We start from the raw sequence: 57,355 nt of genomic DNA on the forward strand, positions 1-57,355 counted from the left end.
GCTTTCGAATTGCTGGAAACTGTCGGGCTGGCCGAAGCCGCACACCGGCTGGCCGGCGATCTTTCCTACGGCCGCAAGCGTGTGCTGGAGATCGCTACCACGCTGGCGCTCGACCCCAAGGTACTTCTGCTCGACGAGCCGATGGCCGGCATGGGCCACGAGGATGTCGCGGTGGTCGCCGGCCTCATCCGCTCGCTCGCCGCCGACCGCGCCATCCTGATGGTCGAACACAATCTCGACGTGGTGGCCGAACTCTGCGACTGGATCACGGTCCTGCAGGCCGGCAAAATCCTCGCCGCCGGCGACTACGTGACGGTCAGCACCGACGAACGCGTCCGGGTCGCCTATATGGGGACCGAAGATGAGTGAGCCGCTTCTGTCTGTGCGCGGCCTCAACGCCTGGTACGGCGAGGGTCACGCCCTGCACGGCGTCGACCTCGACGTCTTCCCCGGCGAAACGGTGACCCTGCTCGGCCGCAACGGCGTCGGCAAGACGACGACGCTGCGCGCCATCATGGGCCTGATCCGCAAGCGCACCGGCACGGCGACATTCGACGGCCGCGACCTGATGCGCATGCCGCTGCATCACGTGGCGCGCGCCGGCATCGGCTTCGTGCCGGAAGAGCGCGGCATCTTCTCCACGCTCTCGGTCGAGGAGAACCTCAACCTGCCGCCGGTGGTCGCGCCCGGCGGCATGACCCCGGACGAGATTTTCGAACTGTTCCCGAATCTCAAGGCGCGCCGCAACAGCCAGGGAACGAAGCTTTCCGGCGGCGAACAGCAGATGCTGGCGATGGCGCGCATGCTGCGCACCGGCGTCAGGATGCTTTTGCTCGACGAGCCGACGGAAGGACTGGCGCCCGTCATCGTGCAGCGCATCGGCGAGGTGCTGGCCGAACTCAAGGCGCGCGGCATGACGATCCTGCTGGTGGAACAGAACTTCCGTTTCGCCCGCCGCATCGCCGACCGCTTCTACCTGATGGAGCACGGCAAGATCACCGCCGGCTTCCCGGTCGCCGAACTCGACGAGCGCATGGCGCTGCTGCATGACGTGCTGGGGGTCTAGATTATGACCATGATCTTCGGAATCCCGGTTCAGGCATTCCTCGGCCAGCTTCTGGTGGGGCTCATCAACGGCTCCTTCTACGCCATGCTGAGCCTTGGGCTGGCCGTCATCTTCGGCATGCTCAAGATCATCAACTTCGCGCATGGCGCGCAGTATATGTTCGGTGCCTTCGTCGGTTTCCTGCTCCTGCAATGGCTGAACATCGGTTATTGGCCGGCACTCATCCTGGCGCCGCTGGTCGTGGGCGTGGTCGGCATGGCGATCGAGCGCACGATGCTGTCCAGGCTCTACAGCCTCGACCCGCTCTACGGGCTGTTGTTCACCTTCGGCCTCGCGCTCGTCATCGAGGGCGTCTTCCGCTACTACTACGGCGTTTCCGGCCAGCCCTACGCGGCGCCGCAAGCGCTCGCCGGTGGCACCAATCTCGGCTTCATGTTCCTGCCCAACTACCGCGGCTGGGTGGTGTTCTCGTCGCTGGTCATCTGCCTCGGCACATGGCTCGCCATCGAGAAGACGAGGCTCGGCGCCTATCTGCGCGCCGCCACCGAGAACCCGAAGCTGGTGCAGGCCTTCGGCGTCAACGTACCGGTACTTTTGACCCTCACCTACGGCCTCGGTTCCGCGCTAGCCGGGCTGGCCGGCATCCTCGCGGCCCCGGTCTACCAGGTGAGCCCGCTGATGGGGTCCGACCTCATCATCGTCGTCTTTGCCGTGGTCGTCGTCGGCGGCATGGGCTCGATCCTCGGCGCCATCGTCACCGGCTATGTGCTCGGCCTCGCCGAAGGCCTGACCAAGGTCTTCTATCCGGAAGCCTCCAACATCGTCATCTTCGTCATCATGGCGGTGGTGCTGCTCATCCGCCCTGCGGGCCTGTTCGGAAGGGATGCCTGACATGGCCGAGCTCTCTACCCGACCGACCGAGGCGAAATCGACGGCGCGGCTGGAATGGCTGCTGGTGGCGCTGGGCATCGTTGCCCTGCTGGCCGCGCCCTTCTTCTTCTACCCGATCTTCCTGATGAAGATCATGTGCTTCGCGCTGTTCGCGTGCGCCTTCAACCTTTTGCTCGGCTACACCGGGCTGCTCTCCTTCGGCCACGCCGCCTTCTTCGGCGGCGCGGCCTATTTCTGCGCCCACACCGTCAAGGTCTGGGGCGTGACGCCGGAGGTCGGCATCCTGATCGGCACGGCGGGTGCGGCCGTGCTCGGCCTCGTCATGGGCTTCTTCGCCATCCGCCGCCAGGGCATCTATTTCGCCATGATCACGCTCGCGCTGGCGCAGATGTTCTTCTTCTTCTGCGTGCAGGCGCCCTTCACCAACGGCGAGGACGGTATCCAGAACGTGCCGCGCGGCTTCCTGCTCGGCCTGCTCGATCTCGGCCGACCGCTCAACATCTACTACACCGTGCTCGGTGTCTTCCTGATCGGCGTTTTCGCCATCTGGCGCATCGTCAATTCGCCCTTCGGCATGGTCCTGCGCTCGATCCGCGAGAACGAGAACCGCGCCACCTCGCTCGGCTACTCGGTCGCCAACTACAAGCTCGCCGCCTTCGTCATGTCGGCCGCCCTTGCCGGGCTCGCCGGCGCGACCAAGGCCATCGTCTTCCAGTTCGCCACGCTGACCGACGTCACCTGGCAGATGTCGGGCGAGGTGATCCTGATGACGCTGCTCGGAGGCATCGGCACCATGGTCGGCCCGATGGTCGGCGCCGGGCTGGTGGTGACCTTGCAGAACACGCTGGCGACGTCGGGCTTTCCCGTCACCATCGCCACCGGCGCCATCTTCATGATCTGCGTGCTTCTGTTCCGGCGCGGCATCGTCGGCGAAATCTACGCGAAGCTGCCGGGCATCAAGAAATAAGCCGCAAGGAACTGGGGCGCGAAGACCTGAAATGGACGAGTTCGACTATGTGATCGTCGGCGCCGGCACGGCCGGCTGCCTGCTGGCCAATCGCCTGTCGGCCGATGCGAACGCCACCGTGCTCCTGCTGGAGGCCGGCGGACGCGACAACTACCACTGGATCCACATTCCCGTCGGCTATCTCTACTGCATCTCCAACCCGCGCACCGACTGGTGCTTTTCGACCGAGAACGAGGCCGGCCTGAACGGCCGGGCGCTGGCCTATCCGCGCGGCAAGGTGCTGGGCGGCTGCTCGTCCATCAACGGCATGATCTACATGCGCGGCCAGGCGCGCGACTACGACCGCTGGCGGCAGATGGGCTGCACGGGATGGGGTTGGGACGACGTGCTGCCCTTCTTCCGCAAGTCGGAGGACTATTATGCCGGTGCCGACGAATTCCACGGCGCCGGCGGCGAATGGCGCGTCGAGGAGATGCGGCTGCACTGGGATATCCTCGACGCCTTCCGCGCCGCCGCCGAGGCGGCCGGCATTCCCCGCACCGCCGATTTCAACCGCGGCGACAACGAGGGCTCGTCCTACTTCAAGGTCAACCAGCGTCACGGCGTCCGGGTCAATTCCGCCAAGGCTTTTCTCCACCCGGTCGCAGCACGCAAAAACCTGAAGGTGGAGACCAATGCCCAGGTCGCCCGGATCGTGCTGGAGGACGGCGAAGCGCGTGGCGTCGAATTCATGCAAGGCAACGCCCGGCGCACGGTCCGCGCCCGTCGCGAGGTGATCCTCGCCGCTGGCTCCGTCGGCTCGCCGCATGTGCTGGAACTGTCCGGCATCGGCTCAGGATCGGCGCTGCAGCAGGCCGGCATTCCCGTCGCCGTCGAGCGCAGCCAGGTCGGCGAGAACCTGCAGGATCACCTGCAGCTCAGGCTCGCCTACAAGGTCTCCGGCATCCGCACGCTGAACGAGCAGGCGAGCCGCCTGTTCGGCAAGATGGCGATCGGGCTGGAATATCTCCTGAAGCGCTCCGGGCCGATGGCGATGGCGCCGAGCCAGCTCGGCATCTTCACCCGCTCCGCACCCCATTTCGAGACCCCGAACCTGCAGTTCCACGTCCAGCCGCTCAGCCTCGACAAGTTCGGCGACGCGGTGCATCCCTTCCCCGCCTTCACCGCCTCGGTCTGCAACCTGCGCCCCGAAAGCCGCGGCTCCATCCACGCCACTTCGGCCGATTTCCGCCGCCAGCCGGCGATCCGGCCGAATTACCTCGCCGCCGAAGCCGACCGCATGGTCGCGGCCGACGCCATCCGGCTGACGCGCCGCATTGCGAGCCAAGCGCCGCTCCAGCCCTACAAGCCGCAGGAATTCAAGCCGGGGCCGGACTACCAGAGCGAGGAAGACCTGGTCCGCGCGGCCGGCGAGATCGGCACCACCATCTTTCACCCGGTCGGCACCTGCCGCATGGGCGCCGACCCGGACTCCGTCGTCGACGAGAGGCTGCGTGTGCGCGGCGTCGGAAAACTGCGCATCGCCGACGCCTCGATCATGCCCACTATTACCTCCGGCAACACCAACACGCCGACCCTGATGATCGCGGAAAAGGCCGCGAGCCTGATCCTGTCGGCCTGACACGGGACACTTGCGCCGCGCGCAATCGGCCATCGTTTGGGCTGGGCTGGCCCTCCCTCGTCCGCCCGAATCGTGATGCTTTGACATATCCGACGAGAGGGAACAGGCGTGAGCACCGACGACATTTCCGCATTCGCAACGGCAGCCGAACTCGGGCGCGCCCTGGCCTCCGGCGCCACCACCGCCGAAGCCGTCACGCGACGCGCGCTCGACCGCATCGCCGCCCATGACGGCGCCCTTCATTCCTTCGTCGTCACCCTCCCGGAAGCCGCGATCGAGGCGGCAAAGGAATCCGACGAGCGGCGCCGGCAGGGCAAGGCGAAAGGCCCGCTCGACGGCGCGCCCTTCGCCGCCAAGGATCTTTTCCACGTCGCCGGCCAGCCGACATGCGCCGGCTCCCTCGCTCTCGACGTAAAAGCGCAGACCGCAACCGCCAACGCGGTGACGCGACTGGCCGACGCCGGCATGGTACTGGTCGGCAAGGTGCACACCGTCGAGTTCGCCTTCGGCAGCTGGGGCACCAACCCGGTCGCCGGCACGCCGCTCAACCCGCGCGATCCGGCCGTGCCGCGGGCGCCGGGGGGCTCCTCCAGCGGCTCGGGCGTCGCGGTCGCAGCGGGGCTGGTGCCGGCGGCGCTCGGCACCGACACCGGCGGCTCGGTCCGCAACCCGGCCGGCATGTGCGGCGTCGTCGGTCTTAAAACCACGGTCGGCCGCGTCGGGCGCGGCGGCCTGCTAGCGCTCGCCACCTCCTTCGACAGCGTCGGCCCGCTTGCCCGCTCGGTAGAGGACGCGGCCCTGCTGTTCGAGGCACTATCCGGCCGCGACCCGGACGACCCGGCGACCTACGGCGTTCCGCCGGTCCGGCTCGACACGCTCGAACAGGGTGTCGCCGGCTTGCGCCTGCGTGTTCCCGCGGCGAGCAACCTCGCCAGCGTCCAGCCCGCCGTCATGGAGCGCTTTCGGGCAGCCCTTGCCGATCTGGAAGCACTCGGCGCCGTCATCGAGGAGCGGCCGATGCCGCAAGCGCCGGAGGCCTATATGGCGCTCACCGGCGATCTCATGGCGGCGGAAGCCTGGCACAATCTCGGGCGCTATGTCGATGTCGAGAACAGTGTCGTCGATCCGGCCATCCGCGCGCGCGTGCTGAAGGGTCGCGCCATCGATGCCGCGCGTTATCAGCAACTTCTGGAGGATCGCCGCGCCGCGCAGGTCGCCTTCGCCCACTATCTCGACGGCGCCGGCGCGATGCTGACGCCGACCTCGCCGATCCTGCCGCCGCCGGTTGCCGAGATCGACGAGGCGACGACGCCGCTCGGCACCTTCACCCGCTTCGTCAACCTGATGGACGCGGCGGCCCTCAGCGTCCCGGTCGGCCTGATGGGAGATGGCCTGCCGACGGCCTTGCAGATCGTCGTGCCGCGCTTCGAGGAGGCGACGGCGCTGCGCATCGGCCGGGCACTCGAACGCAAACGCGGCGGCCTGTTCCAGCCGCCTTCCGGCTACGACGCGCCCTGAGCCGTGTCGTCGTCCGCGTCGCTCGCCCCGAACTGCGGCACTTCCGGATTGCGCTCGCTGCGGTCGCGGTAGAGCGCGGAGCGCCCGAGCATCATCAACGTCACCGGCGTCGTCACCGTGACGAAGACGCCGATCAGGATCTCGTGCAGCACGAGCCGTCCCGACGCTGCGGTGAAGATGATCATCGAGGCCAGCACCATGCCGGCGGCGCCCCAGCTGGTGCCGAGTGTCGGCGCGTGGATGCGCTGGTAGAAGGTCGGCAGCCGGACCAGCCCGATGGTGCCGAGCAAAGCGAGCCCCGCCCCAAGAACCAGGAAGAACGCGGCGAGGATCGCCGCCCACAGCGGCACGTCGGCGAGATGGACGCTCATTCGATCACCTCGCCGCGCATCAGGAACTTCGCCAGCGACACGGTGGCGACGAAGCCCAGCATGCCTATGATCAGCGCCGCCTCGAAATAGATGGTGCGCCCGGTGCGGATGCCGAAGGCGAGCAGTTGCAGCATGGCGCAGACATAGAGCGCGTCCAAGGAAAGGATGCGGTCCTGCGCGCGCGGGCCGGCGATCATGCGCCAGGTGCACAGGCACATGGCCATCGCCAGCGCGATCTGGGCGAACCATACGGCGGCGAGGATGACGGTCTCGCTCATTCGAATATCTCCATCAGCAGCCGCTCGTAGCGCTCGGCGATCAGCTGGCGCCAATGCGCCTCGTCCACGAGATCGAACACATGGACCAGCACCTCGTTGCGGGCCGCGTCATAGTCGATCCAAGCGGTCCCCGGCGTGCTGGTGACGATGATGGACAGGATCGCCAGTGCCGACGGGCTGCGGGTGGTGAGCGGCACCGTTACGAAGCCGGCGCCGCGCGTCCGCCTGATGCCGAGCAGGATTCCCGCGACCTCGAGGTTGGAAACGACGATGTCATGGAACACGACGCCGGCGAGCGTCGGGATCGCCAGCCAGCGGCGGATAGCCGGGCTGGCTTCGCCAAGGGCGGCCAGCGCATGCGAGGCACCCGTCGCGACGCCGACGGCGAGCACCACCTGCCCCGGCGAGACGCCGGAAAGCAGCAGCCACATGAGGGCCAGCGCCAGTGCTAGAAGCGGATAGGGCAGCAGCCACCTCATGGATGCGCCTCCGCGAAAGGCGGAACCCGCTCGGCGCCCAGCACCGCGTCGAGATAGCGGACCTGATGATGCAGGTCGTCGGCCGTCGCCAGAAACAGGTTCATCGCCGGCCCGGCCGCCAGCACCAGCGCGATGAGCAGCCCGAGCAGATAGAGGATCGGCGCCGTCTCGGTGACGGTGATGCGCGGCAGGAAGGGTTCGACCGGCGCCCAAAAAACGCGGATGCCGGCACGCGACAGCGCCACCAGCGACACGACGCCGGACGCGATCAGGAGCACGGCCAGCGTGCCGCGCATGAAGTTCGAGGCCGCCGGCACCGAAGCCTCCGGTCCCAGCAGCGCCGTCAGGATGGCGAACTTGGCGAGGAAGCCCGGCAGCGGCGGCAGGCCGATCAGCACCATGGCGAGCAGGCAGAAGCCGATGCCGAGAATCGCCACGGCGCCCGGCATGGTGCGGCCGACCTCGGCCTCTTCCTCCTCCATGTCCTCCTCGCCCTCGCCATAGGCTTCCATGGTGACGGCAAGCACGCTGGAGGCGGCGTCCTGCTCGCGCTCGATCAGCTCGACGACGAGGAAGAAGGCACCGACCGCCAGCGTCGAGCTCAGCATGTAGAACAGCGCGCCGGCCGTCACCGCGGATTGCGACATGCCGAATGCGGCAAGCAGCGTACCGGACGACATCAGCACGAAATAACCGGCCGCCCGCTTCAGCGATTGCGAGGCGAGAATGCCGATGGAGGCGAACACCAGCGTCGCCACCCCGCCGATGAAGATGACCAGCGAGCCGAAGGCGATGCCCTTGTTCGGCACCAGCAGCGCCAGCCGCAGAAGCGCGTAGACGCCGACCTTGCTCAGGATGGCGAAGACCGCCGCGACCGGCCCGGCGGCCGCCGAATAGGCCGGCACCAGCCACAGGCCGAGCGGCCACATGCCGGCCTTGATGAGGAAGGCGAGCCCCAGCATCGCCAGGCCCACATGCAACGCCGGCAGCGCGAAGCCCTGCATCGACTCGGCCCGAAGCGCGATCTCGGCCATGTTGAGGCTGCCGGCTGCGCTGAACACCATGGCGATGCCGATCAGGAAGATCAGTGAGGCGACGAGGTTGACGACGATGTAGTTCAGCCCGCCGCGCACGCGCAGCGCCCCGCCGCCGTGCAGCGCGAGGCCGTAGGAGGCCGCCAGCATCACCTCGAAGAAGACGAACAGGTTGAACAGGTCGCCGGTCAGGAAGGCGCCGTTGAGGCCGACCAGCAGGAACTGGAACAGCGAGTGGAAATGCGGCCCCACCTTCTCCCAGCGCTGCGTCGCAGAGATCATCGCCGGCAGCGCCAGCAACGCCGTGAGCAGCAGCATGACCGCCGCCAGGCGGTCCGCCACCAGGGAGATGGCGATGGGAGCCGGCCAGTTGCCGACCAGATAGACGAGGCTGGCGGCGTGGCCGCCGCCGTGGACGGTGTTGAGCAGTGCGGTGGCGGTGCTGATCAGCGCGAGAATGGAGACCAGCGACAGCGCCGTCTTCAGCCTGCGTTCCCGATCCTCGAAGAACAGCATCAACGCGCCGGTGACCAGCGGGACGAGGATCGGCGCGACGACGAGATGGGCCGGCTCGACCATGTCAGCCCTCCCGCCCGTCGACGTGGTCGGTGCCGGTCATGCCGCGCGAGACGATCAGCACGACGAGGAACAGCGCTGTGGTGGCGAAGCTGATGACGATGGCCGTCAACACCAGCGCCTGCGGCACCGGATCGATATAGGCCGTCACGTCGACCGGGGCGGAGCCGTCGAGCACGGGCGGCGCATTCACGCGCAGCCGCCCCATGCTGAAGATGAACAGGTTGACGGCGTAGGATAAGAGCGCCAGCCCGATGACCAGCTGGTAGGTGCGCGGGCGCAGGATGAGCCAGACGCCCGAGGCCGACAGGACACCGATGGCGGCGGCGATGACCAGTTCCATCAGGCGCCCTCCCCTTCGGCCGGCTTTCGGGGCCGCGCACGAATGCGCAGCGACTGGTGGGCGATCGCGATCAGCATCAGCACGGTCGCGCCGACGACGAGACTGAAGACGCCGAGATCGAACAGCATCGCAGACGCCGTCGGCATCTTCCCGATGTAGGGGATCGGCGTGTACTGGAAATAGGACGTCAGGAAGGGATAACCGAAGGCCAGCGAGCCGAGACCGGTGGCCACCGAAGTCAGCAGGCCGACGCCGATCCAGCGCACCGGCAGGATGCGCAGCCGCTCCTCCACCCAGCGCGCACCGCCGGCCAGGTATTGCAACAGGAAGCCCGTCGCCATGGCAATGCCCGCCGCGAAGCCGCCGCCCGGCTGGTCATGCCCGCGCAGCAGCAGGTAGACGGCCAGCACCACGATCACCGGGAACATCCAGCGCATGATGATCGACGGCACCAGAAGATAGTCCTTCAGCGTCTCGCCGACCTCGCGGTCGCGGCGCACCGAATCGAATTCGTCCTGCTCGCGTTGCTGGTAGGGCGCCTCGGCATTGTCCTCGGCCGGCCTGAAACGGCGAAGCAGCGCGAACACGGTGAGCGCGACGATCGCCAGCACGACGATCTCGAACATCGTGTCGAAGCCGCGGAAATCGACCAGGATGACGTTGACGACGTTGGTGCCGCCGGCCTCGGCGTAGGAATGCTTCAGGTAGAAATCACCGACCGAAGGCGGTCGCGGCGTCAGCATGGCGAAATAGGCGAGCGCGGCGATACCGAAGCCCGCCACCAGCGCGATGGCGAAATCGCGGTGCCGCCTCAGCCGCGTCGCCGTGTCGATGGCCTCGGCCACCGCCTTGTCGCGCTTCGGCAGCCAGCGCAGGCCGAGCAGGATGAGCACCGTGGTGACGATCTCGACCAGCAACTGCGTGACGGCAAGGTCGGGCGCCGACAGCCAGACGAAGGACAGGCAGGTGACCAGCCCGGTTCCGCTCATCAGGATGAGGGCCGCGAGCCGCTGGTACTTGGCCATGATCGCCGCCGAGACGGCGCAGACCCCGCCGATGGCCCACAGCGAGCCGAGCACCGGGTCCAACCCATGCACGGTCAGGCGCGGCATCAGGTTGCCCTCGCCCCACATCGCCCAGAAGCCGGCAAGGATCGCCGCCACGACGATCAGCCGCACCTGCGGCTGCAAACGCCTCGTCGCAACGACTGCTTCGACGGCGCGCGCCCAGCGCCAGCTGACCGTGACCAGGATGCGCTCGAAGATGCGCTGGCCCTTGAAACGGCGGAAGAACGGCGCCCCCTCCTCGCTGCTGGCGAGATAGCGGTGCAGCGCCGCATAGAGCGCCAGCCCGGCGACCAGCGCGATCATGCTCATGATGAGCGGCGTGGTGAAGCCGTGCCAGACGACGAGGCTGTAGGCCGGCGTGCGGTCGCCGAGGACAGCGGTCACCGCCGTGTCGAGGAAGGGACCGATGCTCACCGCCGGGATGACGCCGACGACGACGCAGGCGATGACCAGAAGCGCGACCGGCAGGCGCATAAGAAGCGGCGGTTCGTGCGGCTCCTGCGGCAGGTCGACCGGCTTGGGGCCAAAGAACACAGTGTAGATGAATCGTGCCGAATAGGTCACGGCGAAGGCGCCGGCGAGCGTCGCGATATAGGGCGCGGCGCTGTCGAGCAGCGACAGTCGGTGCTGCTCCAGCGCCTCGGCGAAGAACATTTCCTTGGACAGGAATCCGTTGAGCAGCGGCACGCCGCCCATTGCCGCACTCGCCACCATGGCGAGCGTCGCGGTGATCGGCATGAAGGAGAACAGGCCGGAAAGCTTGCGCATGTCGCGCGTTCCCGCCTCGTGGTCGATGATGCCGGCGGCCATGAACAGCGACGCCTTGAAGGTGGCATGGTTGGCCATGTGGAAGATCGCCGCCACCGCCGCCAGCGGGCTGCCGAAGGAGAGCAGGGATGTGATCAGACCGAGATGGCTGATGGTCGAATAGGCGAGCAGGCCTTTCAGGTCCTGCTGGAAGATGGCGAAATAGGCGCCGAGCAGCAGCGTCGCCAGCCCGGCGATCCCCACCAGGTTGAACCATTCGGGCGTGCCCGACAGCACCGGCCAGAAGCGCGTCAAAAGGAAGACGCCGGCCTTCACCATCGTCGCCGAATGCAGGTAGGCCGAAACCGGCGTCGGTGCCGCCATGGCGTTGGGCAGCCAGAAATGGAAGGGAAACTGCGCGCTCTTGGTCAGCGCGCCCGCCAGCACCAAGAGCAGCACCGGAACATAGAGCGGATTCGAACGGATCGCGTCGCCCGAGGCCAGCACCGCGTCGAGGTCGTAGCTGCCGACGATGTGGCCGATGAGGATCAGGCCAACCAGCAGGCAGAGCCCGCCCGTGCCGGTGAGAGTGAGCGCCATGCGGGCGCCGTCGCGGGCGTTCTGGTTATGGTGCCAGTAGCCGATCAGCAGGAAGGAAAAGACGCTGGTCAGTTCCCAGAAGACGGCGAGCAGGATCAGGTTGCCGGCGATGACGAGGCCCTGCATGGCGCCCATGAAGGCAAGCAGGAAGGCATAGAAACGCGCCACCGGATCCTTCGGCGACATGTAGTAGCGGGCATAGACGACGACGAGTAGGCCGATGCCGGTGATCAGCATGGAGAACATCCAGGCGAAGCCGTCCATGCGCAGCGTGAAGGAAAGGCCGAGCGCCGGGATCCATTCGATCGTCTGCTTGACGACGCCGCCACCGGTGACATGCGGATAGAAGGAGGCGGCCACGACGAAGGCGGCAAGCGCGACCAGCCCCGAAAGCCAGGCTTCGGCGTTGCGCGCCATCGGCGTCATGAGCGCGGCCAGAAGGGAGCCGAGGAAGGGCAGGACGATCAGCACCGCCAACAGGTTGCCGTCCCGCATGCTCTATCCGCCCTCGCCTATTCGATGCGTCGTCTCGCCTCCGCAGCCGGCGCGCCCGAAGCAGGCATGCCGACAACACTCGTCCTGATTTCCTAACCGCAGCCCGCGCCCATGACAACAAGGCAAAGGTGCGAAAAGACGCCTCAGAGCCCGTTCGGGAATTCGCTCCGGCGAGCCATATGGCGGTGGTTTCGAGAACCGTAGCGCAGCGGACATTGGGTCCGTGAGCAACGGAAGCACAGAAAACGCCGTCAGATGGCCGCCGGAATAGAATTTCCAAACGGGCTCTCAGCGTTCTTCGCGGCGGAACGGCTTCAGCAAGGCCGACGGCGCCACCGCGTTGCGCGACATGAAGGCCATGGCGACGATGGTGAGCACGAAGGGCAGCATCAGGAAGGCTTCATAGGGGATATGACCGAGCCCGGCTGCCTGCAAGCGAAGCTGCAAGGCGTCGACGAAGGCGAACAGCAGCGCCGCTCCCGCCGAGCGCCACGGGTCCCAGCGACCGAACACCACCAGCGCGATCGCCACCCAGCCGCGCCCGGAAACGACGCCGAAGGTGAAGGCGTTGAACTGCGCCATGACGAGGAAGGAACCGGCCAGCCCCATCAGCGCGCCGCCCAGCACGACGGCCTGGAACCGCGTCGCCATCACCGACACGCCGGCCGAATCGGCGGCACGCGGGTTCTCGCCCACCATGCGCACCGAAAGCCCCCATGGCGTGCGGTAAAGGATGAAAGCCGCCAGCGGAATGGCGAGGATCGCCATGTAGACCAGCGTGAACTGGTTGAAGACCGCCGGCCCGAGTACCGGAATATCGGACAGGATCGGGATCGGCACCGGCTGGAAGCCCTTGATGCTGGGCGGCACCGATTGCTGGCCGAAGATCAGCCGGTAGAGGAAATAGGCGAGGCCGGAGGAAAACAGCGTCACGCCGATGCCGCACACGTGCTGCGACAGGCCGAGCACGACCGTGAACAGCGCGTGCAGCGCGCCCATCAGCGCGCCGGCCGCGACCGCCGCCAGCACGCCGACCCACAGGCTGCCGGAGAAATAGGCACCGGTGAAGCCGGCCATGGCGGCGAGCAGCATGATGCCCTCGATGCCGAGGTTGAGCACGCCGGCGCGCTCGGAGAACATCTCGCCCAGCGTCGCGAAGGCGAGCGGCGTGGCGATGCGGATGATGGCGGCGAGAAAGCCGACCTGGAAGACCTGTTCCAGCACCGCGCTCATGCGCTCCTCCGGATGCGATAGGCTGTGAACAGCAGCGCTACCAGCATGGCGAGCAGCGCCGTGCCCTGGATGACGTCGCTGAGGAAGGCCGGCACGCCGGTGGCACGCGACATCGCCTCCGCACCCGTCATCACGGCGGCAAGGAAGATGGCGACCGGCACGACGCCGAGCGGGTTGAGCCTTGCCAGCATGGCGATGACGATGCCCGAATAGCCGTAGCCCGGCGAAATGTCGCTCATCACCTGGAAGTGCACGCCGCCCACCTCGCCGACGCCGGCCAACCCGGCCAGCGCGCCGGAAAGCAGCGCCGCGATAACGATGACACGCTGCACGTCGATGCCGCCGTAGCGCGCCGCCTCCGGGTTCTCGCCGGTGACGCGGATGCGGAAGCCGAGAACCGTGCGCGATATCAGCAGCCAGACCAGAGGTGCCGCCAGCACCGCCACCAGCACGCCGAGATGCAGCCGCGTGCCTTCGATCAGCACCGGCAGGCCGGCCGAATCCTCGATCGGCGGCGAGATCGGATAGCCGCTGAACGGGTCCTTCCATGGCCCTTCGATCAGCGCCATCAGGATATAGAAGACGACCGAATTGAGCAGCAGCGAACTCACCACGTCGTCGACCTTCAGCCTGACGCGCAGCAGCGCTGGGATAAGCGCGACGGCAGCACCGGCGGCGGCTCCGGCAATCGCCATCAAAAGCATGGCGAGCGGGCCGGGCATCGGGATGGCGCCGACGAAGCAGCTTGCCATCGCGCCGGCGAGAAGCTGGCCCTCGGCGCCGATGTTCCAGAATTTCGCACGGAAGGCCAGCGTCACCGCCAGGCCGGTGAAGATCATCGGGGCGGCGCGCACCAAAGTCTCGGTGATGGCGTAGCTGTCGCCGAGCGAGGCCTTGAACATCACGCCATAGGCGTCCGCCACGCCCGCGCCCGCCAGCACGATCAGGCCGCTGCACAGGATCAGCGTGACGACGATGGCGACCAGCGGCAGGGTGAGGTTCAGCCATGCCGGCGTCCTTTGCCGGGCTTCCAGACGCAGCATCAGGCGCTCCCCCCTGCCCCGCTCATCAGCATGCCCAGCCGCGAAACACTGGCATCCGCAGAATCGAGAACGCCGACGATGCGGCCCTCGTACATGACGGCGATGCGGTCGCTGAGCGCCAGGAGTTCCTCAAGGTCCTCGCTGACGACGACGATGCCGCAGCGCCTGGCCCTGAGCGCCAGGAATTTCTCGTGCACGAAGCGCGCCGCGCCGATGTCGAGGCCACGCGTCGGCTGCGCGGCGATCAGCACTTTCGGATCGAAGGCGAGTTCGCGCGCCAGCAGCGCCTTTTGCAGATTGCCGCCGGACAGCGCGCCGGCGCGGACCATCGGCCCCGGACAGCGAATATCGAAAGCCTCGATCTGGGCTTCGGCGAAGGCGACGATGGCGCCGGGTTTCAGCAGCCCCCTGGCTGAGAAGGCTTCTGTGCCGATGCGCGGCAGCACCATGGAATCGGCGAGCGGCAGGTTGGTCACCAGCCCGGTCGTCATCCGGTCCTCGGGAATGCGGCCGAGGCCGAGCGCCTGCACCTCGCGCGGCGTGAAGGCCGCGACACGCTTTCCGGCGATATCCATCGTGCCGGACTGCGGTTTCAGCATGCCCGAAACCACATCGGCCAGCGCCCGCTGGCCGTTGCCCGAAACGCCGGCGATGCCGACGATCTCGCCTTCGCGCACGGCAAGCGTGACTGCGCGCAACGGCATGCCGCCATGGCCGCCGGTGGAAACCGCATCGAGCGACAGCACCACCGCGCCCGGCACAGACGGGCCACGTTCAGGCGGCACTATCTCGTGGCCGCACATCAATTGCGCCATTTCCAGCGCCGTCGTCTCGGCCGGCACATCGACGCGCCCGGCGACGCGGCCGTGTCTGAGCACGACGCAGCGATGGGTCAGCGCGCGCACCTCGTTGAGCTTATGCGAAATGAAGATGATGCCGAGCCCTTGCGCTGCCATCGCCCGCAGCGCGGAAAACAGCCCGTCCACCTCGCTCGGCGCCAGCACCGCCGTCGGCTCGTCGAGGATCAACAGCCGCGCCCGGCGAAACAGCGCCTTGATGATTTCCAGCCGCTGCTGTTCGCCGATGGAAAGGGCGGACACCGGCTGGTCCGGGTCGAGATGCAGGCCGTAGTTGCGGGCGATATCGTCCAATCTTGCCAGCGCGCCGGCGCGGTCCAGCCGGCCGCCTTTGCCCGGAATGCCGATCAGCAGGTTTTCCATTACGGTCAGCCGCGAGGCGAGATGGAAATGCTGATGCACCATGCCGATGCCTGCCGCCAGCGCATCGGCCGAATTGCGGATGCTGACCGGCTTGCCATTCACAAGGATTTCGCCGGCGTCGGGCTGGTAGGCGCCGAACAGGATGTTCATCAGCGTCGTCTTGCCGGCGCCGTTCTCGCCCAGCAGGCCGAGGATTTCGCCCGGCGCGACGGCAAGGTCGACAGCCTCGTTGGCCTTCACCGGGCCGAAGCTCTTGGAGATGCCGCGCATCTCGATGAGGGGAGGAAGTGTGGTCACGGGGAGTCCAGTAGGGCTTTCGAATCCAAGGATTGCCGTAACGGCGAAATCGCTCCGGCGCTACCCCCACCCCTGTCCCCTCCCCGCAAGGGGGAGGGAGACGCCGTCACCGCTGTTGTCGACGCCTGTCGAATGGGTGCGGGCCAGTACCGCTGCAAAGTCCCCCTCCCCCTTGCGGGGGGCTAGGGGTGGGGGGTATGCGCCAACGCGATTGCCCGGAGATCCGGAGAAAAGAAAAACGTTCAATCCGAGGTCGGCGTGTTCTCGTCCACGTCGACGCGGAACATGCCTTCCAGGATCTCGGCCTTCTTCTTCTCGATCAGCTCCTTGACGTCCGCCGGCAGCTTCTCATCGAACTTGTGGTAGGGCGCCAGCGACGAGCCGCCCTTGGCCATGCGCGAGAAGTCGCCGTAGTCCTGCGCGGTGAACACGCCGGCCTTGACCAGCTTCACCGCCTGCTGGACGGTCGGGTACATGTCCCACACAGGCCCGGTAATGACGGTATCGGGCGCCAGGCTCGACTGGTCGGACATGTTGGAAATGGCGAACACGCCCTTTTCCTGCGCCGCCTCGATGACGCCGAAGCGCTCGGCATAGATGACGTCGACGCCGGCGTCGATCTGCGCGATGGCCGCCTCCTTGGCCTTCGGCGGGTCGAAGAACGAGCCGATGAAGGTGACCTTGCGCTTGACGTCCTTGTTGACCTCACGCGCGCCGGCGAAGAAGGCGTTGACCAGCCGGTTGACCTCGGGAATGCCCATCGCCGCGACCGCGCCGACCGTGCCCGACTTCGACATCTTGCCGGCGATCATGCCCGACAGGTAGGCCGGCTCGTGGATCCAGTTGTCGAAGACGCCGAAATTCGGCTCGGCCGGCCCAGCGCCGGAGCCGAACAGGAAGGCGGTCTTCGGGAACTGCTTGGCGGTGCGGCGGGATTCGCGCTCGGCCGCGAAGGCGTCGCCCATGATCAGCTGCGCGCCGCCTTGTGCATATTCGCGCATGACGCGGCCGAAATCGGCGGTCTGCACCTTCTCAGACCATTTGTATTCGATGCCGAGTTCCTTCTCGGCCTTCTGCAGCGCGACGTGGATCTGGTGGTCCCACGGCTCCTCGATCGGCGTGGCGAAGATCGCCGCCACCTTCACCTTCTCGTCGGCGGCAAACGCCCAGCGCGGCAAAACCAGCGCCGCCATGCCGGCGGCCCCCAGCCCTAGCACTTCGCGCCGCGACAGCCCGGCCGGCAGCACCTTGCCCCTCATCCCATTGTCCATCGTTCGACCCTCTTTTGGATTCGCGGCGCGTCCTTCTGCGGGGCCGCCGGGCGACTATGGATCGCGGCTAAAGTTTTGTCCACATGGTCAAAAACCATGCTTTACGAGTCCAGTTTGCGGCGCCTAGGCCGCTTCGGTGCCGAGGTAGAGCCGGTGCAGCTCGTCCGGCGTTCTGGCCAGCGCCTTGCACTCCCCGTCATGGACGATGCGGCCGCGCCGCATGACATAGGCGCGGTCGCCGATCGACAGCGCAAGCGCCGCGAACTGCTCGACCAGCAGGATCGCCAGCCCCTCGTCGGCCAGCCGGCGCACGGCGTTCATCAGCCGCGTGACGATGACCGGCGCAAGCCCCGCCGACATCTCGTCGATGAGCAGGACCTTCGGCCGCGTCAGCAGGGCGCGCGCGATGACCAGCATCTGCTGCTCGCCGCCGGACAGCAGGCCGGCCCGCACCGCGCGGCGCTGCACCAGCTCGGGAAAAAGGTCGTAGGCTTGTGCCATTTCCGCCTCCCGGCTGAGGCCCACTTTAAGATTTTCCTCCGTCGTCAACTGGCGAAAGACCGTGCGCCCCTGCTCGACATGCGCCAGTCCCTCGCGCGAGCGCAGGCCCGGCCTTGCCTTGTGGATTTCCCGCCCGTCCAGCTCGATCCTGCCCCCGGCCACCGGGATGATCCCCGACAGCCCTTCCAGCAGCGTCGTCTTGCCGGCGCCGTTGGCACCGAGCAGCACGCTGATCGCACCGCTTTCGGCGACGAGGCTCACCTTCGAAACGACAGGCAGTTCCGCCCGGTTCACGCTCAGATCGGAAATGACGAACCTGCTCATGCCGCCACGCTTTCTTCCTCGATGCCGAGATAGGCCTTCTTGACCGCCGGCTCGCCGAGCACTTTCGCCGGCGGACCGGAGGCGATGACCTTGCCGAAGTCCAGCACCGTGATTTCGGAACAGACCGAGCGCACGAGGTCCATGTCGTGCTCGACCAGCAGCACGGCCGAGCCGAACAGTTTCGGGATCTGCGCTATGCGCTGGCCCAGCCGCACCGACTCCTCATGCGACTGCCCCGCCGCCGGCTCGTCCAGCAACACCACCGCAGGCCGCGCGGCGACAACGCCGGCGACATCCAGCAGGCGCCGCGTGCCGGCATCGACCGTCGTCACCGGCACCTCTGGATCGGGGCAGTCGAGCCAACCGAGAATGGCCGCAATCTCGCTTTCCGTCAGGCCCTTCGCCGCGAGGTTCAGATAGCCGCCGACCGTCAGTTCCGGCGCGATGCGGTTGGTCTGCCAGGTGCGGCGCACGCCGGCGCGGGCGCGCAGATGCGCCGGCCGGCCCTCGAGCGCGGCGCCGGCCAGTTTCACACTGCCCTCATAGGCGTGCAGGAAACCCGCGACCGCGTCGATGAAAGTGGACTTGCCCGCACCGTTGGGGCCGATCAGCCCGGCCACCGTGCCGGCCAGCACCTTCAGGTTGACATGGTCCAGCGCCACCACGCTGCCATAACGGACGCTGAGGTCGTCGATCTCCAGCGCCACCGGCGCCGCCTGGGCGGCCGGCTGCGGCAAACTGGCCCCGGTCGCATCCGCCGCCTTGGTCCGCCGCGCGGGCCTGAGCTTGCGGGCCAGCCGGCGGAACGTCTCGCTCATCGTCTCGCCGGTCGACAGCGCCTGCGTCGCGCCGATGGCGAACAGCACGTTGCCGATGTCCTGCGGCAGGTCGAAGCGCCGCAGGATTTCCGGGAACATCACCACCAGCAGCCCGCCGATGATGGCGCCCTCGGCGAAATGCGCGCCGGTCATCACCGCCACCGCATAAAGGCTGAGGGACGCCATCATGGAAAAATTCTCCGCCACCAGCGTGCCGAGATAGCCGGCGAGCAACCCGCCGGAAATGCCGGCGGTGAAGGCCGAGATGGCGAAGGCCGACAGTTTCGAGGCGGCGATGCTCACCCCGTGCGCCGCCGCCGCCCGCTCCGAATGCCGCACCGCCAGCCAGGAAGCGCCGAGCCGCGAACGCGCGAGGAATTCCAGCGCAACCGCGATGACGGCATAGACGATCTGCACGAAGACGAAATAGCTGCCGTCGCTGTCGAACAGCGCCGGGCGCGGCACTTGCAGGAAGGTCGTCTGCCCCGGATAGGTGATGGTGGCGAGAATGGTGTCGAAAGCGGTGGCGAAGGACAGCGTGACGATGGCGAGGTTGATGCCGCGCAGTCTCAGCGCCGGAAGCCCGATGGCGACACCGAACGGCACCGCCGCCAGCCCGCCGAGCAGGATCCACACGGCCAGGTCGCCCGGCGCTTCCGCCAGATTGAGATAGCCGACCGTCCAGGCTCCGACACCGGCGAACGACATCTGGCACAGTGCGATCATGCCCGTGCGGCCGGCCACCAGCCCGAGGCTTTGCAGCGCGACGCCGGTGATCAGCACCGAAGTGGCGAGGAACACCCAGTAGGACGGCAACAAGCCGACGACCGCCGCGCCGCCAACGGCAAGGGCGGCGACGAGCGCCAGCGAGGCTCTGAGGCTAGCGCGCGTCATCCCAGCGGGCCTCCCTCTGCGACCACAGCAGCACGGCGAGCACCACCAGGAAGGGGATGGCGCTGCGGTACTGGCTGATCGAATCCACCGTGCTCGCCATGCCTTCGATGACGCCGAGCAGGATGCCGCCGGCCAGCGTCAGCCAGAAGCTGCGGAACAGGCCGACGAGGGCCGCCGCCAGCGCCGGCACCACCAGCAGGCTGAGCGTCATGAAATTGGGCGAGCGCTGCGGCGCGATGATCATCAGCGCGAAGGTGGTGAAGGCGCCCGTCAGCCCCCATACCAGCAGCGACAGCAGTTGCACCTTGACGCCCAGCAGTTCGGCGGCCATCGGCCGGTCGGACAGGGCGCGCAGATGAAGACCGACGCGCGTGCGGTTCAGGAACAGGTCGGACAGCACTGTGAACAGCACCGCCAGCCCGATCGTCAGCACCGAGGCGATGGTGACTTCCACACCCGCCAGGCGAAAGGCCGAGCCGGGGAAAAGCTCCGGCATCACATGCGGGTGCTGGCCACCGGTCAGCCGCAAGCCGACGGCGATCAACCCGACCAGCAGCGCGACCGTGACGGCCGCCTTGGTCGAGGCGCTGGATTCGGCGAACCAGCGGGTCATGATGGTGCCGATGGCGACGCCGACGAAGGTGCCGACGAGAATGCCCGCCAGCACCGAAGGCCATGTCGGATAGCCCGCCTCCGTCAGCGCGATCAGCGCGAAGGTTCCCGCCGTGCCGATCGCGGCACCGGTGAAATTGACCACCGAGACCAGCCGGTAGGTGAAGACGGCGCAGACGCCGAGAAGGGCGTATGTCCCTCCTGCCGTCAGTCCCGCCACCGCGGATGTGAGCAATGCGTCCATGACCCGTCCTGTGAGAAAAAGCGGGCGGCGGACGATGCCGCCGCCCCAGGGAGGAAGTCCAGGGAGGACCTATTTGACATCCGGCAAGTGCACCCAGTCTTTCGTCTCGACCGTCCACTTGCCCTTGTCGAGCTTCATCACCTTGGTGGCCCGCATCGGCGAATGCGTCTTGGCCTCGCCGAACACGTAGGGCGAACCGGCGAGCGGATTGGAGATCGGCTGCATCTTCAGCAGAGCCGCGTTGACGCTGTCGCGCGTCACCTCGCCGTCGATGCCGCCGACGACCTTGAGGAACATCTGCGCGGCGAGATAACCGCCCTGCGAGAAGGCGGTGAGCGGCCGGTTCGCCTTCTTCATGTCGGCGATCCATTCGGCGTTGGCGGCCGAATCCGTCTCGGTGTAGGGCTCCCACTCGGTGCCGGCATAGATCGGCTGCGGGGAGTCGGCCAGCGCCTTGGCGACCTGCTCGGTGTAGCCGGGGGCGAGGAACAGCCAGTTGATGCCGGTGATCTTCTGGGCGTCGACCGTCTTGATGAGCTGCACCACCTGCGGCTCGACCTGGTTGGTCAGCACCGTATCGCAACCGGCGTCGCGCGCCTTGATGACATAGGGCGTCAGATCGCCCTGGAACGGCAGGGTGAGATCGAGCAGGTGGATCTTCTGGCCGGAGATCTTTTCCCAGTCCTCGATGCCTTTCTTGTAGGCTTCCTGCGTGCCGCCGATGATGATGAAGAAGGCACAGAGTTTCTTGGCCTTGAGCACATTGCTGGCGTAGTAGCCCATCGCCGTCGTCAGCGTGAACGGACCGACATTGACCGGCGCGATGTTGGGCGAGGAGAAGCAGGCGGCGTCGACCCCGAGCCCCTGGATGGAGCGGATGTCCTTGCGGGCATAGGTGGCGCCGTTGACGGCGCAATCGAGCAGGCTGGCCGAGCCGACCAGCGCCACGGCTTCCTTGTTGTCGATCAGGTCGCGCGCCGCCTGCGCCGCCACGGCGGGGTCCGCCTTGTCGTCAGCGATGGTGTAGTCGATCTTGCAGCCGTTGATGCCGCCGGCGGCGTTGACCGCGTCGAAGGCGGCCTGCGTGGCCTTCGGCACCTCGCTGAAATCGGCGGGGCCGGTGACGGTCGAGACGGCGCCGACCTTGATGGCGCCGTCGGCACAGGTCGGGCCGGCGGCCGAGGCGGTCCCCGCCATCGCGCCGAGGCCAAGGGCGGCGAGCGACGCCGCAAGAAGGCTTGATTTCCATGTCATGTCGCACTCTCCCATTGCTTTTCTGCCCTCACGCCGCCGACCGGGCCGGCGGATCGATGCTGCCGGCCCCGATGCCGGCGAATTTCACCAGCGTCGTCGCGATCATCTCGCGCGCGATGCCGCGCACTATGAACACCAGCCGCGTGCGGCGGTCGGCCGACGGCCATGCATCCAGCCGCACCGGCGGATGGAACACATGCTGCACGCCATGCAGCACCATCGGCCGCGCCGGGTCGTCGGCACGGCAGACCAGCCCCTTCATGCGCAGCATGTCCTCGCCCTTCAGCATGGCGAGGTAGTCCAGCCAGCGTGCGAAGGACGCCCACTCCACCGGCTCGTCGATGACGAAGCTGTAGGAGCGGATGCCGTGGTCGTGCGCGTGATGATGGTGGGAATGATCGTGGTCGCAGTCCGGTCCGCAATCATGGCCGGCATGGCCATGCTCATGCATCAGCCCATGCACCGGCAAAGCAGTCGCCTTCTCCAGCCAGGCGGCCAGCCGCTTCCGCTTGCCGGTCTCATCCTCGGCCAGTGCGTCCAGCGCCGCGAAATCCGCCTCACCGTTGCTGGCGATGCCGCGGGTGGCGGTCGGCGCCAGCGCATCCAGCCGCCGGCCGAGCGCCTGCACGGTTTCCGGCGAAGCGAGGTCCGTCTTGGTGACGAGCAGATGGTCGGCGACGGCGATCTGCTTTGCCGCTTCGGCATGACGCCCCAGCGTCGCGAAACCGTTGACGGCATCGACGGTTGTGACGATGCCGCCGACACGGAAGCGCGCCGCAAGCTCCGGCTCGGCGATCAGCGTGTGCAGGATCGGCACCGGGTCGGCCAGTCCCGTCGTCTCGATGACGACCCGCTCGATCCGCGGCGTCTCGCCCCGCCGGCTCCTGCGCTCCAGCTCCTTCAGCGTCTCGACCAGATCGCCGCGCACGGTGCAGCAGACGCAACCGTTGTCGAGCAGCGTGAACTGCTCTTCGCTCGCCTCGATCAGCAGGTGGTCGAGCCCGACTTCGCCGAACTCGTTGACGATCACCGCCGCCCCCGCCATGGCGGGTCGGCGCAGCAGCCGGTTGAGCAGGGTCGTCTTGCCGCTGCCGAGAAAGCCGGTCAGCACTGTGACGGGGATTTTGGCGGCGTCAGCCTCGCTCATAGACCTTCCTCCCCTCGAACCATGTCGAAAGCACCTTGGTGTCGGCGATCTCGTCGGACGGCACTTCCAGCACGTTGCGCTCAAGCACGATGAAATCGGCCGACTTGCCGATCTCCAGCGAGCCGATGGTGCCGTCGAGGCCCATGACGCGGGCGGAATTGATGGTGAAGATTTCCAGCACGGTCGCGATATCCAGCGCCTGCTCCGGCCACAGCGACTCGCCGGCGAAATCGCCGGACGGGTTCTGCCGCGTCACCAGCCCTTCCATGCCGTTCCACGGATCGGGATTGGGGATGACCGGCCAGTCGGAGCCACCGGCCATCAGCGTACCGGCCGCCAAAAGGTCGCGGTTCGGCCAGAAGCGCGTCGCGCGCTCCACGCCCATTGTCTGCTTGTGGCCTTCGAGGAAGGCGGTCGGATACCAGATGAAGGGCGACAGGTCGGCCGCCACGCCAAGTTCTGCGAAGCGCCTGATGTCCTCCGGCGCGATATAGCTGGCGTGGGCGATGTGGTGGACGAGCTTCGTCGGGCCGTTGAAGGAACGCACCACGTCGATGGCGTCCAGCGCCTGGGTGACGGCCGCATCGCCGGCGCAGTGGATTTTCACCGACAGGCCGAGCTTTTCGCAGCGGCCGACCCAGCGCACCAGTTCCGGCACGCTGGCCAGCGTCGCGCCGCGAAAGCAGCAGCCGAACACCGGGTCCGGCGTATAGGGCTCGTGGAAGGCGGCGGTGCGGGCGCCCGGCACGCCATCAAGGAATACCTTGGTGAAATCGGGCCTGACATGGGCGCTGCGGAACGTCTCGCGCAGCGCGAAAAGCTCCTCGCCGGCGATGCCGAACATGAAGGAAGGTTCCGTCACCGGCATGGCGGCGCACACCCAGGCGGTGAGTTCGCCGCGATCGTCCAGCCCCTTCAGCGCCGCCATCACCGGCTGCGTGGCGGCGGCGTCGAGGAAGGCGGTGACGCCGTGCTCGTTCAGCGTGGCGATGGAATGCGCCATCGCCGCGCGGTCCATCTCGTCGGTGTAGTGGCCGGACGAGACGATCGCGCGCTCGATCATGCCGGACGCCGATTCGATCATCAGCCCGGTCAGCGCGCCGGTGCCGGGGTCGCGGCCGAAGCTGCCCTGCTCCGGATCGGCATTGGCGGCGGTCACGCCGGCCACCCGCATCGCCGCCGTGTTGACCCAGCGGTTGTGATAGGTGTCGTCGCGCAGCAGCACCGGCCGGCCAAGGCTCGCCTCGTCGAGCAGGCGCAGCGACTCCTCGGTGTTGATCGTGGCGATCAGGTCGCTGCCCCATTGCGCACCGATCACCCACTTGCCTTCTGGCGTCTTCTCTGCCGCCGCGCGCACTTTTTTCAGGATGCCGTCGCGGCGCTCCATGTTGGAGATGCGCAGCTCGAACAGCGCCGCCTGCCCGCCCATCATCATGTGGGTGTGGACATCGACGATGCCCGGCATGGCCATGCGTCCATCGAGATCGAGCACGCGGGTCCCCTCGCCGGTCAGCGGCTTCACCGCCGCCTCGTCGCCCACCGCGATGATGCGCCCGCCGCGCACGGCGAAGGCGTTCGCCCACGAGCGCGCGCTGTCCACCGTGTAGACACGGCCGTTCAGCACCACGAGATCGGCGGCGGCTGGCTTGCTGGACATTCGAACTCCTCCCTCGATCTTCCGGTTTGTGCGGCGCTCCTCCCGCGCCGTCATACCGCCCTGTTCTGTGTCGGCGGCCGGCCGCCGCCGTCCGCCACCAGCACCGCGCCGGTGACGAAGGATGCCTCGTCCGACGCCAGGAACAGGCAGCACGATGCGATTTCGGCCGGCTCGGCCACGCGCCTGAGCGCAATGCGCTTCGTCAGCGCGACGAATTCGTTCTCGGGCGTCGAGTCGTTGCGGGCTGCCGCCTCGCGCATCTCCTGTTCGCTCATCGGCGTGCGCACCCAGCCCGGCGCCACCGCGTTGGCGCGGATGCCGTCCGGCCCGTGCGCGAAAGCGAGGCTACGGGTATAGGAGACGAGCGCCGCCTTGCTGGCCGAATAGGCGGCGTTCTGTGCGGCAGCATTGAAGGCGCCGACCGAGGCGATGTTGACGATCGCCCCGCCCTGCCGCTTGAGCAGAGGCAGAGCCGTACGGCACACTTTCATCGCGCCGGTGACGTTGACCGCGAAGCTGCGCTCCCAGTCCTCGTCGGACACGCTTTCAGGCTCGTCCTCGATCATCAGCCCGGCGGCGTTGACGACGATATCCAGCCGCCCGCCGCAGGCTTCGACAGCGGCAGCGACGTCAGCGCCCTCGGAAATATCGCCATGAACGGCGATCCCGCCGCTGGCCGCAGCCGCTTCGGCGAGCTTCGGACCGCCATGGCCGAACAGCACGACCGCCGCGCCCTCGCGCGCGAAAAGCTCGGCGGTAGCGCGCCCCATGCCGGTCGCGGCCCCCGTCACCAGCGCCTTGCGCCCTGCGAGCCGGCCGCTCATGCCGCCCCCCACTGGCTTTCGACGGCAAAACCCGTCTCGGGAAGCACCAGCCCGCCGTCCACGACGATGGTCTGGCCGGTGACGTATTTCGCCTGTTCGGAGGCGAGATAGAGCATGGCGAAACCGATGTCGTCGGCCTCGCCGAAATGGCCCATCGGGATGAAGCGGCCGATTTTCGCCATCGTCTCGGGCCGGCTCATCGTGCCGCGCCCCGGCTTTTCGACAAAACCCGGCTCGACGCCGTTGACGGTGATGCCGTCACGCGCGAACTCGAAGGCGGCACCCCGGATGAAGGCGTTGACGCCGGCCTTGGCCGCCGAATAGTGGACGCCGCCGCCCATCGCCTGCCGCGACGACACCGAGGAGGTGACCAGGATGCGGCCGAAGCGGTTGGCGCGCATGACGGGCGCTGCCGCCTGCGCCAGCCAGAAGCAGGCCTTCAGGTTGAGCGCCAGCGCCTCTTCCAGCCTGCCCTCGTCCATCTCGTCGATGGTCGCCCACGGACAGCCGCCGGCATTGTGGACGACGATATCGAGTTTTTCTCTGTCACCCGCCGCGTCCTTCACCAGCCGGGTGAGATCGCTTCGGCCAAGCCCGGCGAGCGGCACCGACCGCGCCGACAGGCCGCGCGTGCGCAAGTCTTCGGCCAAAGCCTCGGCGACATCCAGCGTGCGGTTGGCGACGACGACCGAAGCGCCAGCCTCGGCCAGCCGCGTGACGATGGCGGCGCCGATGCCGCGCCCGCCACCGGTCACCAATGCCGTCCTGCCGGAAAGATCGAAGGGCCTCGCCATCGCTCAGACCACGCCCGCGTCGCGCACCAGATCGACGAAGCGCGAGAACACTTGCGTGTGGCGATCCACGTCTTCGGCCGAGGTTGCCGGGCACATCAGGAACATGGTGTGGAACGGCGTCACCAATATGCCCTCGTTCATGTAGAAGGCGTGCAGCAGCGTCTCCAGATCGCCGCGCCGGCTGGCGATCACCTCGGCGCCGTTCTTCGGCGGCCGCGGCGTGAACATGATTTCCGCGCGCGCACCGGTCTGCATGACGTGCCAGGGCAGTTGATGTGTCTCGATGACATGGCGCGCATCCTCTGCCAGCAGAGAGGCGTTGGCGATCATCGTCTCGAAGTTGGCTGGCGTCAGCACATGCTCCAGCACCGCGCGCATGGTCGCCACCGTCAGCGCGTTGCCGGCCAGCGTGCCGCCGATGCCGAGATGCGCCGATTGGCGAACGCGAGGATCGACCTTGGGCACGATTTTCCAGAGGCGTTCGGCCACCTCCTGCGAGGTGCCGAAGATGCCGGCCGGAATGCCGCCGGCGATCGCCTTGCCGGCCACCAGCATGTCCGGCTCCAGCCCGTGCAGCGCCGTATAACCGCCGGGACCGCTGGAGATGGTGTGCGTCTCGTCGATGATCAGCAGCGTGCCGGTGCGCCGGGTGATTTCGCGCAGCGCCGCGTGAAAGCCGTCGGCAACCGGGATCATGCCGAAATTCGTCATCAGCGGCTCGGTCAGCACGCAGGCGACGTCCTCATCCGACAGCGCCCGCTCCAGCGCCTCGACGTCGTTGAACTCCACCACCTTGGAGACGGCGGCGTGGTTCACGCCGTTGGGGTGGATCATGTTGCGCAGGCCGACCTTGCCGTCGCGGATCTCGACATGCGCCTCCTCGACGCCGCCATGGTAGCAGCCGGAGAAGACCAGCACCTTCGGCCGGCCGGTGATCATGCGGGCGATGCGGATGGCGCCGCGATTGGCGTCCGTGGCCGAGGTCGTCAGCGTCCAGTAAGGCAGGCCGAAGCGCCGCGAAAGCTCTTGCCCCACCCACAGGCTGTCCTCGGTCGGCAGCATCATGGTGGTGCCACGCCGCAATTGCCGCACCGCCGCTTCCGTGACCGCCTCGGGCGCATGGCCGCACATGCCACCGGTGTCGCCCAGCGCGAAATCGACATAGGCGTTGCCGTCAACGTCGCGGATATGGGCGCCCTTCGCCTCGGCCGCATAGACGGGAAAGCCGCCGGCCCAGCGCCGCATCCAATGCGAAGGCCCGCCATAGAGGAAATGCGCCTGCCCCTTCCGCCAGTCCTCGAACGAGCGCGGGTGGGTCCGCCGGAAACGCTCCTGCTCGCGATCGATCAGCCGATCGATCGTCTCCGGCACGGACTGCTGCATGGCACTTGCCGTCAACGCTTCCTCCTACGGATGACGGAAACAGTCGCAAAATAAAGGTTCACTATTTGAACCACTATTTTGTATAGTACATCAGACTGACGGCGACGAGGATCGCTGTCAAGTTAATTCACACGCGAACTATCTCGCGAAATCGGGTGGAGGCGCTGGAGTGAGCACCGTCGGCAAGGCAGCCTCGCTGCTGGAACTGTTCACCATGGCCGAGCCGGAGATCGGCCTGTCGGAACTCGCCCGCCGCGCCGGCCTCGACAAGGCGACGGCCCGGCGCCTGCTGGTGGCGCTGGCGGCGCACCGGCTGATCGAGCAGGAGCCGGCAAGCCGGCGCTATCGGCTGGGCGCCGGCCTGTCGCGGCTGGCCCGCATCCGCGACGCCAACTTCCCCTTCGCCCGCATCGCCGCACCCGTGATGAAGGACCTGGCAGCCGCGACCGGCGAGACCGCGCACCTCTCCGAATTCAGTGCCGGCGCGCTGCTGACCGTGCATGTGGAACTGTCGGCGAAAGCCAACCGCGTCAACGTCAACGCGGGCCAAATCCTGCCACTGCACGGCACCGCGTCCGGCCTCGCCTTCCTCGCCTTCTCCCGTTCAGCCGTAACGGAAGCTTATCTCGACAAGCCGCTGGAAAGATTCACCACTCACACGCTGACGGATCGCGCCAACCTCGCCGATCAGGTCCGGCTGGCGGCTGAGCGCGGCTATTCGCGCAGCGCTCAAGGATACGAGGACGGCGTGCACAGCATCGCCGCCCCCATCCTCGGCGCCGACGGCCACGCCCTCGGCGCGCTGTCCATCGCCTCGCCGCTGTCGCGCGTCGACGACGCCACGGCGGCCGTGCAGGCAGGCGCGGTCATGGCCGCCGCGCGCGAGATCGCCGCCCGCCTCACCGGCGAACCGCTGCCGGCGCCCTGACGGTCTCTCAGCTTTCGAAGTCGCCGAACACGTCCTGCAGGCGGGTCAGCCGGTCGACGCGCTGGTTCACCTTGTCGCCGAGCTCGACGATGACGTGGGAGATCATCAGGTCCATCAGCGACACGGTGATGGCCGCGCCGTCCCACAGCGGGCCGCGCGCCCCCGGCATGACGAGCGCGACGTCGGAAACGTCCTGCGCCCACACGCAGGCGTCGTCGGTCAACAGGATCACCTTGACGCCCGCCGCGCGCGCCTCCTCCGCCAGCGGCCGGGCCTTGTTGGCGAAACGGCGCACGTCGAACAGGAACAGGCAGCGGTTCTCCACGCTGCCGTCCAGCACCTCGACATAGGTGCCGTTCAGCCCGTCCACGAATTCGACGCGCGGCCGCGCGTAGGAAAGCTGGCTGGCGAAATACTGCGCCACGCCGCGCACGTTCTGGTAGGCGGCGATGAACACCTCCTCGGCGCCGATCAAAAGGTCGATCGCCTGGTTCCACTGCGGCGACATGGTGATCTCGTAGATATGGCCGAGATCGTCGATCTGCTGCTGGATGAGGGCGGCGATCAGCTTGCCCTCGCGCGCGTCCCGGCGCAGCCGCTCGAAATTGCCCTTGACCTGCCAGCCGGTGCGATGCGCGCTCTGGCGCATCTCGCGCTTCAGTTCGTCGAGGCCGCCATAGCCGAGGCGGCGCAGATAACGGCCGACCGTCATCTGGCTGACGCCGACGTTCTGGGCGATCGACTTCGCCGTCTCGAACGGCAGTTCGGCCAGGTTGCGTTCGATATAGTTGGCGATCAGCACGTCGGATTTGGTCTGCCGGGCGTCGGGAGACTTCAGTTTCGCCGCAATGTCTCTCGCCATCTATCGTATCCTTCGGTGGCGCGGCCGGTCTCAAAGAGGTCCCGGCCGCGCCGTCAGGTTGAAGTTGCTATTGCGCGGTCTTGATCGTCGTCCACATGCGGTCATACTTGCGGATATCGGCGCCGAGATCGACGAAGATCTGCAACCGCTTCATGACGTCCTGCGGCGGGTTGATCTCCTGCGAGTTCTTGATCTTCTCGGGCTCCAGCGCGCGCGCCGGCACGTTCGGCGTGCCGTTGGTCTGCTGGGCGATGTTGAGCGCCGCCACCTCCGGCCGCGTATAGAACTCCAGGAATTTCTTGGCGTTTTCCTTGTTCGGCGCCGTCTTCAAGACGCAGATGTCCTCCTGGTACATCGTCGCGCCCTCTTCGGGAATGACATAGCCGAGCGTCTTCGGGTCCTGGAACACGTCGATCATCGCACCGACGAAATAATGCGCCGCCGCGATGTCGCCCGCCCACACCATCGGCCGGCTCTCGTAGGTGAAAGCCGCCACGTAGGGCTTCATGTCGATGATGGTCTGCGCGGCCTGCTTCAGGTCCTCCGGATCGGTCGAATTGACAGACTTGCCGTTGAGGATCAGGCCGACGCCCAGCACCTCGCGCATGTCGTCGAGCAGGGCGAACTTCAGGTTCTTGGCCTTCACCGTCTCGATCAGGTCCTTCCAGCCGGTGATGTCCTTGCCGAGCACCTTGCGGTTGTAGCCGATGCCCACCGTGCCCCAGGCATAGGGCAGGCAGTATTCGCCCTTGGGGTCGGTCTTGGCCCGCAGGAACTGCGGATCGATGTTCTTGAAGCCCTCGTACTGGTTGATGTCGGTCTTCTCCAGCAGGTCCAGGTTGGCCATGATGTCCTGCATGTAGACGGACGGGAAGACGATGTCGTAGCCGGTGTCGCCGGTGCGGACCTTGGCCAGCATCTCGTCGTTGGACGAATAGGTGTCCAGCTTGACCTTGATGCCGGTCTCCGTCTCGAACTTCTTCAGCACCTCGGGGTTTATGTATTCGCCCCAGTTGTAGATGTTGAGCTGCCCCTCCGCGCTGGCCGGTGCCGCGAACAGCCCCACCGCCGCGGTCAGCGCCGTGGCGCAGACGATGCCCGTCAGCCGACGCACCACGGCCCGACGCGTCGGCCCCCGGCGCGCCGGTACCGTGAATCCGGTCCCGTAATCCTTTTTCATAGTCACTCCTCCGCTAGGGTCGGGACGGCCGCAACGTCCTCCGCCGGCGCCCCGCCCGTCGACGGGATGCTCCCCGTCCATTGACATTCACATGTTAATGATATCAAGATAACGAAAATAAACAACAGATATCAGAATAACATTCTGCAAGTGGGGATCGCATGGGAACACACATCGTTCAGCTCGAACGGGCGACGAAGGCCTTCGCGTTGCCCGAAGGCGGAACCATCACGGCGCTGCACGGCATCGACCTCGACGTCGAGCGCAACGAGTTCCTCACCCTGCTCGGCCCCTCCGGCTGCGGCAAGACCACGCTGCTCCATGCCATTTCCGGTTTCGTCCAGCTCGACGCCGGCAAGGTGCGTATCGACGGCGACGACGTCAGCGACCGCCCGCCGCACCGGCGGCCCGTCAACACCGTGTTCCAGAACTACGCGCTGTTCCCGCACATGAACGTCGGCAACAATGTCGGCTATGCGCTGGACATAGCCGGCACCGAACGCAAAGAGCGCAACCAGCGCGTCGGCGCCGCACTCGAACTGGTCGGCCTGGCGGGGCTGGAGAACCGCCTGCCGCGCCAGCTCTCCGGCGGCCAGCAGCAGCGCGTGGCGCTGGCGCGGGCCATCATCGCGCGCCCGAAGCTGCTGCTACTCGACGAGCCGCTGTCGGCGCTGGACCGCAACCTGCGCCAGGCCATGCAGATCGAACTGAAGACCTTGCAGGCGGAACTCGGCATCTCCTTCATCTTCGTTACCCACGACCAGGAGGAGGCGCTGACCATGTCCGACCGGCTGGCGGTGCTCAACAAGGGCGTGATCCAGCAGATCGATACGTCGCGTACCGTCTACGACCGGCCGACCAACGCTTTCGTCGCAAGCTTCATCGGCGCCTCGAACCTGTTCGAGGGCACGGCGGCGCGCAGCGGCGGCAATACCCTGATCGCGACCGCCGACGGGCTGCGGATCGAGGCCGCCTGCTCGGGCGGCTGGAAACCCGGCGACGGCGCGGCCGCCACGGCGCTGATCCGGCCCGAACAGTTTTCGCTGGTCGGCCCAGGCGCGAAGGGGCCGACGATCGGGATCGACATCGAGCAGGTCGTCTTCACCGGCCTCAACTTCCAGATCCACGGCCACACGCCGTCCGGCCGCAGGATCGTCGCCATCATCGCCGCCGTCCGGCAGGCGGACGTCGCATCGGCCGAGGCCGACGGCAAGGCGAGGCTCGGCTACGATCCGGCCGCCGTCCACCTCCTGCCCGACGACGGCACGGCAGCGGCGGAGATGGCGGCATGAGCACGTCCACCCTGCGCGGCCGCCGGCGCAGCCAACTCGGCATCCTGCTCGGCCCGGCGTCTGCTTTCCTCGCCATCTTCTTCCTGTGCCCGCTCCTCATCATGCTGGTCTACTCCTTCCTGGAGCCCGGCCTCTACGGCGGCGCCGAATGGGCGTTCTATCCCGACAACTACGGCCGCATCCTCGGCTTCGCCAATCCCGAATTCGAGGACTACGACCCCGTCTACATTTCCATCTTCCTGCGCTCGCTGAAGATCGCGCTGATCACCGTCGCCGCCACGCTTCTGGTCTGCTATCCGGCAGCCTTCCAGATCAGCCGCCTGCCCGATCGCTGGAAGAATTTCGCGCTCTTCCTCATCACCCTGCCCTTCTTCGCCAGCCTGATCGTGCGGCTGTTCATCTGGGTGCTGATCCTGAAGAAGACCGGCTTCGCCAACATGGTGCTGGCCGGCCTGCACATCGTCTCGCATCCACTGGAACTGATCTACACCGAAGGCGCCATCATCGTCGGCATGGTCTACGTCTTCATCCCCTTCATGTTCCTGCCGGTCTATGCCAGCGTCGAAAAGCTCGACTGGTCGCTGGTGCGCGCCTCGCAGGACCTCGGCGCCAACGGTTTCCAGACCTTCTGGCGGGTCATCTTCCCGCTGACGCTGCCCGGCGTCGTCGGCGGCTCGATCATCGTCTTCATTCCGGCGCTCGGCAATTTCATCGTGCCGGCCGTGCTCGGCGGCGCCAAGGTGATGATGCTCGGCAACCTGATCGAGCAGCAGTTCCTCGGCGCCCGCAACTGGCCGTTCGGCGCCGCGCTCGCCATGCTGGTGATGGCGGCGGTGCTGGCGATCCTGTTCTTCTACATCCGTTTCGAGGCGCGTCGCGGCGACGACGCGCCCGTGCTGCGCTGAGGTCCGCCCATGGGTTCGCTCCGCAATGTCGGCGTCGTCGGCCTGTTCGGCTACACGATCCTGTTCTTCACCTTCATCTACCTGCCGATCGTGCTGATCGTCGCCTACTCGTTCAATTCGGACCCGATCAACATGATGAACTGGTCCGGCTTCACCTTCGACTGGTACCGCCAGATCTTCGGGCTCAAGAACACGGTTTCGGAAAACGCCCTCTACATCGAATCGACCGAGCAGCTTCTCAACGCGCTGCGTAACAGCCTGACGGTGGCCGCCTTCACCACCACCATCGCCACGGTGCTCGGCACCGCCACCGCGCTCGGCCTCTACCGCTTCAACTTCCTCGGCAAGAAGTTCTACCGGGTGCTTCTGTTCGCGCCGATGCTGATGCCCGACATCGTGCTCGGCATCGCATTGCTGATCTTCTTCGTCGGCGCCGACGTCTCATTGGGGCTGAAGACGATCATCATCGGCCAGTGCAGCTTCCTCATCTCCTACGTCTTCATCGTGGTCTCGGCCCGGCTCGCCGGCATGGACCGCTCGCTGGAGAACGCCTCGGCCGATCTCGGTGCCGACGAATGGACGACATTCCGCCGCATCATCCTGCCGCAGGCGATGCCCGGCGTCATCGGCGGCGCGCTGCTCGCCTTCATCATCTCGATGGACGACCTCGTCATCACCTACTTCATCTCCGGCGTCGATACCCAGACGCTGCCGATCTTCATCTTCGGCATGCTCAGGCGTGGCATCAAGCCGGAGATCAACGCCATCGCCACGCTGATGCTGCTGTTTTCCTTCGCCGTCGCCTCGCTCGGCCTCTATTTCCGCTCACGGCGCGGTTGAAAGGATCTTCATGACCGACCAGACGCAACCGATCCGCGCCCGCGACCTCGGGCTGGATTTTTCCGGCGCGACCGGCGCCCTGAACGCCATCACCGACGTGCCCGGCGTCGCCGTGGGCCTGCGCACCATCATCGAGACCGAACCCCGGCCGGGCCGCGAAAAGCTCGTGCGCACCGGCGTCACCGCGATCCTGCCGCATGCCGACGCGCCCTCCCCCCGACCCGTCTGGGCCGGCATCAACCGCTTCAACGGCAATGGCGAGATGACCGGCAGCCACTGGATCGAGGACGGCGGCTACTTCGTCGGCCCGGTACTCATCACCAACACGCATGCCGTCGGCATGGCGCACCACGCCGCCGTCAAATGGATGCTCGGCCGCTACCCCGAAACCTATGGCGCCGACAAACCGTTATGGCTGATGCCGGTGGTGGCCGAGACCTATGACGGCCTGCTCAACGACATCAACGGCCAACCGATCGGCGAGGCAGACGTGTTTGCCGCCCTCGACAATGCGGCCGGCGGGCCGGTGGCCGAGGGCAACACCGGCGGCGGCACCGGCATGATCGCCTACGAGTTCAAAGGCGGCACAGGCACCGCCTCGCGACGGGTCGAGATCGACGGCCGCGCCGGCACCGTCGGCGTTCTCGTGCAGGCCAATTTCGGCATCCGCGACTGGCTGACCGTGCTCGGCGCGCCGGTCGGCCGGCACCTGCGCGAGAACCTCCTGTTCGGCAAGACGGGCGAGCGCGGCTCCATTATCGTCGTCATCGCCACCGACCTGCCGCTCCTGCCCCATCAGTTGAAGCGGTTGGCGCGGCGCGGCGGGCTTGGCATCGGACGCACCGGCACGATGGGCGGCAACGGCTCGGGCGACATCTTCCTCGCCTTCTCGGTCGCCAATGCACGGGACCTGCCGCATCAGGCGCCGGGTTTCGCCAATCTGGAAATGCTCAACGACGAGCGGATCGACCAGGTCTACGAGGCCGCCGTGCAGGCGGTCGAGGAAGCCGTGCTGAACGCCATGGTCGCCGCCAGGCCTATGGGCGGCAGCAAATGGGACCGGGCGCATGTCGCGGCCATCGATCATGCCGAACTTGTCGAGGTGCTCGGCCGCTACGGCAGACTGCGGACCGAATAAAGGGCCGCGGTCATTGCCGCGGCAATGATTAGCGTGTTAACTTCCCCTCCGGTACATTGCCTGTGTACCGCTATTGTCAGCCAGGCCCGCGTCAAGACGGACAGCCGATAGGAGGAGACCATGCAGGTTGCTGCCCGGCATGTGGACGTCGCCGACGGCGACGCTTTCCTGTCCGCATCGCGGATGCTGTTCGGCCCGATCACCCAGCGCTTCGCCCGGGGAACGGCGCCGTCGATCCCGGAGCTCGTGTCGGTGCGCCTCGGCGTCTGCCGGTTGTCGGAAATCCGCGCCATGTCGCATCTGGTGGTGAACGACCGCGCCTTCCGGCGCAGCTTCGATCCCGATTCGATCAAGATCCTGATGCAGCGCTCCGGCCACAGCCGCTTCGAGCAGCAGTCGCATTCAGTCGATCTCCAGCCGCAATCGGCGATCATCTACGACCCGGTGCGCAACTATTCGCTGCAGAACCTGTCGCGCGTCGACCAGCTCATCCTGCAGGTGCCGCGCTCCACCTTCGGCGACGACACGCTGGCCCGCCTTGCGCGGCCAGTCCCGCTGCCGGCGGGCGACGACAGCCTCACCCACATCGTCTCCGGCCTCATGCAGATGGCCATCGGCGAAGCCCACCGCATGGACGAGGCAAGCTGCCAGCGCGTCGGCGAAAGCCTGATCCAGCTCGTCAACGGCCTGATCCGCGGCAAGCCGGCCACGCCCGAATTCCGCCCCTCGCCGCTCGAAGCCCTGCGTGAGCGCATCGTCGCCTATATCGACGCCAATCTTGGCCGCAGCACCCTGTCGGCCGAAGACATCGCCCGGCACATGGGCTGCTCGCGCCGCTACCTGCACCGCGCCTTCGAGGGCGAGGACATGACGCTGGAACGGCTGATCTGGGACCGGCGGCTGGAGCGCAGTCGCGAGGACCTTTTGTCGCCCGACCGGCGCGGCGCGTCGATCTCGGAAATCGCCTTCGCCTGCGGCTTCAACTCCAGCGCCCACTTCTCTCGCGCCTTCAAGAGCAAGTTCGGCACCGCTCCGCGCGACCTGCGCGAGATGGCCAGGACGCCGCTGCACTGATCGGAACTATCCCCGCCGCACCAGCCCCGGCAGGCCGAAGCCGATGCGCGCAAGCCCCTTGGGCAGGAACAGCATCGCCAGGATGATCGCCAGGCCCGACACCACCGGGTGGTAGTCCGGCACGACGATGCGCGCGAGGTCGAAGACGGCGTACATGACGAAGGCGCCGACCACCGGCCCCATCAGCGTGCCGGTGCCGCCCACCACCGTCATCATCAGCGGCAGGAGCATCCAGTCGAGGTCGAAGACGGAATCCGGCCCGACATGGAAGATGTAATAGGTGTAGAGGCTGCCGGCGACGCCGGAAATGAAGGCGCTGCCGGCGAAGGCGGCGATCTTGACCTTCAGCGTGTCGATGCCGTTGGCCGAGGCCGCCATCTCGTCGTCGCGCACGGCGATCAGCGCCAGTCCGTAGCGCGAGCGCATCAAGAGGCCGATGGCAATGATGACGGCGACCGTCAGGCCGAGTCCCGTCCAGTAGTGCGGCAGCAAGGTGTCGAAGGTGCTCGACGGCGCCACGATGCCGAAGGCGCCGCCGGTGAAGTCGCCGCCGTTGACGAACAGCACCTTGACGATCTCGCCGAAGCCGAGCGTGCCGAGCGCGAAATAGTCGCCGCGCAGTTTCGACAGTAACGGCCAGCCGACCAGCGCCGCCGCCAAAGCCGCGACCAGCCCGGCGATGGCCATCGTCACCGGGTCGAAATAGTAGATGCGCGGATGGCTCTCATAGAGCGAGCCCCACAGGTAGTTGCCGCTCCACAGGATCGCCGTGGCATAGGCGCCGAGGCCGAAGAAGGCGTGGTTGCCAAGGCTGATCTGGCCGCCGAAGCCGGCGATCAGGTTCCAGGCTTGTGACAGGATCGCATAGATGAAGACGAAGAACAGGAAGCTGAAGGCATAGCTGTCGATCGCCCCCGGCCAGAACGGCAACAGCGCCAGCGCAGCGGCAATGACGGCCCATATCGACATGCTCGCGCGCATCGTCATGCCTTCTTGTAGGGCCGGCCGAACAGGCCTTCGGGCTTGAACATCAGGACAGCCAAGAAGACGCCGTAGGCGACCGCATTCGTCCAGCTGCCGCCGACGAAGAACTGCACATAGGCTTCGATCAGGCCGAGGATGATGCCGCCCGCCAGCGCGCCGGCGACGCTGCCGATGCCGCCGAGCGCCAGCGCCACCAGCGCCTTCAGGCTGAAGATGAAGCCGGCGAACGGGTTGAACGGAAAGGTGGTGGCGACCGCCACGCCCGCCGCCCCGGCAAGCGCAATGCCGACGGCGAAGGCGATGGCGTTGACCCGGTGCGGACTGATTCCCATCAGGCTCGCCGCCGTTATGTCTTCCGACGCCGCGCGCACCGCCTTGCCGACCAGCGTCTTGCGCAGGAACAGCATCACCAGCCCGGTGCCGGCCAATGCAATGAGGAAACCCATGGTGCGGGTGAACGAGGTGCGGATGCCGAGGATATGGATGCCGCTCGCCGTATAGCTGGTGACGACACCGGCCGTGTTGCCACCCCAGATCACCGTCATCAGGTTCTCTGCCAGGAACATCAGGCCGACGGCGATCAGCAGCGAGATGTTGCGGTCCTCCTCGACAGCCGCCTTGCGGAACAGGCCCTGGTAGATCAGCCAGCCGGCGGCCAGCCCGACCGGCACGACGATGACCAGCGACAGGAACGGGTCGATGCCGAAGCTCTGGAACAGGGCGCGCACGAAATAGGCGGCGAGGATGATCATCGCCCCCTGCGCCAGGAAGATCAGCCGCATCGTGCCGAAGATGAGGCTCAACCCCACCGCCGCGACGCCGTACATGGCGCCGCCCAGCGCGCCGTTGAGGGAGAGTTGCAGGAATATCTGTGGCGGCGGGAAGTCGAACATCGTCACAGCTCCAGCACGCCCATATAGGCTTTTTGGATTTCGGGATCGGCGATCAGCTCCGCGCCGGTGCCCTGCATGGCGATCTCGCCGGTCTTCAGCACGAAGGCGTAGTCGGCGATCTTCAGCGCCTGGTGGATGTTCTGTTCGACCAGAAGGATGGTCACGCCCTGCCTGTGTAGCGTCTCGATCAGCGAAAACATCTGCTGCACCACCAGCGGGCTGAGGCCGATGGACGGCTCGTCGAGGATCAGCAGCTTCGGGTCCGACATGGTGGCGCGCGCGATCGCCAGCATCTGCTGCTCGCCGCCCGACAGCGAACCCGCCTTCTGGCCGGCGCGCTCCTTCAGGCGCGGAAACAGCGCATAGGCCTTGTCCAGCGCCTGCCGCATGTTCGCCCGCGCCTTCGGCTGGAACGCGCCGAGTTCGAGGTTTTCCAGCACCGTCATCTGCCTGAACAGGCCGCGCCCTTCAGGCACATGGGCGATGCCCATGCGGGCGATCGCCTCCGGCGCCGGCCCGGCCAGCGAAGCGCCGCCGAGCGCGATCGTGCCGCGCCGCACCGGCAACAGGCCGGAAATGGCGCGCAGCAGCGTCGTCTTGCCGGCCCCGTTGGCGCCGACGATGGCCACCACCGAGCCCGCCTCGACATGGATCGACACGCCCCACAGGGCGCGCACGTCGCCATAGGCGACTTCGAGATCGGAAACCTCAAGCAGCCGGTTCGCCAAGATAGGCCTCTATCACTTTGCGGTTGGCGACGACTTCGGCCGGCGTTGCGTCGGCGATCTTGACGCCGTGGTCGAGCACGACGACACGGTCGCAGACCTTCATGATGGCGTCGACCTTGTGTTCCACCCACAGGATGGCGATGCCGCGCTCCTGTCGCGTGCGGCGGATGACGTCGACCATCTGCCGGATTTCGGTCGGGTTGAGGCCGGCCATCGGCTCGTCGAGCAGAAGCAGTGCCGGCTGTGAGGCCACGCCGCGCGCGATCTCCAGGAGCCGCCGGTCCGACAGCGTCATGTGGCGGGTGGGCATGTCGCGCCTGGCCGAAAGCCCGACGAGGTCCAGCGCTTCGTCGGCGGCCTGCGCCGCGTTGCCTGCCCGACTGCCGGCGCCATAGACGGCTCCCACCATGACGTTCTCGCGCGCCGTCATGGTCAGGAAGGTGCGCACGAGCTGGAAGGTGCGGGCGATGCCCAGCCGGCAGATCTTGTGCGGAGCGACGCCGGTGACGTCTCTGCCAAGGAAGCGCACCTTGCCGCGCGTCGGCGCGTAGATCGCCGTCATCACGTTGAACAGCGTCGACTTGCCGGCACCGTTCGGGCCGATCAGGCCGACCAGTTCGGCCCGCGCCACGGCAAGGTCGATGCCATCGAGCACGACAAGGCCGCCGAAGCGCATCTGGATGGATTCGAGACTGAGGATCGTCTCGCTCTGCTGCATCGTTGCTTCCTGTCCCGAAATCCCGGCCTCTGCGCCGCCCGTCCGGCTACGATGGCCTTTGCGGAAACGGCGCCTCTCCCCTCGTTGGAGAGGCGCCGCCCCCCGATCAGCGCTTGTCCCAGGCCGGAGCCGGCTTGTAGGTCCAGTCGCCGTTCGGATAGATGAGTTGGTGGCGGCCCTGCCACCATTGCGTGGCGACCGAGGGAATGAGCGCGAAGCCGGTTTCGTCGAACTTCAGGTCGCCGACGACCGTGTCCTTGAACTCCTTGTTGAAGATCGCGTCGTGCACCTTGTCGGCGTCGGTCGAGCCGGCCCGCTCGATCGCCTGGAATAGAACCTGGGCGTTGGCATAGAAGGCGCCGACGGTGACGGAATCCTTCTTGAATTCCTTGTCGTAGCGCTCGCCGAGCTCCTTCGCGCCCTTGTAGGGAAAGCTCTCCGACCAGAAGCCGTCCGTCAGCACGTAGTCGGAATCCGCTCCCAGCGCGTCGTGGAATTCACCCGTCCAGGTGCCCTTCCAACCGTGGAAATAGGGAACCGAGAAGCCCAGTTCCTTCATCTGCCGGATCAGCGTGATGGTGTCGGCCGGCGAGCCGAAGACCAGCATGGCGTCGACGTTCGCCGCCTGCAGCTTGGTGATGAGTGCCGAATCGTCGGTCGCGCCGATCGCCCACGGATCGTTGACCGCGAACTTGTAGCCGTACTTCTCCGCCGCCGCGACGAAGCCGGCACCGAAGCCCTTGCCGTCCGGCGAATCCTCCGTCACCAGCGCCGGGTTCTTCGGCCGCTGCTCGGGCGGAAGTTTCTGCCAGATCTCGAACGGCACCTCCGAACCCGGTCCCGGATGGAAGAAGAACAGCGCCGAATATTTCAGCTTCAGCGGCTGCCACTCGAAAGGGAAGCAGGTCGTGATCATGTAGAACTTCTTGTATTTCTCCGCCACGATCGCGCCGGCGATGTTCATCGGCCCCGAATGCGTCGACAGAAGGATGTCGACCTTCTGCACCTTGATCAGGTTTTCCAGCGCCGCGGCGACCTTGCTTTCCGAGCTTTCGTCATCGGCCACCACCAGCTTGACCGGCAGCTTCTTGCCGCCGATCTCGATGCCGCCGGCCTTGTTGATGTCGGCGACCGCCTGCTGGTAGGCCCATTCCTGTTCCTTGCCGTCGCCGGCCAGCGGTCCCGTCAGCGAGATCGGCGCGCCGACGACGATCTCGCCGTCCGCGGCCACGGCGATGCCGCCGAACGTCAGCGCACTCGACAGCGCCAGTCCCGCCAGAATTCCCTTCAGCGTAGTGTGCATGCCTTCCTCCCATTGATCGTCCCGGCCTGGACGGTTCCCGCCGCCACGCCGTCTGCGGCCGCCTCAGCGCATCGCCTCGGCAACCAGTTTGGTGTCGGTGAACTGTTCGAAGCGCAGGACCTTGCCGTCTTTCAGGTCCCAGACATGGACGACGCGCGCCGACATCGCCTTGCCGGTCTTGCGATAGGTTCCCGAATAGGTGCCGATGCCGACGACCGTGTCGCCGCCGTCGACCAGCCGCTCCAGCTTGAAGGTGTAGCCGTCCCAGTCCTCGCCGAGGCGCTTGAAGACGCCTTCGATGATCGCCGGCCCACCGACATAGGTGCCGGCGCAGGGAAAGCCCGCCATTTCGGTCCAGGCGGTAGCCGGCGTGATCGGCGCCATCATCGCCGCCATGTCGTGCGCGTCGGAGCCGGCGTAGTGCGCCTTGATCGTCTCGTAGTTCTTGCCCATGCGCATTGCCCGCACCGGTCAGACCGGCGCGGCCTCCTCGTCGTAGGTCGTGGTGGACTTTTTCTCGATGAAAGCGCCGGCCGGCTTGTTCTCGATGGCCCCCGTGCTGATGACGCCGAGGAATTTGCCGGTCGAGCGCATCGTCTCCCAATTGTAGAAGAACAGCGAGGCGACCGGGATGATGAACTCGCGGAAGCCGAACACGTACTGGCCTTCATCGAACTTCCAGGTGGTGGCGAGGTCGACGTCGCCATGGCCGCGCTGCACGCCGACGAGGTTCTGCCAGGCATAGCGCTGCGACGAGAGATAAATGTGCTCGTAGAGATGGTTCGGGCTGTAGCGGTAGTGCGCGGTGAGCCCGATCAGGTCGCGCGTCGGCCCCGGCTCGATGCCGCCAAGCACCGGCGCATCGCCCAGCACCCCCGCCGACCAGACCTGCGCGACGCGTGGCTCGCCCGGCTCTTCGGCGGCTTCGCGCACCCGCTCGCGCACCGACATGACACGGCCGGTTCGGATGTTGACGATAAACGCCTCGTCCTCGGTCGGACGTGCGGCGAAGGTCATGTTGATGAAGAAGGTGCCGGGCGCCACTTCCAGCGCCTCGTACCAGTCGGCGCCCGCGTCGGTCCCTTCGCTCCACGCCACCGTGTTTGCGGCGGTGAAGGCGAGGTCGACGGTGCGCCCGGTGTTGAGCGAAATCTTGAACGTCCGCCCGACGAGCGCCGCCGTGTTGGGCAGCCTGTTGGTGGCGATGCCTGCGGCGAAATCGTCGAAGTGCTTCCAGTCCTTCGGCCTGCTCTGATCGGTCATCGGGAACGCTCCTGCACGGGGATTAGTCGACAAAGGCCAGGGTGGGCAGGTCGACGACGCAGGCGCCGCCGTCGACGGTGAGGATCGAGCCGTTCATCATCGCCGCCTCGTCCGAGGCGACGAAGCAAATGACGTTGGAGACTTCCTCCGGCGTCGCCGGCCGGCCGAGCGGCACGTCCTTCGTCACCAGCCGGTAGGCCTCGTCCACCGATGTCAGTTTATGCTTGGCGACGATCACGCCCATCTGCTCGTCGGCCATGGCGGTCGAAACCCAGCCCGGGCAGACGATGTTGGTGCGCACACCCTGCCGCCCGTAGTCGCGCGCCAGCGATTTGCCGAGCCCGATGCAGGCGTGTTTCATCGTCACGTAGCCCGCAGCCTGCGGCCCGGCGAACAGGCCGGCGATCGAGGCGACGACGACGATCGAGCCCTTGCGCGCAATCAGGTCCGGCAGGCATTCGCGCGCGGTGACGAAGGCGGTGTCGAGGTTGAGCCGTGTCGCCAGCGCCCAGGTCTCGTCGCTCATCGAAATGGTCGGCCCGACGCCGTGGCCGCCGGCATTGGCAAGCAGGATGTCGACCGGCCCAAAGCGGTCGTGCACCTTTTCCAGCGCCGCGCGGACCGAGGCCGCGTCGGCGGCATCGCCCTCGACGATCAGCCCGCCGGTGTCCTTCGCCACGGCCTCCAACGGCTCGCGCCGGCGCCCCATCAGGACGACGTTCGCCCCCTCCGAGGCCATACGGCGCGCCACGGCAGCACCGATGCCGGTGCCGCCGCCGGTGATGAAAGCCGTCTTTCCGGAAAATCGCATCATCCCTCCCGATGCCGGTCCGCCGCTATTCGATGGCTGGACTGTGCGCCGGCTTGCCCGTCGTCGTCTTGTCCGAGCGGGAACTTTGTTTTGACTGAGCGCGCACTCGCCCCCACCGACGGTTGAACCCTCCCGGTCACGCTCCTAACGCTTTGAGACAAGCGGCAGCGGGCCGCCGAGGAGGTTTCCCATGAACGAAAGAACCGTGCCGCCGATCAGCGCCGCAGCCGCCGCCTTCCTGTCGCGGCCGCACCGCCCCTTCGTCGGCGGCCGCTTCATCGATGGCGGCGGCGACGGCCTGCCGGTGGACGATTCCGCCACCGGCGAGATCGTCGCGCGGGTTCCCGAAAGCGGCGCGGCGGTGGTCGACCGGGCGGTCAAGGCCGCGCGCGCCGCGCTCGAAGGGCCGTGGGGCCAGATGCACGGCGTCGAGCGCGAGCGGCTGATGCTCAAGCTCGCCGACGCCGTCGAAGCCGACATCGACCTGCTCGGCGAGATCGAGAGCATCGAGAACGGCAAGTCGATCGGCGTCGCGAAAATGCTGTCGGCCGGCGGCTCGGCCAACTGGCTGCGCTACTATGCCGGCTGGGCGACGAAGATCGAGGGCGCGACGATGGACGTGGCGATCCCGGTGCCGCCTGGCGCCAAGCACCACGCCATGACCGTCATGGAGCCGGTCGGCGTCGTCGGCGCCATCGTGCCGTGGAACTTTCCGCTGATGATCGGCGTGTGGAAGATCGCGCCGGCGCTGGCCGCCGGCTGTACCATCGTGCTCAAGCCGCCGCAGGAAACGCCGCTCGGCCTGCTGCGCCTAGCCGAACTGGTCGAACAGGTCGGCTTCCCGCCCGGCGTCGTCAACATCGTTACCGGCTCCGGCGCCGTCACCGGCGAGGCGCTGATCAACCATCCCGGCATCGACAAGCTGACCTTCACCGGCTCGACTTCGGTCGGCAAGCGCGTCGGCCACGCCGCCGTCGAGCGCATCGCCCGCTTCACGCTGGAGCTCGGCTCGAAGTCGCCGATGATCCTTTTGTCCGACATGGAGGACGGCATCGAGCCGCTGGTCGCGGGGCTCGGCATGTTCTTCAACCAGGGCCAGGTCTGCACCTCGGCCTCGCGCATCCTGATCGAGAAATCCATCTACGACCGCACGCTGGCGCGACTGGCCGAAATCGCCGATTCCATGACGCTCGGCGCCGGCCGCGACGAGACCGCGCAGATCAACCCGGTCGTCTCGGCCAGGCATCGGCAGAGCGTGCTGGGCTATCTCGACCGCGCGCTGGAAGCCGGCGGCGAGCGCGTCAGCGGCGACCGTGCCGTGCCCGCAAAAGGCCACTACATCGCCCCCACCATCCTGCACAACGTCAGGCCCGATTCCGAGATCGTGCGCGAGGAGGTCTTCGGCCCGGTCGTCGCGGTGATGCCGGTCGCCGACCTCGACGAGGCGATCCGCCTCGCCAACGACACCCGCTACGGCCTTTCCGCCTCGGTGTGGACGCGCGACCTCGGCAAGGCGATGACCGCCGTCCACGGCCTGAAGGCCGGCACGGTCTGGGTCAACTCGCACAACACGCTGGACCCGACGGCACCCTTCGGCGGCTTCAAGCAGTCCGGCATCGGCCGCGAGCACGGCAAGGCCGCGCTGGACAGCTACCTGGAAGTCAAGACCGCCATCATGCGCTATGCGTGAAGCGACGGAGGCCTCGGGTTACGACTACATCGTCGCCGGCGCCGGCTCGGCCGGCTGCACCGTCGCCAATCGCCTTGTCAACGCCGGCAAGCGCGTGCTGCTGATCGAGGCCGGTCCGCGCGACGACGACCGGTTCATCCATATGCCGGCGACCTTCGCCAAGGTCATCGGCACGAAGCGCAGCTTCATCTACGAGTCCGAACCCGAAGCCAGCGTCGGCGGGCGGCGCTTGCCGATCCCGCAGGGTCGCACGCTGGGCGGCGGCTCTTCGATCAACGCCATGCTCTACATTCGCGGCCAGCGCGAGGACTATGACGGCTGGCGCGACCTCGGCTGTCCCGGCTGGGGCTGGGACGACGTGCTGCCCGTCTTCAGGCGACTGGAGCGCAACGAGCGGCGGGACGGCCCGCTGCACGGCACGACAGGCCCCCTGCCCGTCTCCGATCCGCGCCATCGGCATCCGCTGTCGCTCGCCTATGTCAAGGCGGCGCAACAGGCAGGCTACCGCTACAATGACGACTTCAACGGCGAGCGGCAGGAAGGCGTCGGCTTCTATCAGACGACGACGGCGAACGGCGTGCGCCAGTCGGCGGCGACCGTCTTCCTGAAGCCGCTCGCCGGCAACCCCAACCTTACCCTCGTCACCGAAGCTCAGGTCGGTGCGATCACGCTGGAGAACGGCGCTGCGAGCGGGCTGTCCTACACCACGGCCGACGGCCGCACCGTGCAGGCCTCGGCGAAGGAAGAAGTGATCCTGGCGGCCGGCGCGCTGGCGACGCCGAAGATCATGATGCTGTCCGGCCTCGGTCCGGCGGCGCATCTGGCGGCGCTCGGCATTCCTGTCGTCCGCGATATGCCGGGCGTCGGCCGCGACCTGCAGGACCATGTCGCAACGCCCGTCTACGCGGCAACGAAGCTGCCGGTCTCGCTGCTCGGCCAGGACAAGGGCCTGAAGGCGCTGCGCCACGGCCTGCAATACATGCTGTTCGGCACCGGCCTGCTGACCTCCAACGTGGTCGAGAGCGGCGGCTTCTTCGACACCGACGGCGACGGCCGCCCCGATATCCAGTTTCATGTCCTGCCGGTGATGATCGAGAACGCCGTGCACGGCTCGGTCGAGCAACACGGCATGGAACTGAACCCCTGCGTTCTGCGGCCGAAGTCGCGCGGCAAGGTGGAACTGCGCTCGCGCGATCCGAACGAGCCGATCCGCTTCACCACCGGCTTCCTGTCGGAACCGGACGATCTCGAACGGCTCGTCGCCGGCGTGAAAGTCGCGCGAAAAATCCTGCGCCAGCCCGCCCTGCAGGCGGTCGTCAGCCAGGAACTGAAGCCGGGCGCAGCCGACGAGCTGCCCGAACAGGCGATCGTCGACCACATCATGCAGACGGCCAAGACGGTCTATCATCCGGTCGGCACCTGCCGTATGGGCACGGACGAGGAGGCTGTGGTCGATCCGCAATTGCGCGTGCGCGGCGTATCTCGCCTGCGCATCTGCGACGCGTCGATCATGCCCCGTCTGACCAGCGGCAACACCAACGCCCCGACGATCATGATCGCCGACCGCTGCGCGGAGTTTATCCTCGGGCGGTAGCCATCCTTCGCCGTTGCAAGGCGGCTTCCCGTTCCTTCGTCATTCCAGCGCGGAGGCGAGCGTTGCTCCACCTCCGTCGTCATCCTATGGCGAAGCAGGCCGAAGGCCGTCGCGAAGACCATAGGATCCATGCCTGAAGGGCTTGGCCGCATGAGACGGTGGGGAAGGCATATCGTTCTGCGCCGCCTCACCTTTCATCGATGGTCAGGCATGGATCCTCGGGTCGCGCCCTTCGCTGCGCTCGGGCTTGCCCGTGGATGGCGAAGTGAAGTGGCCTTCACAAAAAATCTTCCCGAAACTTATCCCCCTCTCCTAAACCCACTTCATACTCGGCCGCAGTTCCTTCCATGGGAACACCGGTCGCGACGGTGATTGCGTGGGAAGGGACCGGCGCCTCCGGTGGTTGCTCAACGTAAGCAACCGCCCGGGGAGGTTCCGTCCAAGGGTTCCCCTACGGGTATTACGGCCCGTGTGCGCTGGACGAGCGCTGCAAGCTTCGGCCGGTGTCGGCGCAAATGCCGCCATCGTGAGCTGCGGTGAAGCGGAACGGACGGGAACAGAAATCGCCGGACGGCGGTCTTCGGATCGCAGTTTCATAAAATTCGGCAGCGTTTCGATGACCGCCGTCTTCCCGACCTCACCAATCGAGGTCAGTTCTTTGACAATGGCCAGGGCCGGAAGGCAGCGTGGCGAAGATGAAGGGCGCCGACGTTCCCCTCCCCCTCAAGGGGGAGGAAGCGTCTCCCTGTCAAGCCAGCGAAATCCACGCCGTCTTCAAGTCGGTATACTTGTCGAACGCATGCAGCGACTTGTCTCTTCCGAAGCCGGACTGGCCGAAGCCGCCGAGCGGCACGGTCAGGTCGGCGCCGCCATAGGTGTTGACGTGGACGACGCCGGCGCGGATCGCCCGCACCATGCGGTGCGCGGTGGCAAGGTTGGCGGTCCACACCGCCGCGGCCAGCCCGTAGACGGTGGCGTTGGCAAGCCGCGCCGCTTCCGCCTCGTCCTCGAAGCGCGACACCGCCAGCACCGGGCCGAACACCTCCTCCCGCGCCAGCCGCATGGACGGCGCCACCTCGTCGAAGATGGTCGGCTCCATGTAGAAGCCGCCCGTCTCCTCCAACACGCGTCGGCCGCCGGCGACGAGCCGCGCGCCCTCGCGCTCGGCGTCCGCGACATGGCCGAGATCCTTGGAAAGCTGCTCGGCGCTGGTGACGGCGCCGGCATCGGTGCCGAGGTCGAGCGGGTCGCCGACCTTCATCTTCTTCGTCACGGTGACGAGCTTGTCCATGAAGGCGTCGTAGACGGACGCCTGCACCAGGAGCCGTGAGCCGGCCACGCAGACCTGGCCGGAATTGCGAAAAATGCCGAAGGCCGAGACCTTCGCCGCCTTGTCGAGGTCGGGCGCGTCGGCGAAGACGATGTTGGGCGACTTGCCGCCGAGTTCCAGATGCACGCGCTTGAGGTTCGAGCGGGCGGAGTATTCGAGCAGCCGCCGGCCGACAGCACCCGAGCCGGTGAAGGCCAGCGCATCGACATCCATGTTGAGGCCGAGCGCCTCGCCGGTGACGCTGCCGCGCCCGGTGACGACGTTGAAGACGCCTTCCGGCACGCCCGCCTCGGCCGCCAGTTCGCCGAGCCTGAGCAGCGTCAGCGACGCGGCCTCCGCCGGCTTCAGCACCACCGAATTGCCGGCGGCGAGCGCCGGCGCCACCTTCCAGGCGCCGATCATCATCGGGAAATTCCATGGCACGATTGCCCCCACCACGCCGAGCGGTTCGCGATGGACGAGGCCGAGCACGTCCGGCGCGGTCGGCGCGATCTCGCCATAGACCTTGTCGATGGCCTCGGCGTAGTAGCGGAAGGTTCCGGCAGCCGACAGCGGCTCGGCCTTGTAGGCCATGCCGATCTCGGTGCCGTTGTCGCGCACGCCGAGAACGGCGAGTTCCAGCGCATTCTTCTCGATCAGGTCGGCGAGTTTCAGCAGCACCTTCTTGCGCTGGGCGGGAGCGGGGCGCGACCACGCACCCTTGTCGAACGCAGCGCGGGCGGCGGCCACGGCACGGTCGACATCCTCGGTGCCGGCGTCGGCGATGCTGCCGATGACGCGGCCGTCGATCGGGCTGACGACATCGAGAGCGCGCGCCTCGACCGCCTGCACGCGACGTCCGCCGATCCACAATTGCTGGTCGCCGACAGGCAGGGTGCGCAGGCGGTCGATAGCGGACTGGTCCAAGATGATCTCCGTCAGAATTGCTGGCTGCCGAGGCGGGCGAAGGCTGCCGCATCGCGCCCCTTCAGCGCAACCGCCAGAAGATAGCCAACCACGGCGGCGATCAGCACCAGCGACGGCAGGAACCAGCCAAGCACGCCGGACGCGCCCGACAGATTGCCGAAATTGGTGACGATCTGGAAGATGATGAACAGAAGCGCAAGTCCCGCCAGCGTCGGCAGCCCCTTAGACTTCAGCGCGTTCGGCTCCAGCGACGGGTTGCGTCCGAAGAACGCCACCACCGAGGCCGAGGTAAGCGCCATCAGGACGATGATGCCCAGCGTGCCGACATTGGTGAGCCAGGAGAACAGCGCCAGCACCGGGTCCTGCCCGGTCGCCGCGAACAGCGCGATCACCAGGACGGCGATGGCCGTCTGCACCAGCGAGCCGACATGCGGGCTCTGGAAGCGCGGATGCGTGACGCCGAGCGCTTCCGGCAGCAGCTTCTCACGGCCGGCGACGTAGAAGTAGCGGGCGACGCCGTTGTGGAAGGCGGTGACGCCGGCAAACAGCGAGGACACGAACAGGATGCTCATGAGCTGGGTGAGCAGCGGCCCGACATAGCGGTCGGACAGGCTGAACAGGAAGGTCGTCGGGTCCTGCAGCCCCTGCAGCGTCGGCACCAGCTTGTCGATGCCGGCGCCGTTCGCCATCAGCCAGCTGGTGAACATGTAGAACAGGCCGATGATGAGGACGGAGATGTAGGTGGCGCGCGGCACCGTGCGCGCCGGCGCGCGCGCCTCTTCCGAATAGATGGTCGTCGCCTCGAAGCCGATGAAGGCGGCGAAGCAGAACAGCAGCCCGATGGCCGGCGAGCCGGACAGCATCTGCGTCGGCGTGAAGGGCGCCAGGCTGAGCCCCGCGTCGCCGCCCTTGAACAGGATCGCCGCGTCGACGACGAGCACCACCAGATATTCGAGCAGCACCAGTACGGTCAGGATCTTCGCCGACAGGTCGACGCGGCGGTAGCCGAGCACGCCGACCAGCGCGATGCCGACGAAGCACCACACCCACCACGGCAGGTTGATGCCCCAGCCGGCGAAGAGGCCGGATGTCGCCGCGCCGAACAGGCCGAACACCCCGATCTGCATGCAGTTGTAGCTGAGGATGGCGATCAGCGCCGCAGCCCCGCCGAGGTTCCCACCCAGGCCCCGGGCCGTATAGGCTTAGAACGCGCCGGCGTTCGCAACATGCCGCGCCATCGCGACGTAGCCGACGGCGAAGATCAGCAGCAGGAGAGTGACAAGCAGGAATGTGCCGGGAATGCCGGCGCCGTTGCCCATCAGCATGGAAAGCGGCACGCCGCCGGCCACCGCCGTCAGCGGTGCCGCCGCCGACACCACCAGGAACGTCACGGCGCCAACGCCAAGGCTGTTGCGGCGCAGCCGATTCGCTTCGCCCGCCGCGGGCACTGTCTTGTCCGTATCGATCGTCGTCATGTCTGCCTCCCTCCTGCCAGGCGCCTCGCGCCGGATCCGAGCATTCCCTGTGCCGCCGCGCGATTCTCGCGTCGTTTCATTATTTTCAACGGCATTTCGCATATAGACTTGCAAAGGAACGCCGAACCTGTCAAGTTAATTCGCGCGTTAAGTAATTTGGGAGGAGCGCAGGGATGAGCACGGTGGGCAAAGCCGTGTCGCTGCTGGATGTGCTGGGCAGCGGCGGCGCCGAGATGGCGCTGGCCGACATCGCCCGCGCCGCCGACTTCGACAAGGCGACGACGCGCCGGCTGTTGGTCGCCCTCATCGACAACGGCCTGGTCGAGCAGGACGGCGGCACCCGTCTCTATCGGCTGGGCGCCGGTATCGCGCGGCTGGCGCTGATGCGCGAGGCACATTTCCCCTTCCTGCGCACCGGCGCACCGGTGGTCGAACGGCTCGCCGCCGCGACCGGCGAAACGGCGCACCTGTCCGAGCATTCCAGGCGCGGCCTCGTCTCCGTCCATGTGGTGGAATCCGCCAGGGCCAACCGCATCTTCGTGCCGCTGGGCGAGCAGCTGCCGCTGCACGCCACCGCTTCCGGCATCGCCTTCCTCGCCTTTGCCGAGCCACGCGTGCGCGCCGCTGCGATGACCGGCGGCTTCGAGATCTACACGCCGCACACCATCGTCGATCCGGCCTCGCTGGCGAGCCACGTCGAAGACGCCCGCCGGCGCGGCTACTCCATCGGCTCGCAGGGCTTCGAGGAGGGTGTGGACAGCGCCGCCGCACCCATCCTCAACGCGGCCGGCCTGGCGACCGGCGCCATCGCGCTCGCCGCGCCGCGCTCGCGCGTCACCCGTGGCGACCTCGACCGCTACGGCATGCTGGTGGCTGCGGCCGGTCGAGAGATCGGCGAGCGGCTCTACGGCGGCGGCGCGACGCCGCAGCTCAAACAGGCATGACGACGGAGGCCAAGGGCTTGAAGGACGAACCCCGCATCCTGATGATCGGCACCGGCGACACCAAGGCCGACGAATTGCTGTTCATGCGCGAACGCATCGAGGCCGTCGGCGGCCGCGCCGTCATGATGGACGTTTCCGTGCTCGGCGATCCGCCCTATGTGCCCGACCATGACAGGCACGCCGTGGCCGCTGCGGCCGGCACCACGATCGAGGCAATCGCCGCCAGCGGCGACGAGAACACCGCCATGACGCTGATGGCGAAAGGCGCCGCGAACCTCGCACGCTCACTGCACGAGCGCTGCGCAATCGACGGCATGATCGCCCTCGGCGGCACCATGGGCACCGACCTTGCACTGGACGTGGCGCTTGCGCTGCCGCTGGGCGTGCCGAAGTTCGTCGTCTCCACCATCGCCTATTCGCATCTGGTGCCGCCCGAGCGCATCGCCGGCGATCTGATGATGATCCTGTGGGCAGGCGGCCTCTACGGCCTGAACGGCGCCTGCAAGGCCGTGCTTTCGCAGGCTTGCGGCGCGGTCGTCGGCGCAGCAAAGGCCGCTGTCGTCCCGCCGGCCGACCGGCCGGTGATCGGCATGAGCTCGCTGGGCAAGAGCTGCCTCGCTTACATGGTGACGCTGAAGCCGGAACTGGAGCGGCGCGGCTACGAGGTCGTCGTCTTCCACACCACCGGCATGGGTGGCCGCGCGCTGGAAGCGATCGCCGCCCAGCGCGGCTTTGCCGCCGTCTTCGACCTGTCCTTGCAGGAACTCGCCAACCACCATGCAGGCTCGGTCGTCAGCTCCGGCGCCGACCGGCTGGAGAACGCCGGCCGCGCCGGCATCCCGCAGATCGTTGCGCCCGGTGCCGTCGACATGGTGGACTTCCCGACCTGGCAGCCGGTGCCGCCGCGCTTCGCCGAGCGCCCCTACCACGCCCACAACCGGCTGCTCGCTTCCGTCACCTCCGACGGGCCGACGCGCCGTGAGATCGCCCGCGCCATCGGCGCCAAGCTGGCGGGTGCCACCGCACCGACCGCCTTCATCCTGCCCGCCGGCGGCATCCAGCAGTGGGATCAGCAGGGAGAGCCGCTCCACGAACCCGATGCGCTCACCGCCTTCGTCGACGAGATGCGCGCCGCCGTTCCGGGTTCCGTCGAGATGCATGAGGTTGCCGGCCACATCAACGACCCCGCCTTTGCCGCAAAGGCGCTGGAGATCTTCGACCGCTGGGTTGCCGAAGGCATCGTTGCGCCGGGTGTTCGCAAGGGCGAGGCGGCTGCATGAGCGCGCATCCAAAGGCCCTCGTTCTCGACTTCGGCGGCGTGGTGACGAAGACGCTATTCGAAACGCATGCCCTGACCGAACGGGCGCTCGGGCTGAGAGCCGGAACGCTTGCATGGCGCGGGCCGTTCGACCCCGCCAACGACCCGCTGTGGCGCTCCATGCAGGCCGACGAAATCAGCGAGCGCGACTACTGGAAGACGCGCACACGCGAAGTCGGCGCCCTGGTCGGCGAAGACTGGGCGGACATGTCCACCTTCGTGCGCCGGGCGCGCGGCGCCGAACCGGAAGCCGTGGTGCGGCCCGAAGCCGACCGCGCCATCCGCGCCGCTAACGCGGCCGGCGTCCGTCTCGCCATCCTGTCCAACGAGCTCGACCTGTTCTACGGCGCCGATTTTCGCGCGCGCCTGCCGCTGCTTTCGCTCTTCGAGACGATCGTCGACGCCACCTATACCGGCGTCCTCAAGCCCGACGCCCGCGCCTACCAGTCGGCCGGCGACGCGCTCGGCCTGCCGCTCGAGGATTGCGTCTTCGTCGACGACCAGAAACGCAACGTCGACGGCGCACTGGCCGCCGGCATGCGCGCGGTATGGTTCGATGTGGCGCAACCCGCCAAATCCTATGCCGAGGCTCTCGGCCATTTCGGCATCGCTTTTTCCTGAGGCTATTGAGATGAAAGCCTCAAAAGAGTTTTTCCTTTTTGGACCCCCTCGCCAAAACTTCGGAGCACGTCCATGCGCGACACCAATTTCCTCGTCGAAAACAACGCCAAGCCGATCTGGCACCCGATGGCGCATCCGGCGGAGATGCGTGGCAACCCGCCGAAGGTCATCATGAAGGGCGAAGGTGCCGAGGTGACCGATATCGAAGGCCGTACCGTGCTCGACGCCGTCGGCGGGTTGTGGAACGTCAACCTCGGCTACAGCTGCGACCCGATCAAGAAGGCCATCGCCGACCAACTATCCGCCCTGCCCTACTATTCCGGCTTTCGCGGCACCTCGACCGGCCCCTCCATCGAACTCGCCTACGAGCTGACGCAATGGTTCGAACCGGAAGGCATGATGCGCGCCTTCTTCACCTCGGGCGGCTCCGATTCGGTGGAAACCGCGCTCCGGCTCTCGCGCCAGTATTGGAAGATCCGCGGCCAGGCCGACCGGACGAAGTTCCTGGCGCTGAAGAAAGGCTATCACGGCACCCATTTCGGCGGAGCATCCGTCAACGGCAACGCCAATTTCCGCCGTAACTACGAACCGCTGCTGCCCGGCGTCTTCCACACGCCGGCGCCGTGGACCTACCGCAACCCGTTCGACGAAACCGATCCAGTCAGGCTGGCGCAGCTTTGCGCCCGTGCCATCGAGGAGGAGATCGCCTTCCAGTGCGCCGACACCATCGCCGCCTTCATCATGGAACCGGTGCTGGGCGCCGGCGGCGTCATCGTGCCGCCGGAAACCTTCATGCCGCTGGTGCGCGAAATCTGCGACCGCCACGACATCCTGCTGATCGCCGACGAGGTGGTGACGGCCTTCGGCCGCACCGGCGCCTGGTCGGGCTCCAGGCTTTGGGGGGTGAAGCCGGATTTCATGACCATCGCCAAGGCGATCACCTCCGGCTATTTCCCGCTGGGTGCGACGCTGATCTCTGAAAAGGTCGCCGACGTCTTCGAGGCCGACAAGACCAGCTTCGGCGCCATCGGCCACGGCTACACCTATTCCGGCCACCCGGTCGGCTGTGCGGCGGGCATCGCGACCCTTGCCGAGACGAAGCGGCTGAAACTCAACGAGAACGCCGCCGCGCGCGGCGCCGAACTGGCGAAGGCGCTGGAAGACCTGAAGGCGAGGCACGCCCTCGTCGGCGACGTGCGCAGCAAGGGCCTGATGGCGGGGATCGAACTGGTTTCCGACCGCGCGACGAAGAAGCCGGCCGACAAGAAGACGATGGGTAAGGTCGCCGACGCCGCCTACGAAGCCGGCGTCATGCTGCGCGTATCGGGCAACATGATCATCCTGTCGCCGCCGCTGGTCATCACGGCAAAGGACGTGGCCAGGATCGCTGAAGGGCTGGACGCGGGGTTGCGGGCGGCGGGGTAAACTGACGCTGCATCTCCGGACATTTCGAACTGGCGATGCCGCCCCTCACCTGGCTGCCGCCATCCTCTCCCCGTAAACGGGGCGAGGAGCTCCATCATCACCGGTTTCGCCAACCTCCCCCCTTGCAGGTCGGGCGGCGAGGCAGAGGCAGTTCTCCTCGCCCCGTTTACGGGGAGAGGATGGCGGCAGCCAGGTGAGGGGCAGCGCCATCGTTGCTAATCGCGCGTCGGCAGCGTCAGATGCTCCCGCCTCCACGCCGCTGGCGAAAGCCCGGTCGCCTGCCGGAAGAAGCGCGAGAAATAGGCCGGATCGTTGAAGCCGCAATCGTAGGCGATGTCTTCCACCGCGCGCACGGTGAACAGCAGAAGCCGCTTGGCCTCGACCAGCCGGCGCTCGCCGACCGCCTGTCTGACGCCGACGCCCAGCACCTCGCGCGCAGCCCTGTCGACCAGATGGCGCGTACTGCCGAGTTCGGCGACGTAGCGCTCGACCGGCCAGTCGTCGCGGAAATGCCGGTCGACCAGCCGCCGCAGCCGCCCCGCCAGCGCCACCGGCGCCGGCAGCGTTATCGCCTGCCGTTCAGACGCCAGCCGCGCGATACCCGACAGCGCCACCGCGATCATAGGCGGCAGCACCGTCTCCATGCCGGGCAGCGCGTCTCGATACTCCGACTGGATCGTGCGCACCGCCTGTTCGAGCTTGTCCCACAGAACCGGCTCACCATGGCCGGAAACGAAGGCGGGCTGGTCCAGCGCAAGCAGCGACTGGCCGGAGATCGCCGCCAGCGCGTCCTCCGCCACCGAGACGACGATGGCGTCGGTGCCAGGCTCGATGGTGAAGCCGTGGACGATGCCGGCCGGCACGAAACTCACCGTCGGCGCCGAAAAAGTCCATGTCTCGTCCTCGATGGCGTAGACGCCGGCCCCACTTGTCCAGAAGGTGATCTGCGCCATCTGCGGGTGCCGGTGCGCCGCCACCTGCCCCCGGTGGATGCTTTCACGCTGCCGCACCGTCTCGACATGGACGAAGCCGACGGCGAGCCGGCGCGCCGGTACGCCGTAGACGAAGAATTCGGGAATGGCGTCGCGATCCATGGCGCCCGAAAAAGTCCAAGCGGTTTTGTCCTTTCCTCCATAAACCAGCATGGCGTCAGGCGCTACTCTTCACTCCATTCAGGGAGGAACACGATGCGATCGGAAGATTTTCGCGCCGACACCAGGCGCCCGTTCACCGGGGCCGAATATCTGGAGAGCCTGCGCGACGGCCGCGAGGTCTATATCAACGGCGAGCGCATCGCCGACGTCACCGCCCATCCGGCCATGCGCAACGCCGTGCGCTCGCTGGCCCGCCTCTACGACGCGCTGCACGACCCCGCCCAGCAGGACGTGCTGACCGCGCCGACCGACACCGGCTCGGGCGGCTACACGCACAAATATTTCCGCGTCGCCCATTCGGTGGACGATCTCGTCGCCCAGCAGGGCGCGATAGCCCACTGGTCGCGCATGACCTATGGCTGGATGGGCCGAACCGCCGATTACAAGGCCGCCCTGATGAACACGCTCGGTGCCAACGCCGACTGGTACGGCCCGTTCAAGGACAACGCCCGCGCCTGGCACAAACGGGCGCAGGAAGCGGTCCTGTTCATGAACCACGCCATCGTCAACCCGCCGATCGACCGCCACAAGCCGGCCGAACAGGTGAAGGACGTGTTCGTCCACATCACCAAGGAGAACGACGCCGGCATCTGGGTGTCGGGCGCAAAGGTGGTAGCGACGTCCTCGGCGCTGACCCACTACAATTTCCTGGCGCAAAGCTCGGCCACCGTGACGGAAGACCCGTCGCTGTCGGTGATGTTCATCGTGCCGATGAACGCGCCGGGCATAAAGATGTTCTGCCGCGTCTCCTACGAGCAGACCGCCAATACCGTCGGCCATCCCTTCGACTATCCGCTGTCGTCGCGCTTCGACGAGAACGACGCCATCCTCGTGCTCGACAACGTCTTCATTCCCTGGGAGGACGTACTGGTGCTGCGCGATGCGCAAAAAATCCTGTCGTTCCACCCGGCCTCGGGCTTCATGCACGGCTACTGCTTCCAGGGCTGCACGCGCTTTGCCGTGAAGCTGGATTTCCTCGCCGGCCTGCTCGCCAAGGCATTGCGCGCCACCGGCGGCGACGCGTTTCGCGGCAACCAGGCGGCACTGGGCGAGATCATCGCGCTGCGCCACATGTTCTGGAGCTTCTCGCACGCCATGGCGCGTAACCCGATCCCGTGGGCGAACGGCGCCGTGCTGCCGAACCTGGAATCGGCGCTCGCCTACCGCACCTTCATGTCGGAAGCCTATCCGCGCGTCATCGACACGGTGCGCAAGGTCGTCGCTTCCGGGTTGATCTACCTGCCCTCCTCGGCGAAGGATTTCTCCAACCCCGACATCGACCGTTATCTGGCGCAATATGTGCGCGGCTCCAACGACATGGGCCATGTCGAGCGCATCAAGATCATGAAGCTTTTGTGGGATGCCACCGGCACCGAGTTCGGCGGCCGCCACGCGCTTTACGAGCTGAACTATGCCGGCGCGCCGGAAGAGGTGCGCCTGCAGGTGCTGAAGGGCGCCGAGCGCGGCGGCCGCATGAAGGAGATGGAAGCGCTGGTCGACACCTGTATGGCCGACTACGACGAGAACGGCTGGACCGGCGACACCTGGCTGCCGCCGCTTGAGCACGGCCAGCGCTGAGGAGGCGGCCATGCAGGCGCAGGTTTCCAGGCTGGAATTCCGGGACGCCATGGCAAGGGTCTGTGCCCCGGTCAACATCATCACCACCGACGGCCCGTCCGGGCGCGGCGGCTTCACAGCAACCGCCATGTGTTCCGTCTCGGACGATCCGCCGACGCTGCTCGTGTGCATGAACGAACGCTCGGCGCAGACCGGCCTTTTCCTCGCCAACCGCCGCTTCTGCGTCAACGTGTTGACGCAGGCGCACCAGCATCTGGCGGCCAAGTTCGCCGGCGCGATCAGCGACATGGGCGAGCGCTACGACGCCGCCCGCTGGCAGGTGATGGCGTCCGGCCAGCCGGCGCTGTCGGATGCCATCGTCTCCTTCGACTGCGTGACGGAGGCGGTGAACAGGGTCGGCACCCATAACGTCATGTTCGGCCGGGTCGTCGACATCCGCCACGGCTCGGAGGAAGCCGCACTCCTCTATGTCGGGCGCAACTACATGCAGCCGACCGCGCTGGGGAGTTTCGGGGGGTGAGAGCCCGGTTCGCCGCAGGCGAATTGAAAGGTCCGGTGGACCTTTCAAAGGGCTCGAACGCCGGGAGCCGTAGCGAAGGGCGAGGCGGCGAAGAGAAGCTCGCGCCTAAAGCGTTGCAACATCACCATCGTCCAGCCGGGGCCTGCTGCCTACGGCAACTCCCCGTTCTGCGACTGGATCAGCCCGTCCAGCATGTCGAGCAGCTTTTCGTGCTGTTCCACCCCGAACCGCTTCTCGATGGCGTCGTAGATGGCGACGCGCTCCGGCGCCAGTTCCTCGATCAGCGCCAGCCCGGCCGGGCTGATGGCCAGC

General features: G+C 67.0%; 52 protein-coding genes and 1 pseudogene (2 of these 53 only partly in view). 20 read left to right on the plus strand and 33 right to left on the minus strand.

The annotated features are described in order from the left end of the window. From E6C48_RS08450 to E6C48_RS08475, 6 genes are all read left to right on the plus strand, one after another. Positions 1-369 carry the 3' end of an ABC transporter ATP-binding protein gene (locus E6C48_RS08450; protein WP_136356065.1) on the plus strand. 414 nt of this gene lie to the left of the window's left edge, so only the last 369 of its 783 coding nucleotides appear in the window; its start codon lies off the left edge, out of view; its stop codon occupies positions 367-369. After that, positions 362-1,066, plus strand: coding sequence for an ABC transporter ATP-binding protein (locus tag E6C48_RS08455; protein WP_136356067.1), 705 nt, complete (start codon positions 362-364; stop codon positions 1,064-1,066). Before E6C48_RS08450 ends, E6C48_RS08455 begins: the two co-directional genes overlap by 8 nt. Before the next feature lie 3 nt (positions 1,067-1,069). Continuing rightward, entirely contained in the window at positions 1,070-1,957 is an 888-nt protein-coding gene (locus E6C48_RS08460) for a branched-chain amino acid ABC transporter permease (protein ID WP_136356069.1), read from the plus strand. Position 1,958: 1 nt separating this feature from the next. Continuing rightward, positions 1,959-2,924, plus strand: coding sequence for a branched-chain amino acid ABC transporter permease (locus tag E6C48_RS08465; RefSeq protein ID WP_136356071.1), 966 nt, complete (start codon positions 1,959-1,961; stop codon positions 2,922-2,924). A gap of 31 nt (positions 2,925-2,955) precedes the next feature. After that, positions 2,956-4,545: a GMC family oxidoreductase gene (locus E6C48_RS08470; RefSeq protein ID WP_136356073.1), complete on the plus strand. Its 1,590-nt coding sequence runs from the start codon at positions 2,956-2,958 to the stop codon at positions 4,543-4,545. Between the two features lie 108 nt (positions 4,546-4,653). Further along, positions 4,654-6,063: an amidase gene (locus E6C48_RS08475; RefSeq protein ID WP_168734487.1), complete on the plus strand. Its 1,410-nt coding sequence runs from the start codon at positions 4,654-4,656 to the stop codon at positions 6,061-6,063. On the opposite strand, the gene mnhG is transcribed toward E6C48_RS08475, so the two are convergent. From mnhG to E6C48_RS08570, 19 genes are all read right to left on the minus strand, one after another. Then, positions 6,048-6,434, minus strand: coding sequence for a monovalent cation/H(+) antiporter subunit G (mnhG, locus tag E6C48_RS08480; protein ID WP_136356077.1), 387 nt, complete (start codon positions 6,432-6,434; stop codon positions 6,048-6,050). The genes E6C48_RS08475 and mnhG overlap by 16 nt on opposite strands. Continuing rightward, positions 6,431-6,712 (minus strand): K+/H+ antiporter subunit F, encoded by a 282-nt coding sequence (locus E6C48_RS08485; protein ID WP_136356079.1) that lies wholly within the window; start codon positions 6,710-6,712, stop codon positions 6,431-6,433. The genes mnhG and E6C48_RS08485 overlap by 4 nt, the downstream gene beginning before the upstream one ends. Further along, positions 6,709-7,191: a Na+/H+ antiporter subunit E gene (locus E6C48_RS08490; protein ID WP_136356081.1), complete on the minus strand. Its 483-nt coding sequence runs from the start codon at positions 7,189-7,191 to the stop codon at positions 6,709-6,711. Before E6C48_RS08490 ends, E6C48_RS08485 begins: the two co-directional genes overlap by 4 nt. After that, a complete protein-coding gene (locus E6C48_RS08495; RefSeq protein ID WP_136356084.1) occupies positions 7,188-8,804 on the minus strand; it encodes a monovalent cation/H+ antiporter subunit D in 1,617 nt (538 codons plus the stop codon). The genes E6C48_RS08490 and E6C48_RS08495 overlap by 4 nt, the downstream gene beginning before the upstream one ends. A gap of 1 nt (position 8,805) precedes the next feature. Beyond that, positions 8,806-9,144 (minus strand): Na+/H+ antiporter subunit C, encoded by a 339-nt coding sequence (locus E6C48_RS08500; protein WP_136356086.1) that lies wholly within the window; start codon positions 9,142-9,144, stop codon positions 8,806-8,808. Next, positions 9,144-12,053, minus strand: coding sequence for a monovalent cation/H+ antiporter subunit A (locus E6C48_RS08505; RefSeq protein ID WP_136356088.1), 2,910 nt, complete (start codon positions 12,051-12,053; stop codon positions 9,144-9,146). The genes E6C48_RS08500 and E6C48_RS08505 overlap by 1 nt, the downstream gene beginning before the upstream one ends. Positions 12,054-12,341: 288 nt before the next feature. Further along, the gene (locus tag E6C48_RS08510; protein ID WP_136356090.1) at positions 12,342-13,286 is read right to left on the minus strand and encodes an ABC transporter permease; all 945 of its coding nucleotides are present in this window, start codon (positions 13,284-13,286) and stop codon (positions 12,342-12,344) included. Further along, entirely contained in the window at positions 13,283-14,329 is a 1,047-nt protein-coding gene (locus E6C48_RS08515; protein ID WP_136356092.1) for an ABC transporter permease, read from the minus strand. Before E6C48_RS08515 ends, E6C48_RS08510 begins: the two co-directional genes overlap by 4 nt. Continuing rightward, entirely contained in the window at positions 14,329-15,819 is a 1,491-nt protein-coding gene (locus E6C48_RS08520; protein ID WP_136356552.1) for an ABC transporter ATP-binding protein, read from the minus strand. Before E6C48_RS08520 ends, E6C48_RS08515 begins: the two co-directional genes overlap by 1 nt. Before the next feature lie 269 nt (positions 15,820-16,088). After that, positions 16,089-17,117: a BMP family protein gene (locus E6C48_RS08525; RefSeq protein WP_136356094.1), complete on the minus strand. Its 1,029-nt coding sequence runs from the start codon at positions 17,115-17,117 to the stop codon at positions 16,089-16,091. A gap of 123 nt (positions 17,118-17,240) precedes the next feature. Next, positions 17,241-17,942 (minus strand): ABC transporter ATP-binding protein, encoded by a 702-nt coding sequence (locus E6C48_RS08530; RefSeq protein WP_136356096.1) that lies wholly within the window; start codon positions 17,940-17,942, stop codon positions 17,241-17,243. Next, positions 17,939-19,654, minus strand: coding sequence for a branched-chain amino acid ABC transporter ATP-binding protein/permease (locus tag E6C48_RS08535; RefSeq protein WP_136356098.1), 1,716 nt, complete (start codon positions 19,652-19,654; stop codon positions 17,939-17,941). The genes E6C48_RS08530 and E6C48_RS08535 overlap by 4 nt, the downstream gene beginning before the upstream one ends. Further along, positions 19,641-20,510, minus strand: a complete 870-nt coding sequence (locus tag E6C48_RS08540; RefSeq protein WP_136356100.1) for a branched-chain amino acid ABC transporter permease — start codon at positions 20,508-20,510, stop codon at positions 19,641-19,643. Before E6C48_RS08540 ends, E6C48_RS08535 begins: the two co-directional genes overlap by 14 nt. A 69-nt stretch (positions 20,511-20,579) precedes the next feature. Next, positions 20,580-21,764 (minus strand): ABC transporter substrate-binding protein, encoded by a 1,185-nt coding sequence (locus E6C48_RS08545; RefSeq protein ID WP_136356102.1) that lies wholly within the window; start codon positions 21,762-21,764, stop codon positions 20,580-20,582. A 28-nt stretch (positions 21,765-21,792) separates the two neighbouring features. Next, a complete protein-coding gene (locus E6C48_RS08550; RefSeq protein ID WP_136356104.1) occupies positions 21,793-22,911 on the minus strand; it encodes a CobW family GTP-binding protein in 1,119 nt (372 codons plus the stop codon). Further along, complete coding sequence (locus E6C48_RS08555; RefSeq protein ID WP_136356106.1) at positions 22,898-24,568, minus strand: amidohydrolase; 1,671 nt, start codon at positions 24,566-24,568, stop codon at positions 22,898-22,900. The genes E6C48_RS08550 and E6C48_RS08555 overlap by 14 nt, the downstream gene beginning before the upstream one ends. Positions 24,569-24,618: 50 nt before the next feature. Beyond that, complete coding sequence (locus E6C48_RS08560; protein WP_136356108.1) at positions 24,619-25,392, minus strand: SDR family NAD(P)-dependent oxidoreductase; 774 nt, start codon at positions 25,390-25,392, stop codon at positions 24,619-24,621. Then, positions 25,389-26,186, minus strand: a complete 798-nt coding sequence (locus tag E6C48_RS08565; protein WP_136356110.1) for an SDR family oxidoreductase — start codon at positions 26,184-26,186, stop codon at positions 25,389-25,391. Before E6C48_RS08565 ends, E6C48_RS08560 begins: the two co-directional genes overlap by 4 nt. 3 nt (positions 26,187-26,189) lie before the next feature. Further along, positions 26,190-27,584, minus strand: a complete 1,395-nt coding sequence (locus E6C48_RS08570) for a transaminase (RefSeq protein WP_230978700.1) — start codon at positions 27,582-27,584, stop codon at positions 26,190-26,192. A gap of 154 nt (positions 27,585-27,738) precedes the next feature. On the opposite strand from E6C48_RS08570, the gene E6C48_RS08575 reads away from it, so the two are divergent. Then, positions 27,739-28,497 carry an IclR family transcriptional regulator gene (locus E6C48_RS08575; RefSeq protein ID WP_136356112.1) on the plus strand — a complete coding sequence of 253 codons (759 nt, stop codon included), beginning with the start codon at positions 27,739-27,741 and terminating at the stop codon, positions 28,495-28,497. Between the two features lie 7 nt (positions 28,498-28,504). Here E6C48_RS08575 and E6C48_RS08580 read toward each other — a convergent pair whose 3' ends face one another. Both E6C48_RS08580 and E6C48_RS08585 read right to left on the minus strand, forming a co-directional pair. After that, a complete protein-coding gene (locus tag E6C48_RS08580; RefSeq protein WP_136356114.1) occupies positions 28,505-29,359 on the minus strand; it encodes a MurR/RpiR family transcriptional regulator in 855 nt (284 codons plus the stop codon). Between the two features lie 67 nt (positions 29,360-29,426). Then, positions 29,427-30,539: a polyamine ABC transporter substrate-binding protein gene (locus tag E6C48_RS08585; protein WP_136356117.1), complete on the minus strand. Its 1,113-nt coding sequence runs from the start codon at positions 30,537-30,539 to the stop codon at positions 29,427-29,429. A gap of 161 nt (positions 30,540-30,700) precedes the next feature. Here E6C48_RS08585 and E6C48_RS08590 point away from each other — a divergent pair, with 161 nt between their 5' ends. From E6C48_RS08590 to E6C48_RS08610, 5 genes are all read left to right on the plus strand, one after another. Then, positions 30,701-31,831, plus strand: a complete 1,131-nt coding sequence (locus E6C48_RS08590; RefSeq protein WP_136356119.1) for an ABC transporter ATP-binding protein — start codon at positions 30,701-30,703, stop codon at positions 31,829-31,831. Further along, positions 31,828-32,736: an ABC transporter permease gene (locus E6C48_RS08595; RefSeq protein WP_136356121.1), complete on the plus strand. Its 909-nt coding sequence runs from the start codon at positions 31,828-31,830 to the stop codon at positions 32,734-32,736. Before E6C48_RS08590 ends, E6C48_RS08595 begins: the two co-directional genes overlap by 4 nt. 9 nt (positions 32,737-32,745) lie before the next feature. Next, a complete protein-coding gene (locus E6C48_RS08600; RefSeq protein ID WP_136356122.1) occupies positions 32,746-33,576 on the plus strand; it encodes an ABC transporter permease in 831 nt (276 codons plus the stop codon). A 10-nt stretch (positions 33,577-33,586) separates the two neighbouring features. Further along, positions 33,587-34,714, plus strand: coding sequence for a DmpA family aminopeptidase (locus tag E6C48_RS08605; protein ID WP_136356123.1), 1,128 nt, complete (start codon positions 33,587-33,589; stop codon positions 34,712-34,714). Between the two features lie 120 nt (positions 34,715-34,834). Beyond that, positions 34,835-35,788 carry a helix-turn-helix domain-containing protein gene (locus tag E6C48_RS08610; RefSeq protein ID WP_136356124.1) on the plus strand — a complete coding sequence of 318 codons (954 nt, stop codon included), beginning with the start codon at positions 34,835-34,837 and terminating at the stop codon, positions 35,786-35,788. A gap of 6 nt (positions 35,789-35,794) precedes the next feature. Here E6C48_RS08610 and E6C48_RS08615 read toward each other — a convergent pair whose 3' ends face one another. The 8 genes from E6C48_RS08615 to E6C48_RS08650 form a co-directional block, all read right to left on the minus strand. Next, a complete protein-coding gene (locus E6C48_RS08615) occupies positions 35,795-36,769 on the minus strand; it encodes a branched-chain amino acid ABC transporter permease (protein WP_168734488.1) in 975 nt (324 codons plus the stop codon). Positions 36,770-36,771: 2 nt separating this feature from the next. After that, a complete protein-coding gene (locus E6C48_RS08620; RefSeq protein WP_136356126.1) occupies positions 36,772-37,665 on the minus strand; it encodes a branched-chain amino acid ABC transporter permease in 894 nt (297 codons plus the stop codon). Between the two features lie 2 nt (positions 37,666-37,667). Then, a complete protein-coding gene (locus E6C48_RS08625) occupies positions 37,668-38,381 on the minus strand; it encodes an ABC transporter ATP-binding protein (protein WP_206086458.1) in 714 nt (237 codons plus the stop codon). Next, positions 38,374-39,111, minus strand: coding sequence for an ABC transporter ATP-binding protein (locus tag E6C48_RS08630; protein WP_136356128.1), 738 nt, complete (start codon positions 39,109-39,111; stop codon positions 38,374-38,376). The genes E6C48_RS08625 and E6C48_RS08630 overlap by 8 nt, the downstream gene beginning before the upstream one ends. 106 nt (positions 39,112-39,217) lie before the next feature. Beyond that, a complete protein-coding gene (locus tag E6C48_RS08635; RefSeq protein ID WP_136356130.1) occupies positions 39,218-40,414 on the minus strand; it encodes an amino acid ABC transporter substrate-binding protein in 1,197 nt (398 codons plus the stop codon). A 63-nt stretch (positions 40,415-40,477) separates the two neighbouring features. Continuing rightward, complete coding sequence (locus E6C48_RS08640) at positions 40,478-40,867, minus strand: nuclear transport factor 2 family protein (RefSeq protein ID WP_136356132.1); 390 nt, start codon at positions 40,865-40,867, stop codon at positions 40,478-40,480. An 18-nt stretch (positions 40,868-40,885) separates the two neighbouring features. Next, positions 40,886-41,677 (minus strand): MoaF C-terminal domain-containing protein, encoded by a 792-nt coding sequence (locus E6C48_RS08645; RefSeq protein WP_136356134.1) that lies wholly within the window; start codon positions 41,675-41,677, stop codon positions 40,886-40,888. A 22-nt stretch (positions 41,678-41,699) separates the two neighbouring features. After that, positions 41,700-42,488, minus strand: a complete 789-nt coding sequence (locus E6C48_RS08650; protein WP_136356136.1) for an SDR family NAD(P)-dependent oxidoreductase — start codon at positions 42,486-42,488, stop codon at positions 41,700-41,702. Positions 42,489-42,678: 190 nt separating this feature from the next. On the opposite strand from E6C48_RS08650, the gene E6C48_RS08655 reads away from it, so the two are divergent. After that, positions 42,679-44,178 carry an aldehyde dehydrogenase family protein gene (locus E6C48_RS08655; protein ID WP_136356138.1) on the plus strand — a complete coding sequence of 500 codons (1,500 nt, stop codon included), beginning with the start codon at positions 42,679-42,681 and terminating at the stop codon, positions 44,176-44,178. Next, a complete protein-coding gene (locus tag E6C48_RS08660; protein ID WP_136356140.1) occupies positions 44,171-45,772 on the plus strand; it encodes a GMC family oxidoreductase in 1,602 nt (533 codons plus the stop codon). The genes E6C48_RS08655 and E6C48_RS08660 overlap by 8 nt, the downstream gene beginning before the upstream one ends. 748 nt (positions 45,773-46,520) lie before the next feature. On the opposite strand, the gene E6C48_RS08665 is transcribed toward E6C48_RS08660, so the two are convergent. Both E6C48_RS08665 and E6C48_RS08670 read right to left on the minus strand, forming a co-directional pair. Continuing rightward, complete coding sequence (locus tag E6C48_RS08665; protein WP_136356142.1) at positions 46,521-48,011, minus strand: aldehyde dehydrogenase; 1,491 nt, start codon at positions 48,009-48,011, stop codon at positions 46,521-46,523. An 8-nt stretch (positions 48,012-48,019) separates the two neighbouring features. Further along, positions 48,020-49,483, minus strand: a pseudogene (locus E6C48_RS08670) (APC family permease). A 173-nt stretch (positions 49,484-49,656) separates the two neighbouring features. Between E6C48_RS08670 and E6C48_RS08675 the strand changes: the two are divergent. From E6C48_RS08675 to E6C48_RS08690, 4 genes are all read left to right on the plus strand, one after another. After that, entirely contained in the window at positions 49,657-50,427 is a 771-nt protein-coding gene (locus tag E6C48_RS08675; protein ID WP_136356144.1) for an IclR family transcriptional regulator, read from the plus strand. Positions 50,428-50,444: 17 nt separating this feature from the next. After that, the gene (locus E6C48_RS08680) at positions 50,445-51,707 is read left to right on the plus strand and encodes a Tm-1-like ATP-binding domain-containing protein (protein WP_407940968.1); all 1,263 of its coding nucleotides are present in this window, start codon (positions 50,445-50,447) and stop codon (positions 51,705-51,707) included. Continuing rightward, positions 51,704-52,366 (plus strand): HAD family hydrolase, encoded by a 663-nt coding sequence (locus E6C48_RS08685; protein ID WP_136356148.1) that lies wholly within the window; start codon positions 51,704-51,706, stop codon positions 52,364-52,366. Before E6C48_RS08680 ends, E6C48_RS08685 begins: the two co-directional genes overlap by 4 nt. Before the next feature lie 72 nt (positions 52,367-52,438). Then, the gene (locus tag E6C48_RS08690) at positions 52,439-53,791 is read left to right on the plus strand and encodes an aspartate aminotransferase family protein (RefSeq protein ID WP_136356150.1); all 1,353 of its coding nucleotides are present in this window, start codon (positions 52,439-52,441) and stop codon (positions 53,789-53,791) included. Positions 53,792-54,006: 215 nt separating this feature from the next. Here the strand turns inward: E6C48_RS08690 and E6C48_RS08695 are convergent, their stop codons facing one another. Further along, positions 54,007-54,885, minus strand: coding sequence for a helix-turn-helix domain-containing protein (locus E6C48_RS08695; RefSeq protein WP_136356152.1), 879 nt, complete (start codon positions 54,883-54,885; stop codon positions 54,007-54,009). Between the two features lie 93 nt (positions 54,886-54,978). Between E6C48_RS08695 and E6C48_RS08700 the strand changes: the two genes are divergently transcribed. Both E6C48_RS08700 and E6C48_RS08705 read left to right on the plus strand, forming a co-directional pair. Continuing rightward, the gene (locus E6C48_RS08700) at positions 54,979-56,523 is read left to right on the plus strand and encodes a 4-hydroxyphenylacetate 3-hydroxylase N-terminal domain-containing protein (RefSeq protein ID WP_136356154.1); all 1,545 of its coding nucleotides are present in this window, start codon (positions 54,979-54,981) and stop codon (positions 56,521-56,523) included. Between the two features lie 10 nt (positions 56,524-56,533). Further along, positions 56,534-57,043, plus strand: coding sequence for a flavin reductase (locus E6C48_RS08705; protein WP_136356156.1), 510 nt, complete (start codon positions 56,534-56,536; stop codon positions 57,041-57,043). A gap of 149 nt (positions 57,044-57,192) precedes the next feature. Here E6C48_RS08705 and hpaR read toward each other — a convergent pair whose 3' ends face one another. Continuing rightward, positions 57,193-57,355, minus strand: the 3' portion of a protein-coding gene (gene hpaR / locus E6C48_RS08710) for a homoprotocatechuate degradation operon regulator HpaR (protein WP_230978711.1). Its footprint extends 245 nt past the window's final position; 163 of the gene's 408 nt are visible here — the last part of the coding sequence; the start codon falls outside the window, past its right edge — the gene reads right to left on this strand; the stop codon is at positions 57,193-57,195.

Origin of the sequence: Ollibium composti, from assembly GCF_004801285.1 — a bacterium.
Taxonomy (GTDB): domain Bacteria; phylum Pseudomonadota; class Alphaproteobacteria; order Rhizobiales; family Rhizobiaceae; genus Mesorhizobium; species Mesorhizobium composti.

Bases quoted from the DNA above. Each gene is read 5' to 3' on its own strand.
- E6C48_RS08455 (WP_136356067.1), top strand. From the start codon at position 362: ATGAGTGAGCCGCTTCTGTCTGTGCGCGGCCTCAACGCCTGGTACGGC.
- E6C48_RS08460 (WP_136356069.1), top strand. From the start codon at position 1,070: ATGACCATGATCTTCGGAATCCCGGTTCAGGCATTCCTCGGCCAGCTT.
- E6C48_RS08465 (WP_136356071.1), top strand. From the start codon at position 1,959: ATGGCCGAGCTCTCTACCCGACCGACCGAGGCGAAATCGACGGCGCGG.
- E6C48_RS08470 (WP_136356073.1), top strand. From the start codon at position 2,956: ATGGACGAGTTCGACTATGTGATCGTCGGCGCCGGCACGGCCGGCTGC.
- mnhG (WP_136356077.1), bottom strand. From the start codon at position 6,434: ATGAGCGTCCATCTCGCCGACGTGCCGCTGTGGGCGGCGATCCTCGCC.
- E6C48_RS08485 (WP_136356079.1), bottom strand. From the start codon at position 6,712: ATGAGCGAGACCGTCATCCTCGCCGCCGTATGGTTCGCCCAGATCGCG.
- E6C48_RS08490 (WP_136356081.1), bottom strand. From the start codon at position 7,191: ATGAGGTGGCTGCTGCCCTATCCGCTTCTAGCACTGGCGCTGGCCCTC.
- E6C48_RS08495 (WP_136356084.1), bottom strand. From the start codon at position 8,804: ATGGTCGAGCCGGCCCATCTCGTCGTCGCGCCGATCCTCGTCCCGCTG.
- E6C48_RS08500 (WP_136356086.1), bottom strand. From the start codon at position 9,144: ATGGAACTGGTCATCGCCGCCGCCATCGGTGTCCTGTCGGCCTCGGGC.
- E6C48_RS08505 (WP_136356088.1), bottom strand. From the start codon at position 12,053: ATGCGGGACGGCAACCTGTTGGCGGTGCTGATCGTCCTGCCCTTCCTC.
- E6C48_RS08510 (WP_136356090.1), bottom strand. From the start codon at position 13,286: ATGAGCGCGGTGCTGGAACAGGTCTTCCAGGTCGGCTTTCTCGCCGCC.
- E6C48_RS08515 (WP_136356092.1), bottom strand. From the start codon at position 14,329: ATGCTGCGTCTGGAAGCCCGGCAAAGGACGCCGGCATGGCTGAACCTC.
- E6C48_RS08520 (WP_136356552.1), bottom strand. From the start codon at position 15,819: ATGCGCGGCATCTCCAAGAGCTTCGGCCCGGTGAAGGCCAACGAGGCT.
- E6C48_RS08525 (WP_136356094.1), bottom strand. From the start codon at position 17,117: ATGGACAATGGGATGAGGGGCAAGGTGCTGCCGGCCGGGCTGTCGCGG.
- E6C48_RS08530 (WP_136356096.1), bottom strand. From the start codon at position 17,942: ATGAGCAGGTTCGTCATTTCCGATCTGAGCGTGAACCGGGCGGAACTG.
- E6C48_RS08535 (WP_136356098.1), bottom strand. From the start codon at position 19,654: ATGACGCGCGCTAGCCTCAGAGCCTCGCTGGCGCTCGTCGCCGCCCTT.
- E6C48_RS08540 (WP_136356100.1), bottom strand. From the start codon at position 20,510: ATGGACGCATTGCTCACATCCGCGGTGGCGGGACTGACGGCAGGAGGG.
- E6C48_RS08545 (WP_136356102.1), bottom strand. From the start codon at position 21,764: ATGACATGGAAATCAAGCCTTCTTGCGGCGTCGCTCGCCGCCCTTGGC.
- E6C48_RS08550 (WP_136356104.1), bottom strand. From the start codon at position 22,911: ATGAGCGAGGCTGACGCCGCCAAAATCCCCGTCACAGTGCTGACCGGC.
- E6C48_RS08555 (WP_136356106.1), bottom strand. From the start codon at position 24,568: ATGTCCAGCAAGCCAGCCGCCGCCGATCTCGTGGTGCTGAACGGCCGT.
- E6C48_RS08560 (WP_136356108.1), bottom strand. From the start codon at position 25,392: ATGAGCGGCCGGCTCGCAGGGCGCAAGGCGCTGGTGACGGGGGCCGCG.
- E6C48_RS08565 (WP_136356110.1), bottom strand. From the start codon at position 26,186: ATGGCGAGGCCCTTCGATCTTTCCGGCAGGACGGCATTGGTGACCGGT.
- E6C48_RS08580 (WP_136356114.1), bottom strand. From the start codon at position 29,359: ATGGCGAGAGACATTGCGGCGAAACTGAAGTCTCCCGACGCCCGGCAG.
- E6C48_RS08585 (WP_136356117.1), bottom strand. From the start codon at position 30,539: ATGAAAAAGGATTACGGGACCGGATTCACGGTACCGGCGCGCCGGGGG.
- E6C48_RS08590 (WP_136356119.1), top strand. From the start codon at position 30,701: ATGGGAACACACATCGTTCAGCTCGAACGGGCGACGAAGGCCTTCGCG.
- E6C48_RS08595 (WP_136356121.1), top strand. From the start codon at position 31,828: ATGAGCACGTCCACCCTGCGCGGCCGCCGGCGCAGCCAACTCGGCATC.
- E6C48_RS08600 (WP_136356122.1), top strand. From the start codon at position 32,746: ATGGGTTCGCTCCGCAATGTCGGCGTCGTCGGCCTGTTCGGCTACACG.
- E6C48_RS08605 (WP_136356123.1), top strand. From the start codon at position 33,587: ATGACCGACCAGACGCAACCGATCCGCGCCCGCGACCTCGGGCTGGAT.
- E6C48_RS08610 (WP_136356124.1), top strand. From the start codon at position 34,835: ATGCAGGTTGCTGCCCGGCATGTGGACGTCGCCGACGGCGACGCTTTC.
- E6C48_RS08615 (WP_168734488.1), bottom strand. From the start codon at position 36,769: ATGCGCGCGAGCATGTCGATATGGGCCGTCATTGCCGCTGCGCTGGCG.
- E6C48_RS08620 (WP_136356126.1), bottom strand. From the start codon at position 37,665: ATGTTCGACTTCCCGCCGCCACAGATATTCCTGCAACTCTCCCTCAAC.
- E6C48_RS08630 (WP_136356128.1), bottom strand. From the start codon at position 39,111: ATGCAGCAGAGCGAGACGATCCTCAGTCTCGAATCCATCCAGATGCGC.
- E6C48_RS08635 (WP_136356130.1), bottom strand. From the start codon at position 40,414: ATGCACACTACGCTGAAGGGAATTCTGGCGGGACTGGCGCTGTCGAGT.
- E6C48_RS08640 (WP_136356132.1), bottom strand. From the start codon at position 40,867: ATGGGCAAGAACTACGAGACGATCAAGGCGCACTACGCCGGCTCCGAC.
- E6C48_RS08645 (WP_136356134.1), bottom strand. From the start codon at position 41,677: ATGACCGATCAGAGCAGGCCGAAGGACTGGAAGCACTTCGACGATTTC.
- E6C48_RS08650 (WP_136356136.1), bottom strand. From the start codon at position 42,488: ATGCGATTTTCCGGAAAGACGGCTTTCATCACCGGCGGCGGCACCGGC.
- E6C48_RS08655 (WP_136356138.1), top strand. From the start codon at position 42,679: ATGAACGAAAGAACCGTGCCGCCGATCAGCGCCGCAGCCGCCGCCTTC.
- E6C48_RS08660 (WP_136356140.1), top strand. From the start codon at position 44,171: ATGCGTGAAGCGACGGAGGCCTCGGGTTACGACTACATCGTCGCCGGC.
- E6C48_RS08675 (WP_136356144.1), top strand. From the start codon at position 49,657: ATGAGCACGGTGGGCAAAGCCGTGTCGCTGCTGGATGTGCTGGGCAGC.
- E6C48_RS08685 (WP_136356148.1), top strand. From the start codon at position 51,704: ATGAGCGCGCATCCAAAGGCCCTCGTTCTCGACTTCGGCGGCGTGGTG.
- E6C48_RS08690 (WP_136356150.1), top strand. From the start codon at position 52,439: ATGCGCGACACCAATTTCCTCGTCGAAAACAACGCCAAGCCGATCTGG.
- E6C48_RS08695 (WP_136356152.1), bottom strand. From the start codon at position 54,885: ATGGATCGCGACGCCATTCCCGAATTCTTCGTCTACGGCGTACCGGCG.
- E6C48_RS08700 (WP_136356154.1), top strand. From the start codon at position 54,979: ATGCGATCGGAAGATTTTCGCGCCGACACCAGGCGCCCGTTCACCGGG.
- E6C48_RS08705 (WP_136356156.1), top strand. From the start codon at position 56,534: ATGCAGGCGCAGGTTTCCAGGCTGGAATTCCGGGACGCCATGGCAAGG.